This is a genomic window from Pseudomonas sp. 3MA1 (assembly GCF_029237275.1).
GTDB classification, from domain to species: domain Bacteria; phylum Pseudomonadota; class Gammaproteobacteria; order Pseudomonadales; family Pseudomonadaceae; genus Aquipseudomonas; species Aquipseudomonas fluorescens_AP.
In genome coordinates, this window is sequence record NZ_JAACFX010000007.1 from 227,219 (window position 1) to 284,629 (window position 57,411).

At 59.4% G+C, this 57,411-nt stretch carries 50 protein-coding genes, 3 tRNA genes, 1 other RNA gene and 1 pseudogene (2 of these 55 only partly in view); 16 read left to right on the forward strand and 39 right to left on the reverse strand.

Annotated features, from left to right (window positions below; all coding sequences use genetic code 11):
* On the forward strand, positions 1–756 hold the 3' portion of the coding sequence (locus GWQ44_RS19970) for a TatD family hydrolase (RefSeq protein WP_275928112.1). Its footprint begins 36 nt before the window's first position; the window shows 756 of its 792 coding nt (coding positions 37–792); its start codon lies beyond the left edge, outside the window; its stop codon occupies positions 754–756.
* Here the strand turns inward: GWQ44_RS19970 and GWQ44_RS19975 are convergent.
* The 5 genes from GWQ44_RS19975 to GWQ44_RS19995 all read right to left on the reverse strand — a co-directional run bounded on the left by GWQ44_RS19975 (position 742) and on the right by GWQ44_RS19995 (position 7,233).
* The gene (locus tag GWQ44_RS19975) at positions 742–1,113 is read right to left on the reverse strand and encodes a hypothetical protein (RefSeq protein ID WP_275928113.1); all 372 of its coding nucleotides are present in this window, start codon (positions 1,111–1,113) and stop codon (positions 742–744) included. The two genes, GWQ44_RS19970 and GWQ44_RS19975, sit on opposite strands and share 15 nt — an antisense overlap.
* A gap of 195 nt (positions 1,114–1,308) precedes the next feature.
* Entirely contained in the window at positions 1,309–3,339 is a 2,031-nt protein-coding gene (locus GWQ44_RS19980; RefSeq protein WP_275928114.1) for a methyl-accepting chemotaxis protein, read from the reverse strand.
* A gap of 214 nt (positions 3,340–3,553) precedes the next feature.
* Positions 3,554–4,390, reverse strand: a complete 837-nt coding sequence (gene ampE / locus GWQ44_RS19985) for a regulatory signaling modulator protein AmpE (protein ID WP_016965095.1) — start codon at positions 4,388–4,390, stop codon at positions 3,554–3,556.
* A complete protein-coding gene (ampD, locus tag GWQ44_RS19990; RefSeq protein ID WP_016965094.1) occupies positions 4,387–4,947 on the reverse strand; it encodes a 1,6-anhydro-N-acetylmuramyl-L-alanine amidase AmpD in 561 nt (186 codons plus the stop codon). The genes ampE and ampD overlap by 4 nt, the downstream gene beginning before the upstream one ends.
* A 63-nt stretch (positions 4,948–5,010) precedes the next feature.
* Positions 5,011–7,233, reverse strand: coding sequence for a DUF1631 domain-containing protein (locus tag GWQ44_RS19995; RefSeq protein WP_275928115.1), 2,223 nt, complete (start codon positions 7,231–7,233; stop codon positions 5,011–5,013).
* Positions 7,234–7,596: 363 nt separating this feature from the next.
* On the opposite strand from GWQ44_RS19995, the gene nadC reads away from it, so the two are divergent.
* Positions 7,597–8,445, forward strand: a complete 849-nt coding sequence (nadC, locus tag GWQ44_RS20000; protein WP_275928116.1) for a carboxylating nicotinate-nucleotide diphosphorylase — start codon at positions 7,597–7,599, stop codon at positions 8,443–8,445.
* Positions 8,446–8,485: 40 nt separating this feature from the next.
* On the opposite strand, the gene GWQ44_RS20005 is transcribed toward nadC, so the two are convergent.
* The 18 genes from GWQ44_RS20005 to rlmE form a co-directional block, all read right to left on the reverse strand.
* Complete coding sequence (locus GWQ44_RS20005) at positions 8,486–8,782, reverse strand: DUF6388 family protein (RefSeq protein WP_042942084.1); 297 nt, start codon at positions 8,780–8,782, stop codon at positions 8,486–8,488.
* Positions 8,783–9,051: 269 nt separating this feature from the next.
* Complete coding sequence (locus GWQ44_RS20010) at positions 9,052–9,573, reverse strand: hypothetical protein (RefSeq protein WP_047301696.1); 522 nt, start codon at positions 9,571–9,573, stop codon at positions 9,052–9,054.
* A gap of 483 nt (positions 9,574–10,056) precedes the next feature.
* Positions 10,057–10,132: transfer RNA gene (locus tag GWQ44_RS20015), tRNA-Thr, on the reverse strand.
* 117 nt (positions 10,133–10,249) lie between these two features.
* The gene (pnp, locus tag GWQ44_RS20020) at positions 10,250–12,355 is read right to left on the reverse strand and encodes a polyribonucleotide nucleotidyltransferase (protein WP_016967781.1); all 2,106 of its coding nucleotides are present in this window, start codon (positions 12,353–12,355) and stop codon (positions 10,250–10,252) included.
* A gap of 197 nt (positions 12,356–12,552) precedes the next feature.
* The gene (gene rpsO, locus GWQ44_RS20025) at positions 12,553–12,822 is read right to left on the reverse strand and encodes a 30S ribosomal protein S15 (protein ID WP_011059205.1); all 270 of its coding nucleotides are present in this window, start codon (positions 12,820–12,822) and stop codon (positions 12,553–12,555) included.
* A 115-nt stretch (positions 12,823–12,937) separates the two neighbouring features.
* Entirely contained in the window at positions 12,938–13,855 is a 918-nt protein-coding gene (gene truB / locus GWQ44_RS20030; RefSeq protein ID WP_016967779.1) for a tRNA pseudouridine(55) synthase TruB, read from the reverse strand.
* Positions 13,856–13,858: 3 nt separating this feature from the next.
* Positions 13,859–14,260 (reverse strand): 30S ribosome-binding factor RbfA, encoded by a 402-nt coding sequence (rbfA, locus tag GWQ44_RS20035; protein WP_016967778.1) that lies wholly within the window; start codon positions 14,258–14,260, stop codon positions 13,859–13,861.
* 159 nt (positions 14,261–14,419) lie between these two features.
* A complete protein-coding gene (infB, locus tag GWQ44_RS20040; RefSeq protein ID WP_016967777.1) occupies positions 14,420–16,936 on the reverse strand; it encodes a translation initiation factor IF-2 in 2,517 nt (838 codons plus the stop codon).
* Between the two features lie 27 nt (positions 16,937–16,963).
* Positions 16,964–18,445 carry a transcription termination factor NusA gene (gene nusA / locus GWQ44_RS20045; protein ID WP_011059201.1) on the reverse strand — a complete coding sequence of 494 codons (1,482 nt, stop codon included), beginning with the start codon at positions 18,443–18,445 and terminating at the stop codon, positions 16,964–16,966.
* Positions 18,446–18,492: 47 nt separating this feature from the next.
* Positions 18,493–18,951, reverse strand: a complete 459-nt coding sequence (rimP, locus tag GWQ44_RS20050; RefSeq protein ID WP_041120545.1) for a ribosome maturation factor RimP — start codon at positions 18,949–18,951, stop codon at positions 18,493–18,495.
* A gap of 130 nt (positions 18,952–19,081) precedes the next feature.
* Positions 19,082–19,158, reverse strand: a tRNA-Met gene (locus GWQ44_RS20055).
* A gap of 96 nt (positions 19,159–19,254) precedes the next feature.
* Positions 19,255–19,340 (reverse strand) — tRNA-Leu (locus GWQ44_RS20060).
* Positions 19,341–19,369: 29 nt separating this feature from the next.
* Entirely contained in the window at positions 19,370–19,753 is a 384-nt protein-coding gene (gene secG, locus GWQ44_RS20065) for a preprotein translocase subunit SecG (RefSeq protein WP_015634120.1), read from the reverse strand.
* Between the two features lie 4 nt (positions 19,754–19,757).
* Complete coding sequence (gene tpiA, locus GWQ44_RS20070) at positions 19,758–20,513, reverse strand: triose-phosphate isomerase (RefSeq protein WP_011059200.1); 756 nt, start codon at positions 20,511–20,513, stop codon at positions 19,758–19,760.
* A gap of 66 nt (positions 20,514–20,579) precedes the next feature.
* Complete coding sequence (gene glmM, locus GWQ44_RS20075; protein WP_016967235.1) at positions 20,580–21,917, reverse strand: phosphoglucosamine mutase; 1,338 nt, start codon at positions 21,915–21,917, stop codon at positions 20,580–20,582.
* Between the two features lie 16 nt (positions 21,918–21,933).
* The gene (gene folP, locus GWQ44_RS20080) at positions 21,934–22,785 is read right to left on the reverse strand and encodes a dihydropteroate synthase (protein ID WP_016967233.1); all 852 of its coding nucleotides are present in this window, start codon (positions 22,783–22,785) and stop codon (positions 21,934–21,936) included.
* Between the two features lie 8 nt (positions 22,786–22,793).
* On the reverse strand, positions 22,794–24,698 hold the full coding sequence (gene ftsH, locus GWQ44_RS20085) for an ATP-dependent zinc metalloprotease FtsH (protein ID WP_016967231.1): 1,905 nt from the start codon (positions 24,696–24,698) through the stop codon (positions 22,794–22,796).
* A 201-nt stretch (positions 24,699–24,899) separates the two neighbouring features.
* Entirely contained in the window at positions 24,900–25,529 is a 630-nt protein-coding gene (rlmE, locus tag GWQ44_RS20090; protein WP_016967229.1) for a 23S rRNA (uridine(2552)-2'-O)-methyltransferase RlmE, read from the reverse strand.
* Positions 25,530–25,634: 105 nt separating this feature from the next.
* On the opposite strand from rlmE, the gene GWQ44_RS20095 reads away from it, so the two are divergent.
* Entirely contained in the window at positions 25,635–25,943 is a 309-nt protein-coding gene (locus GWQ44_RS20095) for a YhbY family RNA-binding protein (protein WP_007920867.1), read from the forward strand.
* A gap of 12 nt (positions 25,944–25,955) precedes the next feature.
* On the opposite strand, the gene GWQ44_RS20100 is transcribed toward GWQ44_RS20095, so the two are convergent.
* The 8 genes from GWQ44_RS20100 to grpE form a co-directional block, all read right to left on the reverse strand.
* Positions 25,956–26,360, reverse strand: coding sequence for an MFS transporter (locus GWQ44_RS20100; protein WP_103740585.1), 405 nt, complete (start codon positions 26,358–26,360; stop codon positions 25,956–25,958).
* A gap of 28 nt (positions 26,361–26,388) precedes the next feature.
* Positions 26,389–26,865, reverse strand: coding sequence for a transcription elongation factor GreA (gene greA, locus GWQ44_RS20105; RefSeq protein ID WP_011059193.1), 477 nt, complete (start codon positions 26,863–26,865; stop codon positions 26,389–26,391).
* On the reverse strand, positions 26,862–30,083 hold the full coding sequence (gene carB, locus GWQ44_RS20110) for a carbamoyl-phosphate synthase large subunit (protein ID WP_253129649.1): 3,222 nt from the start codon (positions 30,081–30,083) through the stop codon (positions 26,862–26,864). The genes greA and carB overlap by 4 nt, the downstream gene beginning before the upstream one ends.
* 130 nt (positions 30,084–30,213) lie before the next feature.
* Complete coding sequence (gene carA / locus GWQ44_RS20115) at positions 30,214–31,350, reverse strand: glutamine-hydrolyzing carbamoyl-phosphate synthase small subunit (RefSeq protein ID WP_047301683.1); 1,137 nt, start codon at positions 31,348–31,350, stop codon at positions 30,214–30,216.
* A 256-nt stretch (positions 31,351–31,606) separates the two neighbouring features.
* The gene (gene dapB, locus GWQ44_RS20120) at positions 31,607–32,413 is read right to left on the reverse strand and encodes a 4-hydroxy-tetrahydrodipicolinate reductase (RefSeq protein WP_275928117.1); all 807 of its coding nucleotides are present in this window, start codon (positions 32,411–32,413) and stop codon (positions 31,607–31,609) included.
* A 10-nt stretch (positions 32,414–32,423) separates the two neighbouring features.
* Entirely contained in the window at positions 32,424–33,548 is a 1,125-nt protein-coding gene (gene dnaJ, locus GWQ44_RS20125; RefSeq protein WP_275928118.1) for a molecular chaperone DnaJ, read from the reverse strand.
* A gap of 322 nt (positions 33,549–33,870) precedes the next feature.
* On the reverse strand, positions 33,871–35,787 hold the full coding sequence (gene dnaK / locus GWQ44_RS20130; RefSeq protein ID WP_047301680.1) for a molecular chaperone DnaK: 1,917 nt from the start codon (positions 35,785–35,787) through the stop codon (positions 33,871–33,873).
* 102 nt (positions 35,788–35,889) lie between these two features.
* Positions 35,890–36,456 carry a nucleotide exchange factor GrpE gene (gene grpE / locus GWQ44_RS20135; RefSeq protein ID WP_047301678.1) on the reverse strand — a complete coding sequence of 189 codons (567 nt, stop codon included), beginning with the start codon at positions 36,454–36,456 and terminating at the stop codon, positions 35,890–35,892.
* A gap of 250 nt (positions 36,457–36,706) precedes the next feature.
* Between grpE and recN the strand changes: the two genes are divergently transcribed.
* Positions 36,707–38,380 (forward strand): DNA repair protein RecN, encoded by a 1,674-nt coding sequence (gene recN, locus GWQ44_RS20140; RefSeq protein WP_047301676.1) that lies wholly within the window; start codon positions 36,707–36,709, stop codon positions 38,378–38,380.
* A 94-nt stretch (positions 38,381–38,474) separates the two neighbouring features.
* On the opposite strand, the gene fur is transcribed toward recN, so the two are convergent.
* On the reverse strand, positions 38,475–38,879 hold the full coding sequence (fur, locus tag GWQ44_RS20145) for a ferric iron uptake transcriptional regulator (RefSeq protein ID WP_011059185.1): 405 nt from the start codon (positions 38,877–38,879) through the stop codon (positions 38,475–38,477).
* A gap of 98 nt (positions 38,880–38,977) precedes the next feature.
* Between fur and GWQ44_RS20150 the strand changes: the two genes are divergently transcribed.
* Complete coding sequence (locus tag GWQ44_RS20150; RefSeq protein ID WP_016967220.1) at positions 38,978–39,505, forward strand: outer membrane protein assembly factor BamE; 528 nt, start codon at positions 38,978–38,980, stop codon at positions 39,503–39,505.
* A 57-nt stretch (positions 39,506–39,562) separates the two neighbouring features.
* On the opposite strand, the gene GWQ44_RS20155 is transcribed toward GWQ44_RS20150, so the two are convergent.
* From GWQ44_RS20155 to GWQ44_RS20165, 3 genes are read right to left on the reverse strand one after another with little or no spacing between them, the layout of a single operon-like run.
* Positions 39,563–39,877 carry an RnfH family protein gene (locus tag GWQ44_RS20155; RefSeq protein WP_275928119.1) on the reverse strand — a complete coding sequence of 105 codons (315 nt, stop codon included), beginning with the start codon at positions 39,875–39,877 and terminating at the stop codon, positions 39,563–39,565.
* Complete coding sequence (locus GWQ44_RS20160; RefSeq protein WP_016967218.1) at positions 39,870–40,304, reverse strand: type II toxin-antitoxin system RatA family toxin; 435 nt, start codon at positions 40,302–40,304, stop codon at positions 39,870–39,872. The genes GWQ44_RS20155 and GWQ44_RS20160 overlap by 8 nt, the downstream gene beginning before the upstream one ends.
* A 7-nt stretch (positions 40,305–40,311) precedes the next feature.
* The gene (locus GWQ44_RS20165; RefSeq protein WP_275928182.1) at positions 40,312–41,715 is read right to left on the reverse strand and encodes a sodium-dependent transporter; all 1,404 of its coding nucleotides are present in this window, start codon (positions 41,713–41,715) and stop codon (positions 40,312–40,314) included.
* Between the two features lie 117 nt (positions 41,716–41,832).
* Between GWQ44_RS20165 and smpB the strand changes: the two genes are divergently transcribed.
* Positions 41,833–42,315, forward strand: coding sequence for an SsrA-binding protein SmpB (smpB, locus tag GWQ44_RS20170; RefSeq protein WP_022642145.1), 483 nt, complete (start codon positions 41,833–41,835; stop codon positions 42,313–42,315).
* 81 nt (positions 42,316–42,396) lie between these two features.
* Here the strand turns inward: smpB and GWQ44_RS20175 are convergent, their stop codons facing one another.
* Positions 42,397–43,164: a GntR family transcriptional regulator gene (locus tag GWQ44_RS20175; protein WP_275928120.1), complete on the reverse strand. Its 768-nt coding sequence runs from the start codon at positions 43,162–43,164 to the stop codon at positions 42,397–42,399.
* Between the two features lie 261 nt (positions 43,165–43,425).
* Here GWQ44_RS20175 and GWQ44_RS20180 point away from each other — a divergent pair, with 261 nt between their 5' ends.
* The 7 genes from GWQ44_RS20180 to ssrA all read left to right on the forward strand — a co-directional run bounded on the left by GWQ44_RS20180 (position 43,426) and on the right by ssrA (position 52,112).
* Positions 43,426–45,120 carry a lactate permease LctP family transporter gene (locus tag GWQ44_RS20180; protein WP_179598227.1) on the forward strand — a complete coding sequence of 565 codons (1,695 nt, stop codon included), beginning with the start codon at positions 43,426–43,428 and terminating at the stop codon, positions 45,118–45,120.
* Positions 45,121–45,261: 141 nt separating this feature from the next.
* Positions 45,262–46,086 carry a (Fe-S)-binding protein gene (locus GWQ44_RS20185; protein ID WP_275928121.1) on the forward strand — a complete coding sequence of 275 codons (825 nt, stop codon included), beginning with the start codon at positions 45,262–45,264 and terminating at the stop codon, positions 46,084–46,086.
* Complete coding sequence (locus GWQ44_RS20190; RefSeq protein ID WP_275928122.1) at positions 46,083–47,537, forward strand: LutB/LldF family L-lactate oxidation iron-sulfur protein; 1,455 nt, start codon at positions 46,083–46,085, stop codon at positions 47,535–47,537. The genes GWQ44_RS20185 and GWQ44_RS20190 overlap by 4 nt, the downstream gene beginning before the upstream one ends.
* Positions 47,537–48,208: a lactate utilization protein gene (locus GWQ44_RS20195; RefSeq protein WP_275928123.1), complete on the forward strand. Its 672-nt coding sequence runs from the start codon at positions 47,537–47,539 to the stop codon at positions 48,206–48,208. The genes GWQ44_RS20190 and GWQ44_RS20195 overlap by 1 nt, the downstream gene beginning before the upstream one ends.
* Positions 48,205–51,015 carry an FAD-binding and (Fe-S)-binding domain-containing protein gene (locus tag GWQ44_RS20200; protein WP_275928124.1) on the forward strand — a complete coding sequence of 937 codons (2,811 nt, stop codon included), beginning with the start codon at positions 48,205–48,207 and terminating at the stop codon, positions 51,013–51,015. Before GWQ44_RS20195 ends, GWQ44_RS20200 begins: the two co-directional genes overlap by 4 nt.
* Positions 51,016–51,343: 328 nt before the next feature.
* Positions 51,344–51,631: a hypothetical protein gene (locus tag GWQ44_RS20205; RefSeq protein WP_016967212.1), complete on the forward strand. Its 288-nt coding sequence runs from the start codon at positions 51,344–51,346 to the stop codon at positions 51,629–51,631.
* Between the two features lie 87 nt (positions 51,632–51,718).
* Positions 51,719–52,112: a transfer-messenger RNA gene (ssrA, locus tag GWQ44_RS20210) on the forward strand.
* A 302-nt stretch (positions 52,113–52,414) separates the two neighbouring features.
* On the opposite strand, the gene GWQ44_RS20215 is transcribed toward ssrA, so the two are convergent.
* Positions 52,415–52,561 carry a hypothetical protein gene (locus GWQ44_RS20215; protein WP_275928125.1) on the reverse strand — a complete coding sequence of 49 codons (147 nt, stop codon included), beginning with the start codon at positions 52,559–52,561 and terminating at the stop codon, positions 52,415–52,417.
* Positions 52,562–52,639: 78 nt separating this feature from the next.
* Here GWQ44_RS20215 and GWQ44_RS20220 point away from each other — a divergent pair.
* From GWQ44_RS20220 to GWQ44_RS20230, 3 genes and pseudogenes are all read left to right on the forward strand, one after another.
* Positions 52,640–53,013, forward strand: a pseudogene (locus GWQ44_RS20220) (IS3 family transposase); the annotation flags it as partial.
* A 171-nt stretch (positions 53,014–53,184) separates the two neighbouring features.
* Positions 53,185–55,236: a hypothetical protein gene (locus GWQ44_RS20225; protein ID WP_275928126.1), complete on the forward strand. Its 2,052-nt coding sequence runs from the start codon at positions 53,185–53,187 to the stop codon at positions 55,234–55,236.
* Positions 55,237–56,245: 1,009 nt separating this feature from the next.
* On the forward strand, positions 56,246–56,632 hold the full coding sequence (locus GWQ44_RS20230; RefSeq protein ID WP_275928127.1) for a hypothetical protein: 387 nt from the start codon (positions 56,246–56,248) through the stop codon (positions 56,630–56,632).
* A 50-nt stretch (positions 56,633–56,682) separates the two neighbouring features.
* Here the strand turns inward: GWQ44_RS20230 and GWQ44_RS20235 are convergent, their stop codons facing one another.
* Positions 56,683–56,865: a hypothetical protein gene (locus tag GWQ44_RS20235; protein WP_275928128.1), complete on the reverse strand. Its 183-nt coding sequence runs from the start codon at positions 56,863–56,865 to the stop codon at positions 56,683–56,685.
* A 30-nt stretch (positions 56,866–56,895) separates the two neighbouring features.
* Positions 56,896–57,411, reverse strand: partial view of an O-antigen ligase family protein gene (locus tag GWQ44_RS20240; RefSeq protein WP_275928129.1) — the final stretch only. 702 nt of this gene lie beyond the right edge of the window; 516 of the gene's 1,218 nt are visible here — the last part of the coding sequence; its start codon lies beyond the right edge, outside the window; the stop codon is at positions 56,896–56,898.

Consider the following 57,411-nt stretch of genomic DNA (forward strand, 5'->3'; position numbering starts at 1 on the left):
CCGGATTTCGACGACGACCGCGAGGCGCTGCTGGCCGACAGCCGCGCCCGGGGCGTCTCGCGAATGGTGGTGCTGGGGGTCTATCAGGCCAATTGGCAGCGGGTCTGGGACCTGGTGCAGAACGATGCCCGCTTGTATGCGGCCTTTGGCCTGCACCCGGTCTATCTGGACGCTCATCAACCCGCCGACCTCCAGCAACTGGGGGACTGGCTGACGCGATTGGCAGGGCATCCCCAGCTGTGCGGGGTGGGCGAGATCGGCCTGGATTACTTTCTTGCGCAACTGGACCGCGAACGCCAGCAATCGCTGTTCGAGGCCCAGTTGCAGCTGGCGGCGGACTTTCACTTGCCCGCCCTGCTGCACGTGCGGCGCAGTCACGCGGCGGTGATCGCCACCTTGAAGCGCTTCAAGCTCAAGCGCGGCGGCATCATCCACGCCTTTGCCGGCAGCCGCGAGGAGGCCCGGGAATACATCAAACTGGGGTTCAAGCTGGGCCTGGGCGGCGCCGCCACCTGGCCCCAGGCCCTGCGCTTGCGCAAGGTGATCGCCGGGTTGCCCCTGGAGTCCGTGGTCTTGGAAACCGACTCGCCGGACATGGCCCCCGCCATGTTTCCCGGCCAGCGCAACAGCCCGCAACATTTGCCCGCCATTGGCGCCGCCCTGGCGCAGATCATCGGCATTGCTCCCGAGCAACTGGCCAGCGCCAGTACCCGCAATGCCTGCGAACTGTTCGGCTGGCCCTCAGCCGGCCTGTAGCAGCAAGGGCTGGCGCAATCGCCGCCGGGCAATGCCCATTACCAGCAGGTAGCTCAGCAGCATCAGCGCCGACAGGCTCAACTGCAGGGTCAGACTGACCAGTCCCAGCCACTCCAGTACCAGGGTCACCAACAGCAGCGTGGCGCACAGCACGAGCATCAGCGCCCGCAGCCCGGCCAGGCCGCCGAAGCGTTTGAGGCGCTTGATCTGCGCCGGGCAACTGAGCTTCAGGGGTTTGTGGCAATGGTTGCAGTTGAAGGGTTCCTGCAACGCCATGGCGTTGAGTTGCCAGGGCTCAAGATCGAGAAGGGTCTGGCAATGGGCACAGCGGCCGCGGATTCCAAAAATGACAGTCATCGCTACATGTCCTCAGGCCATGGGAGGGTCATGGCCGACGGGGCGAGTCGCCCGAGGCGGGGCGCTCAAAAAAACGGACGCGCAGGAAAACAGGAAATCCGCCGCAGACAAAGACTTTAATTACTACAGTTTGTATGCGAGACGGCGGAGCACCTTGGTACAAGGCCCCCCGCCGACACTCGTTGCCTTCCGCGCCTAGACCCGGAAGGCACCGATCAGTTGCTTGAGCTGCATCACTTGGGCCGAGAGCTGACGGCTGGCGTCTTCGGTCTGGTGTGCGCCTTCGGCGGTACGTTCGCCGGCGCGGTTGATCTCGACGATGTTCTGGTCGATGTCGTGGGCCACCGACGTCTGCTGCTCCACGGCGGCGGCGATCTGCTGGTTCTGGTCGACGATCATGCCCACCGCGCCGAGGATGTTTTCCAGGGCCTGCTGGACCTTTTCCGACTGGTCCACCGTGCCGTTGGCCATGGCGTGGCTGCTGCCCATGGCCTTGACCGCCGCACTGACACCGCCGTGCAGCTTGCCGATCATCTCCTCGATTTCCTCGGTGGACTGCTGGGTGCGCTTGGCCAGGGTCCGCACTTCATCGGCCACCACCGCAAAGCCCCGGCCCTGTTCGCCGGCCCGCGCGGCCTCGATGGCCGCATTGAGCGCCAGCAGGTTGGTCTGCTCGGCAATGCTCTTGATCACCTCCAGCACCCGGCTGATGGACTGGCTGTCGCTGGCCAGCTGATTGATCACCAGCACCGACTGATCGATCTCGCTGGCCAGACGCACGATGCTGCCCTGCTGCGACTCCACCAGCCCACGACCGCTGATGGTTTCGTCGTTGACGCTGTGGGCGCTGCTGACCGCCGCCGCCGCGCTGCGGGCCACTTCCTGGGAGGTGGCGGACATCTGGTTCATGGCCGTGGCCACTTGTTCGATCTGGCTGCGCTGGCCAGCCACGGCCTGGTTGCTCTGGGCCGAGACGCTTTCCACCTGCCCGGCCTGACGCTCCACTTCGCTGACGGTATGGCCGACCCGTTCGATCAGGTCGTGGATCTTGCGCACCGTGCCGTTGAATACGCTGCCCAGTTCGCCCAGCTCATCGCGGCTGTGGGCGGTGAAGGTGACGGTCATGTCCCCCGCCGCCACCTTGTCCATCATCGCCCCCAGGCGGCGCAAGGTGGTGCGGGTCGAGGCGTAGAAGCCGCCGTACAGATAGACGATCGAGAGGAACACCAGGGCCAGGGCCGCCACCAGCAGCACCATGTGGCTGCGGTTCTGCGCCAGGCGTTTTTGCAGCTCGACATCGAGGAATTTCAGGGTGCCTTCGTTGAGTTGATAGGTCTGTGCCATCAGCCCGCTGACCTGGTCGTAGAAGCCCTGCCAGGGCGCGTCCAGGGTATCGGCCATCACCACCTGCTCTTCGAACAGTTCACTGGCCTGCTTGAGGCTGCCCTTGCTGGCGCTGGCCAGGCTGTCCAGGGCGTCGTGGGCGGCGCGGCTGGAGCCCAGGGCGTCCTGCAGCTTGAGCCCGTACTCGGCCTGGAGTTTTTCGATCTGCACCAGCAGTTCGTCGAAGCGGGTGCTGGATGAAGAGTTGAGAAAGCCCTGGCCCAGGGAATAGGCGCCCATGGCTCGACCTTCTCCAAGGGTTTGGGTGACTTGCGGGGTGATGCTGGTGATCAGTTCGCTGAGCTGGCGGATGTCGCCCTGGCCATCGCGGCTGAGGCCCGACTGGCTGGCGATGATCTGGCTGAACAACTGCGCGCTGCCCAGGAGCTTGCCGATCAACCCGCTCTTGTTCAGCAGCGAGCTTTCCACCTGCTGGGCCTTGAAGGCCGCCACCAACTCATCGCGCTTGGCGTTGAACACCTCGACCTGCTGCGGATCGACGGTAACGGCCTCAAGAGCCTGCATGCGCTCGAGCACGGATTTTTCCAGGGCGACTATCTTGCCCTCCAGATCCCCTGCCTTGCCGGACTGACCAAGGCTGGCGTTGATCTGCACCAGGTTGTTGAGGGTCTCCAGATCCCGGCGCAGGCTCAGGCTGCTGCCGAGCAGATCGAGGCTTTGCAGCTCGACCCGGGTGCCCTGGAACTCGCGGTAGGAATCGCGCACCAGATAGAAGTTGGTCACCAGCATGGGCACAAAGAACAGCACGCTGATCAGGCTGAACTTCATGCCGAAGCTCAGGCGGTTCATCAGCGCGACAGCGGGATAGAGCAAGCTCTTCACAAAGAAGTCTCCCTTTTCTTTTATTTTTATTGGCAGGCAGGCGAAGGCAGCAGATAGCCACTATTCGGCGCTGCGTCTGTATAGCGCAATTTCGGGGGAGGTTTTGTAACTTAAAGTTAACCGCGCATGGGCGGCGGATCGGAGCGGTTGATCGAGCCCGTGGCCCGGGCTGGCGCAGTGAGCCAGACTGGCTCGCTGCGCGAGGGGCACAGATTCAGGCGAGAACGGTCCACAGGGCAAAACCGGCGTACCAGAGCACGGCGGCCCGCAGCAGCAGTTCCCAGATGCGGTCCAGGCTGTTGATGCCTTCAGGGCCGGTCAGGGGCGGCGGAATTTCGGCGGCCACCAGGCCGACCCGCTCCACCAGTTGGGCGGCGCTGATGTGCCAGTTGAGCAACTCGTGGAGCATCACCCGGCTCACGGCCACGAAGTTGCCCACCAGGGCAAAGCTCGCCGCCAGCAGGCGCACCGGCAACCAGTCGAAGGCATGGCGCAGTTGCGCGGCCCGCTCCACCAGGGCGGGATTCTTGCCGTGCTCGGCAGCCAGGGCCAGCAGGCGGTAGCTCAAGGCCGCCACCGGCCCCAGCAGGAAGTACCAGAAGATCACCACAAAGAAGCTCTGGAAGGCCTGCCACAGCACATAGCCTTGCACCCGCTCCAGCAGTTGCTCGCCGCTGTCGGCGCCAATGTCCAGGTCACGCTTGGCAACATGCACCGCCGCTTGCAGGTCCTCGCGCCGCCAGGCGTCGCGAAACGGCCCGAGACCACCCAGCAGGTCGCCGCGCCCCAGGGCGTAGATCACCACCAGCAGATGCAGCGGCAAGGCCAGCAGGCCGTAGGCGACCGGTTGCAGCACCAGCAACAAAAGACCGAGCAAGGCCACCGGCAGCAGCACCAGTATCAGCAACAGCCACCATGGGTGTCCGGCCAGACGCGGGCTGGACTCCAGTTGCGCCAGGTTCTTCAGCCACCAGCCGTCACGCTGCACCCGCTGACGCAAGGCCGAGAACTTCTCGACCCACACCGCCAGTAGCAACACCAGAAAACTCATTGTCCTTCCCCCTTTTCCAAGGCGGCACGATAGCGTGCCCAGTCGAAAGCCCGGCCCGGGTCGGTCTTGCGCCCGGGCGCAATGTCGCTATGGCCACAGATCCGTTGTGTGGTGATGGCGCTGTACGCGGCCTGCAATTGTTCGGTCAGGGCACTCAAGGAGCGGTACTGGGCCTCGGTGAACGGTAGTTCGTCGGTGCCTTCCAGCTCGATGCCGAGGGAAAAGTCGTTGCAGGTATCGCGCCCCTCGAAGCTCGACACCCCCGCGTGCCAGGCCCGGTCCAGACAGGAGACAAACTGGGTGACCGTGCCGTCACGTTCGATCAGGAAATGCGCCGACACGCGCAAATCGGCGATCCCGGCAAAATACGGGTGCTCTGTGACATCAAGACGATTCTGGAAGAATTCCTGAACCTTGCCGGTGCCGAACTGCCCCGGCGGCAGGCTGATGTTATGGATCACCAGCAGGGAGATTTCCCCGGTGGGACGCTCATTGAAATTGACTGACGGGCAGTGCCGCACGCCGTGACACCAACCCGTGGCAGGGTCCAGCCGCATACCGATTCCTTCAATTGAAGCCTTGAGTGGGCCAGTATGCCGCGTTACCCCCTCGAGTTGCGATCACTTGCCGTGATTGAGTCGCTGCAGATTGCCGATCACCGACTCCAGGGCCCGGTCAAACAACAGGGTGTCGTCCAGAGCCCGCACTGCGCCGCGCTGGAACTCCAGGGCCAGGCCCATGCGCGTGCGCTCCAGGACCTTCATCCCGGTGCGGTTGACAAACACGTACTTGGCCACGGGATGGGGGACAATCGCCGCCAGTTTGCAGCGCAAGGTGGTGTCCTCCTCTTCCTGGAATTCGACCCAGGCCCCCAGCCGCAATTGATCGACCAGCAGCACGCTGGGGTCATTGGCCGGCAGGACCAGGGGCGCAGCCTCCAGCGGTCCCTCCTCGGCAGAAGGCAGGACAATCTCCTGGGCCACCACGATCATTTGCGCCGGCTCGGCCAGCGACGCACTGCCGCGCAGCGGCGGCGCCAGGGCCTGGCGCTCGAAGGCCTGAAGGTGCAGGGCCTCCAGCAGGCTGAAGAATTCGCTGGTGGCAAAGGGATCGAACGCCGCGCTGCTCAGACCGTCACGCAAGCCCTTGAGCAGGCCCGGCACCAGCTCCAGCAAGCGCATCGCAGTATCCGCTCGCTGCTGGGGCTGCACACTCCAGATCAAGTCGCGCAGGGTGCGCTCGGCGGTCTGCCATTCGACGGAGTCGTCGCCGTGCCTGAGGCAACTGAGCAGCAACACCTGACTCCAGGCATCGCGAACAAAATCCACCACCTTGTGCGGCAGGACCTTGCCCAGCAGCGCCTCATTGAGTGCCTGCTCGACCCGGCGCCGGGCCAGTTCCGCCTTGGCTCGCCCTTCCTCGGCGTCTCGGGTGCGCTGCTCCAGCAACTCGGCACGACGTCGTTCGTCGGCGGTAAAGGCGAGAAAATCGGCCAGCAGCTCGGAGAAGATCGCCGGGTCGTCGCTGAACTCGCTCAGCAGGCGTTGCACCACTTGTTCGATACGCAGGTACAGGCTGTCGCGTTGATGGTCAGCGCAACCGCCCCAGCCCATGGCCGCCGCGGCGATTTCATTGAGCAGGCGTCGAGCCGGGTGGTTGCCGCGGCTGAAGAAGCTCTTGTCCAGCACCGCCACCTTGAGCATGGGAATCTGCAGGCGCCCGATCAGCGCCTTGAGGGAATCCGGCAGGTTGCGATCATCGAGGATGCATTCGAAGAGCATGGCGATCAGGTTGATCACGTCCTCGTCGGCCACGTCCACCACCCGCGACTTGCCGCTCTTGACGCTGACCCGGGTGAGCAGTTGCTCCAGTTGGTTGCGCAGGTCGAAATCTTCCTGGGCGCTGGGGGGCGGCACATATTGCTGCAGGTGCGAGAGCAGGCGCAGCAGGTCGCGGGTGGAAATCGGCTGTGTCTCGGCGCTGGCTTCCAGGGTCGGCGCAACGCTGCCACGCACCTGCAGCAGCAAGGTCTGCAAGGCGGCGAAAACCTCCTGCACGCTCTCGTCGAGCTGGCATTGGCTGGGCTTGGCGCCTTCGCCAGCCTGTGCCTGGGCTTCGACCCGGGCCCGGTCCGAGGCTCGACGCGCCGGTGCCGGCATCAGCTCCGGCAGAATGCCGGTGGCGATCAACAGTTGGTTGGCTTCGCCATAAAGCTGCTCGGCATCGCTGAGCACGTAACGCTCGAACAGCTTGAGGATGATCAACTTGACCTTGATCTCCACCCCCAGGCTGCGCCCGGCCTGCAGGAAGTACTCACACAGCAGCGCCGGTCCCAGGGGATTCTCCGCATCCAGCAGGCGCCGGCCCAGCAGCACACTCAGGCGCGCCGTCAGTTGCCCGAGGGCAACGCCGTCGCGATTGAGGACCTTGGCCACCATGGCCTGCACCGCGACCTTCTTTTCCAGGTCATCCCGGGAGGGATCAAAGGAAGGGTCGTATGCCACCGCGTGGGGAATGACCAGGGCCGGGTCGTATTGCACCAGGCTGGCGAAGGCTTCGAAAAACTTTTCCAGGAACGCGCGCTCGATGCTCTTGCGCTTCAGGCGCAGGTCGCGCATGGCTTCGAACAGGGTGTTCTGTTCGACATTGTTCTGGGCACGGTCGGCCATTTCGAACAGGGTGTCGTCGGCGTTATCGAACAGCTCCTGCAAACCGTGACGCAGTTGCTGGGCGGCCTTGTCACGAACCTGAAGCAGAATCACCGGCAGGCGGGCAAGCGGCGAAGCGTTCGCCTGATCTGTAGCCGCCTTGTGCAAAGGCACTACATTCCCGTCGTTGTGCATCCAAGCCTCCTGGAAAGGTGTTTCTTCGGTTCGAGATCAAGATTCAGTCAAGCCGACGGCGCTCACAGTCGGTTCTCAGCGGAGGCAGGTGCACTCCACAGCACTTCGTTTAAGAGGGAGCCAAAGATACGTCAAAGCTATGACGTCAATTACAAGTCATATTATCTTGTAAAACTCCCCTCTTGCGCCAGCAGACTCTGTCGCCTCTCCGGAAATAACCCTCATCCAACCAAGAAAGTTCACTTATCCCCATCAGACAAAACGACGAAAGAGCGGTTCGCCCGCGACCCGCCGGCACTTGCCGCCTTGGGTTCGCCGATCCCATGCCCCTATAATCGGCGCACCTTGATTGTGGAGCCCGTTATGCCGAATCTACGCCTCGCCGACCTGACCGCCGAAATCGAAGCCAACGTGCGCCGCGCGTTGCTGGAAGACATCGGCAGCGGCGACATCACCGCGCAATTGATCCCGGCCGAACGTCTGGCCAAGGCCACCATCATTACCCGCGAAGCCGCGGTCATCGCCGGCACCGCCTGGGTGGACGCGGTGTTCCGCCAACTGGATCCACGGGTCGCCGTGCACTGGCAAGTGGCTGACAGCGAGCGAGTGCTGCCCAACCAGGCGCTGTTTCACCTCGAAGGACCGGCCCGTTCACTGCTCACTGGCGAACGCAGCGCGCTGAACTTCCTGCAACTGCTGTCCGGGGTGGCCACCCGCGCTCGCTATTTGGCCGACTTTGTCGCCGATACCCAGGTCAAGCTGCTGGATACCCGCAAGACGCTGCCTGGCTTGCGCCTGGCACAGAAGTACGCGGTCACCTGTGGCGGCTGCCACAACCACCGCATCGGGCTGTACGACGCCTTCCTGATCAAGGAAAACCATATCGCTGCCTGCGGGGGCATCGCCCAGGCCATCAGCGCCGCCCACAAGATCGCCCCGGGCAAGCCGGTGGAAGTGGAAGTGGAAAGCCTTGGGGAGTTGAAACAAGCCCTGGCGGCGGGAGCCGACATCATCATGCTCGACGAACTGAGCCTGGACGATATGCGCGAGGCGGTGCGCCTGAATGCCGGCAAGGCCAAGCTGGAAGCCAGTGGCGGGATCAATGAAAGCACCCTGCGGCCGATTGCCGAAACCGGGGTGGACTACATCTCTATCGGGGCCATGACCAAGGACGTGAAGGCTGTGGACCTTTCGATGCGCCTGAGCCTGTAACCCATGAAAAACGCCAGCCTGAGTCAGGCTGGCGTCAGGCTCAATCGTCGATCTCGTTGAGCTGCAGATAGTCCTCGAGGTCCATGCCCAGCGCTTCAGCAACCTCCTGATGCACCTCCAGGCGCATGGCCTTCAGTTCCTCCGGTGTCTCGGCCACCAGATCGAGCACCAGTTCCCACGGCTCGATGCCGCGAGACTCTGCCTCGTCCTCAAAGGCCCATTGGGCCTGCTGCTTCTGTTCTTCGGGGCTCAGGGCGCTGATTTCCTCTTGCAAGGAAGGCGTGGCAGCCAGGTACCGTTCAAGCGCTACGTCGATTCTTGCCTCTTTAGGAATCATCTCGTTCTCTCTGATCATGGGAATGGAAGATGGATCTGGATCGTTGGGATCTCTCTGCCGCAAAAAATCGTCGTAAACGGCGATTTATCTGGCCTTCAGAACCATTCGGGATCATCTGAAAACAGCATGCTGGTACTCAGACAGCAACCGAATATAGGACCTTTGAGCGACGATTTATATGACCTGATGCACCCATGAGGGAAAAATCGGCGGATTTGCGGGCCACCGCCCGAGACAGCCCCAGCAGAAACCTCAGGAAACAAGGTTGCTCAGCCGGTCGTTGTGCCTTTTCTCAAGCACACGCCTGCCTTGCCGAGTTCGAAAAACCTTCTGAGATTTTCCAGGATGTCGTACTGCTGAACGGTCCCATCGCGGGCAATATTCATTTCAGCCTTAGTCACCCACAAGTGCCCTTCCTTGCTTTGATTGGGAATAACGGAGAGCACGATATTAAACTTTGTAGCCTCAGGAGGCGTCCCGGCTGATTTGGGTTCATAAAAATTGAAAGTCAGCTGGTTATGATCATTGGGCGAGACGCTTTGCGCACTGACAACAGGCAGTCCAGCCTTCGCAGCTGCTGGGAAATGAGCCGAGAACAACACGCTTCTGCCCCGCACTTCTTTGGTGATCTCCAGATAATATTGTTCAGCATCTTTCACATTCGCTGGAGTCGTGCACTCTTCGCCCTCCATTGCAAAATACTGCCCCTCAAACTCATACGTGGGGGCCTTCTCACAGGCTGCGAGGGACAGCGATACTGCGCCAATTAACGCCAACTTCCACTTCTTCACGCTGAACACTCCTTGATTTCAGGGCGTCATTATGGGCAATGCCGTTCGCTGGCACCACTTGATTCATGAACAGCATCAGGTACCCGCATAAGCAACCCAGTACAACTACCGTCAGATCACGAAAGCATCGACTTCAAATAGCATCGGCCAAACAGCCAGAAGCACGAAGGGCACTAGCGAATTTAGAAAAGTTAAGCCTTAGTCAGGCTTACTACTTACCAACCATAAGAACTTTTAAAAACACACCACTCAACATTCAACTACAGGAACGCCCCATACAATAGAACAGCAGCGCCTGAAACTTTCAGAGCAAGCCCTGGCAACTTTCAATAATGAGTCATGAATACAACTGACTAACTCAACACCAGTCAAACCTGACTGCAGGACTTTCTGAGAGAGGTATCTTTCGAGGGTGCTCATTCAGCGCTAGAGGGACTTTGCTGGCGGGGCTAAACATTGGCAAACCGCCCCAAACTCGATATCTGGTGCCGGAGACAGGAATCGAACCTGCGACCTTCGCGTTACGAGTGCGCTGCTCTACCGACTGAGCTACACCGGCGTGGGCTAAAACCTAGCATCGGCGCCCGAGGCCGGCAACCAGAAGCCTTGGCGCAGATAGCAAAACGCCCCGAACCAGTCGGGGCGCTTGCTTGTTCAGCGTCAGGCTAAAGGACGATTAAACGCCCGAAGCCTTGGCAGCTGCCACGTCTTTGATGGACAGCTTGATCCGGCCGCGGTTGTCCACGTCCAGTACCAGCACTTCCACTTCCTGACCTTCTTTCAGGATGTCGGTGACTTTCTCAACGCGAGCGTCGCTCAGCATGGAGATGTGCACCAGACCGTCCTTGCCCGGCAGGATGTTGACGAAGGCGCCGAAGTCGACGATGCGCTCAACCTTGCCGAGGTAGATCTTGCCGATCTCGGCTTCCGCGGTGATGCCCAGAACGCGCTGACGCGCGGCTTCTGCAGCTTCCTTGGTTTCGCCGAAGATCTTGATCGAACCGTCGTCTTCGATGTCGATCGAAGCCTTGGTTTCTTCGCAGATCGCGCGAATGGTGGCGCCGCCTTTACCGATGACGTCACGGATCTTGTCGGTGTCGATCTTCATCGCGATCATGGTCGGTGCGTTGGCCGACAGTTCGCTACGGGACTGACCGATGATCTGGTTCATCTGGCCGAGGATGTTCAGGCGAGCTTCCAGGGCCTGGCCCAGGGCGATCTCCATGATTTCTTCGGTGATGCCCTTGATCTTGATGTCCATCTGCAGCGCGGTGACGCCTTTGGCGGTACCGGCTACCTTGAAGTCCATGTCGCCCAGGTGGTCTTCGTCACCCAGGATGTCGGTCAGGACGGCGAACTTCTCGCCTTCTTTAACCAGGCCCATGGCGATACCGGCAACCGGTGCCTTCATCGGTACACCGGCGTCCATCAGTGCCAGGGAAGCACCACATACGGAAGCCATGGAGCTGGAACCGTTGGATTCGGTGATTTCCGATACGACGCGGATGGTGTAAGGGAACACGTCGGCGGCTGGCAGCATGGCCTGGACCGAACGACGGGCCAGACGGCCGTGACCGATTTCACGACGACCCGCGCCGCCCATGCGACCACACTCGCCCACCGAGAACGGAGGGAAGTTGTAGTGCAGCATGAAGGGGTCTTTCTTCTCGCCTTCCAGGGTGTCCAGCAGCTGTGCGTCGCGGGCAGTGCCCAGGGTCGCAACCACCAGGGCCTGGGTTTCGCCACGGGTGAACAGGGCCGAACCGTGAGTCTTCGGCAGGACGCCGACTTCGATGTTCAGCGGACGCACGGTGCGGGTGTCGCGGCCGTCGATACGCGGCTTGCCGTTGACGATGTTTTCGCGAACGGTGCGGTATTCGATCTCGCCGAAAGCGGCTTTGACTTCGGCAGCCGAAGGCTGGCCTTCTTCACCGGAGAGCTTGGCGACCACTTGGTCTTTCAGCTCGCCCAGGCGCGCATAACGGTCGGCCTTGACGGTGATGGTGTAAGCCTGGGAGATGGCTTCGCCGAACTCGGCACGGATAGCGCCCAGCAGTTCGGTGGCTTCTGGGGCAGCAGCCCAGTCCCAGGTAGGCTTGGCAGCTTCGGCGGCCAGCTCTTTGACCGCCTTGATCACCGACTGGAATTCGTCGTGGGCGAACAGTACAGCGCCCAGCATCTGGTCTTCGGTCAGCTCTTTGGCTTCCGATTCAACCATCAGTACGGCTTCTTCGGTACCGGCCACGACCATGTCCAGGCTCGAAGCAGCCAGTTGCTCGTAGGTCGGGTTCAGCAGGTAGCCGGTGCTTTCGTGGAAAGCCACGCGAGCGGCGCCGATCGGGCCGTCGAAAGGAATGCCGGAGATCGCCAGGGCAGCCGAGGTACCGATCATCGCAGCGATGTCCGGATCGGTCTTCTTGCTGGTGGAAACCACGGTGCAGACAACCTGCACTTCGTTCATGAAGCCTTCTGGGAACAGAGGGCGGATCGGACGGTCGATCAGACGCGAGGTCAGGGTCTCTTTCTCGGAAGGACGGCCTTCGCGCTTGAAGAAACCGCCAGGGATCTTACCGGCAGCGTAAGTCTTTTCCTGGTAGTGAACAGACAGAGGGAAGAAGCCCTTGCCTGGATCGGCTTGCTTGGCGCCAACCACGGTCACCAATACGCTGACGTCGTCGTCAACGGTGACCAATACTGCGCCGGAGGCCTGACGGGCGATACGGCCAGTCTCGAGGGTTACGGTCGACTGACCGAACTGGAATTTTTTGATTACCGGGTTCACGGTGTCCTACCTTCTTTGTGGCTCTTGGGGAAACTTGCTTCTTGCGAAATTCTTGGGCAATGCGGGGAATCGGCCCAGCCTTTATTGTCCAGGTAAAACGGTGCAGCAGATAAAACTTGAGGCTGGGAGCCTGCCATACGCCGGCGGAAAAACCGCTGACGCATGGCAAACAACCAACCTCATAGCGCAATCGCTGATTAGCGACGCAGACCCAGACGACCGATCAGGGTGCTGTAACGGCTCAGGTCTTTGCCTTTCAGGTAGTCCAGCAGCTTACGACGCTGGTTTACCATGCGGATCAGGCCACGACGGGAGTGGTGGTCTTTACCGTTGGCTTTGAAGTGACCTTGCAGTTTGTTGATGTTGGCGGTCAGCAGTGCAACTTGCACTTCTGGCGAACCAGTGTCACCAACAGCTTGCTGGTAGTCGGTTACGATCTGAGCTTTTTCTTCAACGCTGAGTGCCATGTGGGCAATCCTTATATCAGGAAACTGTTCAAGAACAGTTTCAACAGGCCAGGGACAAATCCCTGTATCTATAAATGAGTAGTGACCGTGCCTGTTAACAGCCACCCTCGTTCGGTCATTCTGACCGAATCAGTCGACGCGGCGCGATGCGCCCGTCTTCGCTCACTTCACCGATACCGATGAAGCGACCGTTGTGATCCTGTACCCGCACCATGCCGAACTTTGGCGCATCCGGGGCACGCACCGGCTGGCCATTGAGCCAGTAGAACGCGCTGTGCTCCGAGAACTGCAGCAGGGGCCAATCCAGCAGACCGCTGTCCGATGGCATCAGGAAGCGATCTACCGCTTCGTTGCCGCCTTCGGCGTGCACGGCTTCAAGCTCTTCCAGGGTGACCGTCTGGGCCAGGCTGAAAGGTCCGGCCTGGGTCCGTCGCAGTTCCGCAACGTAAGCACCGCAGCCAAGTTTTTCACCGATATCTTCCACCAGGGTGCGGATATAGGTGCCTTTGCTGCAGTCCACCGCCAGGCGCGCAGTGTCGCCCTCAAAGGCGAGTAATTCCAAGCGCGCAATAGTAACAGAACGCGGTTCGCGCTCCACCACTTCCCCTGCACGAGCCAGTTTGTAGAGGGGCTGGCCATCGCGCTTGAGGGCGGAGTACATCGGCGGTATCTGTTTGATTTCACCGCGAAATTCCGGCAATACCGCTTCGATATCGGCACGACCAACGGTCACTTCACGGGTCTGCAAAACTTCGCCTTCAGCGTCCGCGGTGGTGGTGGTCTTGCCCAACTGCATCAGGGTTTCGTAACCCTTGTCGGAATCGAGCAGGTATTGCGAGAACTTGGTGGCCTCGCCAAAGCACAGCGGCAGCACACCGGTGGCCAGTGGATCGAGGCTGCCGGTGTGACCGGCCTTCTCGGCATTGAGCAACCAGCGGACTTTCTGCAGCGCCGCGTTGGAGGTGAAGCCCAGCGGCTTGTCCAGAAGGATGATGCCGCTGACGTTACGACGGATACGCTTGACCTGAGCCACCGCTTACTCCTTGGCGTCTTCAGGGGCAGGCGCGTCGCCATGCTGGCTGTCTTCAGCCACGGCGCGCTCGATCAGGGCCGACAAGTGCGCCCCGCGGGCCACGCTTTCGTCGTAATGGAAGTGCAGTTGCGGCACGCTGCGCAGCTTCATTTCCTTGGCCAGTTGCATGCGCAGGAAACCTGCCGCCGAGTTCAGCACCTTGATGCTCTGGGCGATCTCTTCGGCGTTTTCCTGGCCCATCACGGTGATGAAGATCTTCGCGTGACCGACATCGCGGCTGACTTCCACGGCGGTGATGGTCACCAGGCCGACACGTGGATCCTTGACTTCGCGACGGATCAGTTGCGCCAGTTCGCGCTGCATCTGATCACCGATACGTTGGGTACGGCTGTATTCTTTTGCCATGTCTTGTTACCTGTTACTGCCTCACGGTGAAACCCGTGTGGTCTGAAAGCGGCAAACGCCCGGCCTGGCAGGAGCCAGACCGGGCGTTGCGTTTAGAGGCCGCTGGCGGTGCCGTGCATAGACATGCTACGGGCCACCAGGGCTCTTGAAGTGCGCGAGTTAGAGGCTGCGAGCAACCTGGACCTTCTCGAAGACTTCGATCTTGTCGCCGACTTTGACGTCGTTGTAGCTCTTCACGCCGATACCGCATTCCATGCCGGCACGCACTTCGGACGCGTCATCCTTGAAGCGGCGCAGGGATTCCAGCTCGCCTTCGAAGATAACGATGTCTTCACGCAGTACGCGGATTGGACGGTTACGGTGCACGACACCTTCGATGACCATGCAACCGGCGATCGCGCCAAACTTCGGCGAGCGGAACACGTCGCGAACTTCGGCAACACCCAGGATGTTCTCCCGAACGTCGCTGCCCAACATACCGGTCAGGGCTTTCTTGACGTCTTCGATGATGTCGTAGATCACGTTGTAGTAACGCATATCCAGACCTTCCTGCTCGACGATCTTCCGGGCGCCGGCATCGGCACGCACGTTGAAGCCGAACAGTACAGCGTTGGAGGCCAGTGCCAGGTTGGCGTCGCTTTCGGTGATACCACCGACGCCGCCGCCCACTACGCGCACTTGCACTTCGTCGTTGCCCAGGCCGTTCAGAGCGCCTTGCAGAGCTTCCAACGAACCACGGACGTCGGATTTGAGGACGATGTTGAGCGTCTTCTTCTCTTCCTGGCCCATGCTTTCGAAGATGTTTTCCAGCTTGCCGGCGTGAGCACGGGCCAGCTTGACTTCGCGGAACTTGCCTTGACGGAACAGAGCCACTTCACGGGCTTTCTTCTCGTCGGCCACTACGCTCATCTCGTCGCCAGCGTCCGGGGTGCCGTCCAGGCCGAGGATCTCGACCGGGATGGAAGGACCGGCTTCCTTGATGGGCTTGCCGTTCTCGTCGAGCATGGCGCGCACGCGGCCGTAGTTCGAGCCAACCAGCACCATGTCGCCTTGACGCAGCGTACCGTCCTGAACCAGCACGGTGGCTACCGGGCCGCGGCCCTTGTCGAGACGGGATTCAACCACGACGCCACGGCCAGGAGCCGAAGGAGTGGCCTTGAGTTCCAGTACTTCAGCCTGCAGCAGAACCGCTTCGAGCAGGTCGTCGACACCGGTACCCATTTTCGCGGAAACCGGTACGAACGGCGTATCGCCACCCCAGTCTTCGGACGTTACGCCGTGAACCGAGAGCTCACTGCGGATACGGTCCAGGTCGGCGCCTGGCTTGTCGATCTTGTTCACCGCCACCACCAGCGGAACGCCGGCAGCCTGTGCGTGCTGAACGGCTTCAACGGTCTGCGGCATCACGCCGTCGTCCGCTGCAACCACCAGGATCACGATGTCGGTGGCCTTGGCACCACGGGCACGCATGGCGGTAAACGCGGCGTGACCTGGGGTGTCGAGGAAGGTGACCATGCCGCGCTCGGTTTCTACGTGGTAGGCACCGATGTGCTGGGTGATGCCGCCGGCTTCGCCCGCGGCCACTTTGGCGCGACGGATGTAGTCCAGCAACGAGGTCTTACCATGGTCAACGTGGCCCATTACGGTCACGACCGGCGCACGGGCAACCGCCTCACCTTCGAACTTCAGGGACTCGGCCAGGGAATCTTCCAGGGCGGTGTCGCTGACCAGGGTCACTTTGTGGCCCAGTTCTTCAGCAACCAGCTGGGCAGTTTCCTGATCCAGAACCTGGTTGATGGTGGCTGGAGTACCCAGCTTGAACATGAACTTGATGACTTCGGCAGCCTTGACCGACATCTGCTGGGCCAACTCGCCCACAGTGATGGTCTCGCCGATCTGCACGTCACGTACCACTGGCCCGGTTGGGCTCTGGAAACCGTGAGCGTTGCGCTTCTTCAGCTTGGCCTTGCCGCGACCACCACGACGGAAGCCATCGCTTTCTTCGTCGGTAGTACGCGGGGCAACGCGCGGCGCAGGCGCCTTTTCCTTGACCGAAGCACGATGCGGAGCGTTTTTGCGCTCGCCATCGCCGCTGCGACGGTTGTCGTCGTTGCGGGACTTGTCCGGACGGCGCTGCTCGTCTTTCTTGCGCTCGGCAACCGGTGCCGGAGCGGCCACCGGTGCTTCTTGCACAGTGTCGACCACAGGCGCAGGTGCAGGGGCTGCAGCAGCTTGCGCAGCAACAGGCTCGGCAACCGGAGCAGGCTGGCGACGCGCTTCTTCTTCGGCGCGACGCTTGGCTTCTTCTTCAGCCTTTTGACGAGCAGCATTTTCTACTGCGCGACGTTCTTCCAGTTCGCGTTGACGCTCGGCTTCGATTTCTTCCGGGCTGCGCTGCACGAAGACTTTCTTCTTGCGCACTTCAACGCTGATGCTCTTGCTGCCAGCCACACGCAGGGTGCTGGTGGTCTTGCGCTGCAAAGTGATCTTGCGTGGTTCTTCCACTTTCGCCTTGTGGCTGCTTTTCAGATGAGTCAGCAACGACTGCTTCTCACTGTCGCTCACATGTTCCTCGGCGGCGGTGTGCGGCAGACCTGCCTCACGCATCTGCTGCAGCAGGCGCTCTACCGGTGTTTTGACCTCATCGGCCAGTTGTTTCACCGTGACTTGCGTCATGCACTTCTCTCCTCAGGCCGCGCCTAATTACTCGAACCAGTGGGCTCGGGCGGCCATGATCAACTTGCCGGCACGATCATCGTCAATGCCGTCGATGTCGAGCAGGTCGTCAATAGACTGCTCGGCCAGGTCTTCGCGGGTAATTACGCCGCGCACCGCCAGTTCCATCGCCAAATCCTTGTCCATACCCTCAAGCGAGAGCAGGTCTTCGGCCGGATGGGCGTCTGCCAGCTTTTCCTCAGTAGCGATGGCTTTAGTCAACAAGCGATCCTTGGCCCGAGCGCGAAGCTCGTTGACGATGTCTTCGTCAAAGCCGTCGATGTTGAGCATTTCTTCCAGCGGTACGTAGGCAATCTCTTCCAGGCTGGTGAAGCCTTCATCAACCAGAACCTGTGCCAGTTCTTCATCGACTTCCAGCTCATCGATGAAATTGCGCAGGATGTCGCCGGTTTCTGCTTGCTGCTTGGCCTGGATGTCCGATTCGGTCATCACGTTCAGGGTCCAGCCAGTCAATTGGCTGGCCAGACGCACGTTCTGACCACCGCGACCAATGGCCTGAGCCAGATTGTCTGCGCCAACGGCGATGTCCATGGCATGGGCATCTTCGTCAACGATAATTGCCGCGACCTCAGCCGGCGACATGGCATTGATCACGAACTGCGCCGGGTTCTCGTCCCACAGGACGATGTCCACACGCTCGCCGCCCAACTCGCCGGAAACGGCCTGGACGCGCGAACCGCGCATACCAATGCACGCGCCCTGCGGGTCGATGCGTTTGTCTTTGGAGCGGACTGCGATCTTGGCCCGCGAACCCGGATCACGGGAAGCGGCCATGACTTCGATCAGGCCTTCGGCAATTTCCGGCACTTCGATACGGAACAGCTCGATCAGCATTTCCGGCGCGGTACGCGACAGGATCAGCTGCGGGCCGCGGTTCTCGGTGCGGATTTCCTTGAGCAGCGCGCGCAGACGCACGCCGACCCGGAAAGTCTCACGGGAGATGATGTCTTCACGGGCCAGCAACGCTTCGGCGTTGTTGCCCAGGTCAACGATCACGTTGTCACGTGTCACTTTTTTCACGGTGCCGGAGATGATTTCACCCAGGCGCTCGCGATAGGCATCAACTACCTGTGCGCGCTCGGCTTCGCGAACTTTCTGCACAATGACCTGCTTGGCGGTCTGGGCAGCGATGCGGCCGAACTCGATGGATTCGATTTTCTCTTCGATCACATCACCGACTTTGGCGTCGGGATGGGTTTCACGAGCCTTGCTCAACCAGGTCTCGACCGCTGGATCATCCAGATCGGCTTCTTCGACCACCGTCCAGCGACGGAAAGTCTCGTAGGAACCGGTGTGGCGATTGATTTCCACACGCAGGTCCACTTCGTCTTCAAAACGCTTTTTGGTAGCAGTGGCCAGAGCCAGCTCCAGCGCTTCAAAAATCACGCTTGCCGGTACACCCTTTTCATTGGATACCGACTCAACAACCAGCAGTACTTCTTTGCTCATCGTACGCCTCGCCTTTCGCAAGCCATTGGATCCGCGGGATCCGCGTCTCAGTCAAAACTGGGAATAATGTTGGCCTTGTCGATCATATCGATCGGCAACAGGAACTCGTGATCATCTACCTGCACCACGACGTCCTGCTCCTCCACCCCGCGGAGAAGGCCCTGAAAATTACGCCGACCTTCGAAGGGCGAGCGCAGCTTGATCTTCACTTGCTCACCGACATACTTGGCAAACTGTTCAAGGGTGAACAGCGGGCGTTCCATGCCAGGAGAGGAAACTTCAAGGGTGTATTCAACGGAGATCGGGTCTTCCACGTCGAGAACACCACTGATCTGACGGCTGACGATGGCGCAATCGTCCACCAACACGCCGCCTTCTTTATCGATATAAACGCGCAACAATGAGTGGCGACCCTGAGCCGAAAACTCAATACCCCAGCATTCATAGCCAAGGGCCACGACCACCGGGGCCAACAAGGCCTGCAACTGTTCTAGCTTGCTCGACACCTGAACCCCCTCGTGCATGCTTGTGCAAATAAAAAATGGGCGAAGCGCCCATCCCGGAAACGCCGTTGAATAGCGGCGCTGTAAAGTGTCCAGCTAACAAAAAGCCCCTGAAAAGGGGCTCCGCTAAAACTGGTTGCGGGGGCCGGATTTGAACCGACGACCTTCGGGTTATGAGCCCGACGAGCTACCAGACTGCTCCACCCCGCGACAAAGCTGGGGCGGAAGTATACGACCGATCCCTTTTTGGGTCAATGTAACCTTCCACCTACAAGAAAGCCCGCAACAGCGGGCTCTCCTGACAATTGGTACCGAGAAGGGGACTCGAACCCCTACACCCTATGGGCACAACCACCTCAAGGTTGCGTGTCTACCAATTCCACCACCTCGGCATAGACTACGTTACTGCGTGAAACTCTTCTTACTTCTGCTCTGGAGCTGGAGGTACGTCAGTCGCACTGTTGGCCGACTTTTGCTCTTGGAGCACCGGGACATCATCAGAAGCCGGTTTTTGCTTTGGTACTTCAAGCACTGCTGGATCTGGCAAACCTACTTGAGTCAGCTGGTGAGCTTTCTCTTTAGCAAAGTAACCTAACCCCAAGCTGGTTATGAAGAAACCGGCGGCAAGTATAGCAGTAAACTTACTAAGAAAGGTAGAGGAACCTTGGCTTCCGAACACAGTATTTGAAGCACCTGCACCGAAAGACGCGCCAGCATCGGCACCTTTACCCTGCTGCAGCAAAACCAGAGCAACTACGCCCAGGGCACCCAGCAGATGAAAAACGACTACGACTGTTTCCAGCATTTTTTCAGTTTCCCGCGGCGCGACAGATCGCACCGAACTCATCTGCATTCAGGGAAGCTCCACCAATGAGCCCCCCATCGATATCCGGCATGCCGAACAGTTCGACCGCATTGGCCGCCTTCACGCTGCCGCCGTATAGAAGCCGCACTCCTCGTGCCACTTCAGAATTCTCTGCCGCCAACTGCGCGCGAATGGCTGCGTGCACATCCTGCGCCTGTTGCGGTGTTGCAGTCAGCCCGGTACCAATGGCCCAGACCGGCTCGTAAGCGATAACAGCATTGGCGAAAGCGCCAACACCCAACTCTTCGATGATGCTGCCCAGCTGACGCCCGACAACTTCTAGAGTCTTACCAGCTTCACGCTGCTCAAGGGTTTCCCCTACACACAGAACCGGCTTCAAACCACAGGCCTGCGCTGCTGCAAACTTGCGATTGAGAGTCGCGTCACGCTCACCCATGATCAGGCGGCGTTCGGAGTGTCCAACCAGCACCAGGGAGCAACCTGCATCCACTAATTGACTCGGGGCGATTTCGCCCGTCAACGCACCTTGCATGGATTCCACCGCAGAATTCTGCGCGCCGACCTGAATCGACTTGCCTTTCAAGCCATCAATCACTTGATTGATATACAAGCAAGGCGGGAATACCGCGACATCAACACCGCTCGGCAAGGCCAGATGACGAAGGCCGTTGATCAGCTCAGCGACGCTGGCGCGGGTACCGTGCATCTTCCAGTTACCAGCTACCATAGGGCGACGCATGCTGTACCTCGTCGGTCAAAGTGGGCGCAGATGTTACCCAACCAAAACAACACTGGCAAGCCGAAATCAGGCAGAAACTTCAGCAACCAGTTTTGCCAGCTCATCGGCGTAGGCTCGAACCTGCGCTTCATCGTCACCTTCGACCATGACACGCACCAGCGGCTCAGTACCGGACTTGCGCAGCAAGACCCGGCCACGCCCCGCCATGGCGGTCGTAACGCGCTCGCAAGCCTCTTTCACAGCAGGATGTTCAACCGGACTGTCGCCGCCGCCAAAACGGACATTGACCAGCACTTGAGGGCATTTGCGCAGCCCCTGGCGTGATTGCGCCAGACTTTCACCACGCGCCTTGAGCGCCATCAGCACCTGCAGCGCAGCGATAATCGCATCACCGGTGGTCGCGTGACGGAAGCACACGATATGGCCGGAATTTTCTCCACCCACCAACCAATTGCGCTCAAGCAGTTCAGCAATCACATAACGGTCGCCGACGTTGGCCCGCACAAACGGAATACCCAGATCCGCCAATGCCAGCTCAAGACCCAGGTTACTCATGAGAGTACCGACCACGCCGCCCTGCAACTTGTCACGCTCATGCAGATCACGAGCGATGATGAACAACAACTCGTCACCATCAACGATCGCACCGGTCTGGTCGACCATCAGCACCCGGTCACCATCACCGTCGAAGGCGATCCCCAGGTCCGCATGTTCCGCCAGAACCGCGGCCTGCAATTGCGCCATGTGAGTCGAACCGCAGTTCTCGTTGATGTTCAAGCCGTTAGGTTGTGCGCTAAGCACCGTCACTTGCGCGCCCAGCTCACGGAACACACTGGGCGCCACCTTGTAGGTCGCGCCGTGAGCACAGTCCAGGACGATCTTCAAGCCGGCAAAGCTGGTGCTGGAAGGCACACTGCTCTTGCAGAATTCGATATACCGCCCCGAGGCATCATTGATGCGCGACACCTTGCCGAGCTTGCTTGATTCCACCACGGTCATCGGAGCGTCCAGCAACTCTTCGATCATCAGCTCTACTTCGTCGGGCAGCTTGGTACCTTCGCCCGAAAAGAATTTGATGCCGTTGTCATCATGAGGATTGTGCGAAGCACTGATGACAATGCCCGCTTCGGCGTGAAAGGTGCGCGTCAGGTAAGCGATCGCCGGTGTTGGCATCGGCCCCAACAACATCACATCCGCGCCTGCCGCGGACAGTCCGGCCTCCAGGGCCGACTCGAACATGTAGCCGGAGATACGCGTATCCTTGCCCACCAGCACACGGCAAGCCCCCATGCTGCGAAAAGCCATGCCAGCCGCCCAGCCGAGCTTGAGCATGAAATCTGGAGTAATAGGGTATTCGCCCACACGACCACGAATGCCGTCGGTGCCAAAATATTTCTTCGTCATAAGTACTCCATCATTCTTATTCGGCGGATTCCACTGCCGCAATCATTCGCACCACATCCACCGTTTCGGCGACATCATGGACGCGGATAATCTTCGCGCCCTTGGTCACCGCCAGTGCCGCCAGTGCCAGACTGCCGTGCAATCGCTCGGCTACAGGTCGATTCAGGGACTGGCCAATCATGCTTTTGCGCGACACCCCAACCAGCAGGGGGCGCCCAAGGGCATGCAAGGCCTCCATATGCTTGAACAGACTCAAGTTGTGCTGCAGGGTCTTGGCAAAACCAAAACCCGGGTCAAGGACAATCCGCTCAGCCTCGATCCCTACCGCCGCACACGCGGCCATCCGCTCAACCAAAAACTCGCTCACTTCGCGAGTGACATCCTGGTAATGCGGGTTGTCCTGCATATCGCCAGGCTCGCCGAGCATATGCATCAGGCACACTGGCAAGCCAGTAGCGGCTGCTGCATCAAGAGCACCATCACGGCGCAGTGCACGCACATCATTGATCAACCCCGCTCCCAGACGAGCAGTTTCACGCATGACCGCCGGGGTCGAGGTATCAACGGAAATAACCACATCCAGCTCGCGATTAATTCGCTCCACGACCGGAGCCACACGCTCCAACTCTTCCAGAGGTGATACCGCACGAGCACCCGGCCGTGTCGACTCGCCACCGATATCGATCAGCGTAGCACCCGCCAGGACCATGGCCTCGGCATGCCGCAAGGCGACGTCCAACTGACTGAAACGACCGCCATCAGAGAAGGAATCAGGAGTTACATTGAGAATGCCCATGACATGCGCACGGGCCAAATCAAGAACCCGGTTGCCGCAAGGCAACCGGGTAGAGGATGGGACAGAAGTCATTTAGAACCTTAGTGGTCGGCAGCAGGACCGCCAATGGGTGTTTCCGGACGTTCGTTTTGCACCACTGGAGGAGTAGTGCCCGAGCCGCCCTCCCAATCACGAGGCTCACGCGGAGTACGCCCAGCCATGATGTCGTCAATCTGATCGGCATCAATGGTTTCGTACTTCATCAAGGCGTCCGCCATGGCGTCCAGCTTGTCGCGGTTGTCGGTCAGGATCTGCTTGGCAGTGCCGTAGCACTGATCGATGATGCTGCGCACTTCAGAGTCGATCAGTTTCGCCGTTTCAGCGGACAAGCTGGCGTGCTGACTGCCCGCACTGCGACCCAGGAACACTTCGCCCTCTTCTTCCGCATACATCAACGGACCGAGCTTTTCGGAGAGTCCCCACTTGGTGACCATGTTCCGAGCAATCTGGCTGGCGCGCATGATGTCGTTGGATGCACCGGTGGTCACACCGTCAAAACCAAGCGTCATCTCTTCTGCGATACGGCCACCATAGAGCGAGCAGATCTGGCTGATCAGGGCACGCTTGGACAGGCTGTAGCGGTCTTCTTCCGGCAGGAACATGGTGACGCCCAATGCCCGACCGCGAGGAATGATCGAAACCTTGTAGACCGGATCATGCTCAGGCACGACTCGACCGACAATGGCGTGGCCGGCTTCGTGATAAGCGGTGTTCTGCTTTTCTTTCTCGGACATGACCATGGATTTGCGCTCCGCGCCCATCATGATCTTGTCCTTGGCCAGTTCAAATTCCTTCATTTCGACAATACGCTTACCGGTACGAGCCGCGAACAGCGAGGCCTCGTTCACTAGGTTCGCCAAATCCGCACCGGAGAAACCCGGAGTACCGCGCGCGATCACTGCAGGAGCAACATCTTCGCCCATTGGCACTTTGCGCATGTGAACCTTGAGAATCTGCTCACGACCGCGGATATCCGGCAGCCCCACCACCACTTGGCGGTCGAAACGACCGGGACGCAGCAGCGCCGGGTCGAGTACGTCAGGACGGTTGGTAGCGGCGATCACAATGATGCCGTCGTTCATTTCGAAGCCATCCATCTCAACCAGCAATTGGTTGAGGGTCTGCTCACGCTCATCATGACCACCGCCCATGCCGGCGCCACGGTGACGACCGACAGCGTCGATCTCATCGATGAAAATGATGCATGGAGCATGTTTCTTGGCCTGTTCGAACATATCGCGAACACGGCTGGCACCGACACCTACGAACATCTCGACGAAGTCAGAACCGGAAATAGTGAAGAACGGCACCTTGGCTTCGCCCGCAATGGCCTTGGCCAGCAAGGTCTTACCGGTACCCGGCGGACCGACCATCAGCACGCCACGAGGGATGCGGCCGCCCAGACGTTGAAACTTGCCTGGATCACGCAGGAATTCAACCAGCTCGCCAACTTCCTCCTTGGCCTCGTCACAACCTGCGACGTCAGCCAGGGTGGTTTTCACCTGATCTTCAGAGAGCAGACGCGCCTTGCTCTTGCCAAAGCTCATCGGCCCGCCTTTGCCACCTGCCCCGCCCTGCATTTGCCGCATGAAGAACATGAAGACGGCAATGATCACCAGGATCGGGAAGCTGGCCACCAAGAGCTGGGTCCAGATGCTTTGCTGCTCAGGCTGCTTGCCTTCGACCACGACATGGTTGTCCACCAAGTCGCCAATCAGACCGTTGTCCTGAATCGCAGGACGGATGGTCTTGAAGGTGTCGCCATCGTTGCGCTTGCCGGTAATAACGTAGCCATCAACAGCTACGCGCTCGACCTTGCCATCCTTAACTTGCTGGATGAAGTCGGAATAGTTGAGGGTCTGCGGCTCGTTAGGGCTGGAGAAGTTGTTCATCACCGTCACCAGGACGGCAGCGATGATCAACCACAGGATCAGATTCTTTGCCATGTCGTTCAATTAACTACCCTCTGAAGCAAGCTCCGCTACTGGCGCGCGCTTCGCATGATATTCACCGGCCTAACTTACTACATTACCTACAGCTCTGGCAGGCGCTGTCTGTAACCCTATGTGAAACTTAGACTACACAATATGCGCTTAATCTGACGGGGCGAAATACGAAAATCCTATCACCCCGGTCAAAAATCCTACTTACTCACTGCGACCCCGGAAGCCGCGCCCAAGCAGATACTGCTCTCGGGAACGGTCACGAGAAGACGTCGGCTTACGCATCTGCACTTTCTCGAACATCTGCCGAACGCTCTTGTGGTACTCGTCAAAGCCTTCACCCTGGAAGATTTTGATCAGAAAATCACCACCTGGACGTAGTACACGGCTAGCAAGGTCCAGCGCTAATTCGCACAAGAACATCGCCCGCGGCATATCCACAGCCGCTAACCCACTCATATTGGGGGCCATATCGGAAATCACAAGGTCGACTTCCGAATTTCCGACAGCCTCGAGAATCTGCGCCAGCACCGCGTCCTCGGTGAAATCCCCTTGAATAAAGGTCACATCGGGGATGCTGTCCATCTCCAGGATATCGGAAGCAATCAGTCGACCCTGACCACCAATCAGACGACTGGTCACTTGCGACCAGCCACCCGGTGCAGCACCCAGGTCGATAACACTCATACCAGGACGGATAAGGCGGTCCTTCTCCTGGATCTCCAGCAGCTTGTAGCTGGCACGAGAACGATACCCATCTTTTTGCGCCATTTTGACGAATGGGTCGTTGAAGTGCTCTTTCAGCCAGTTATGGCTTGTCTTGGAACGGGCCACGGGCCACCTCAAAAATAAAACGGGTCGTGATTAACTGGGCGGTCCCGGACTCGCTCGGGTAAACTGGCCGCCGCTTTTTACAAGATCAGACGCAGGGGTCAGATTATGCCGCTCACTCAAGAGCAGAAGAAACAGTACAAATCCATTGGCCACCATCTGAAACCAGTATTGACTGTGGCTGACAACGGTTTGACCGAAGGTGTGCTAGCCGAACTTGAACGCGCCTTGAGCGATCACGAGCTGATCAAGATCAAGCTCAACATCCTCGAGCGCGAGTCGCGCCTGGAAGCCATTGCCGAACTGTGCAAAGCCGGCAAAGCGGATCTGGTGCAAGTCATCGGCAAGATGGCGTTGATCTACCGCAAGAACGCCAAGGTAAACAAGCAACTGTCGAACGTCCATCGTTTCCACTGACGTCGACAAGGGTCAAGGGTGCGCCTGGCGCACCCTTGCGCCCCATCCCGGCACTGGCTGCAACACCAACACCAGGCCGGAAAAGCCCAGGACCAGATAGCTGAACAACTGCCAGCGCTGAGCCTCCGGCAGCAGAATGCGTACAGTGAAATACATCCCGCACGCATACATCGCCATCAACAGCAGTTGCCCCCGAATATCCCGCCAAAGACTTTTCAGCCCTTCGGACTGAATCAGTACCGCCGCCTGAAGAATCAGGCAGGCCGCCGAAAAACCCACCAACAACGCACTGAGCAAGGTGGAAATTTCTTCGATCAGCAAAGGGGCAAGACCAATCTGCCCCAGGGCGGGAACCAAGCCGAGATGCAACAACCATAAGCCGCCAACCCACAACATCTGGGTCAGCTGCCAAAGCATGGCGCCCGCTTGCAGCGGGCGCCTTCTTTCAGATGTGACGGACTTCGACAATCTCATACTCGATAACGCCGCCAGGCGTTTTGACCGCCACCACATCACCCTCTTCCTTGGCAATCAAGGCGCGAGCAATCGGCGAACCGACAGAGATTTTACCGAGCTTGATATCAGCCTCGTCCTCACCAACGATCTGGTAGGTGACGCTTTCGTCGGTTTCGACGTTGGCGATTTCCACCGTAGTACCAAAGATCACCTTGCCGGTATGAGGAATGGTCGTGACGTCGATAACTACCGAATTCTGCAGACGGCCTTCGATATCACGAATCCGCGCCTCGACCATACCCTGCTGCTCACGAGCAGCATGGTATTCAGCGTTTTCTTTCAGGTCACCCAACTCGCGGGCCGTACCGATGTCCTGGCTGAGCTTCGGACGCACGACCTTGGTCAGGTGAGCATGCTCTTCTTCCAGGGCGCGAGCGCCCTGGACGGTCATTGGGTATTTATTCATGCCTTCAATCCTGCGTGTAGATCCTGCAAGCGACGCACGGTCTTTTCCGGACCGAACTTCAACGCTTCACAGATAGCTTCGCCAGCAGCAATGGTGGTGGTGCAGTAAATCTTGTGCTGCAAGGCGTTACGACGAATGGAATACGAGTCAGCGATAGACTGACGACCTTCGGTGGTGTTGATGATCAGGGTGACTTCGTCGTTCTTGATCATATCGACCACATGCGGACGACCTTCAGTCACCTTGTTCACACGACGCACTTTCAGGCCCGCGGCCTCGATCACCTTGGCTGTGCCTGCGGTCGCAACCACTTCGAAACCCAAGTTGATCAGATCACGGGCCACGCCTGCAACCAGCGGCTTGTCATCGTCACGCACACTGATAAATGCAGTACCGCCTGTTGGCAATACTTCGCTGGCGCCCATCTGGGCCTTGGCAAAGGCTTCACCGAACGTATCGCCCACACCCATCACTTCACCAGTGGACTTCATCTCTGGGCCGAGGATCGGGTCAACGCCCGGGAACTTGGCAAAGGGGAATACCGCTTCCTTGACGCTGTAGAAGTTCGGAATGATTTCCTTGGTGAAGCCCAGCTCTTTCAGAGTCTTGCCGGCCATCACACGGGCCGCGATCATTGCCAGCGAGACACCAATGCACTTGGACACGAACGGCACGGTACGGGAGGCACGCGGGTTCACCTCGATCACGTAGATCTGCTCACCCTGCAGGGCCAGCTGCACGTTCATCAGGCCGACCACACCCAGTTCCAGGGCCATTTTCTTGACCTGCTCACGCATCTCGTCCTGGATGTGCGCCGGCAGCGAGTACGGCGGCAGGGAGCACGCGGAGTCACCGGAGTGAACGCCGGCCTGCTCGATGTGCTGCATGATCGCGCCAATCACCACGTCGGTGCCGTCACAAACGGCATCCACGTCCATCTCGATGGCACAGTTGAGGAAGTGGTCCAGCAGCACCGGGCTGTCGTTGGACACTTGAACCGCTTCACGCAGGTAGCGCTTGAGCTCCTCTTCCTCGTAAACGATTTCCATCGCCCGGCCGCCCAAAACGTAGGACGGACGCACCACCAGTGGGTAACCGATCTTGGTCGCGGCACGAATCGCTTCGTCTTCGCTGCGCACGGTGGCGTTTGGTGGCTGACGCAGGTTCAGGCGTTCGACCATCTGCTGGAAGCGCTCACGGTCTTCGGCACGGTCGATAGCATCAGGGCTGGTACCGATGATTGGCACGCCCGCCGCTTCCAGGGCACGAGCCAGTTTCAGCGGAGTCTGGCCGCCGTACTGCACGATCACGCCTTTTGGCTTCTCGACGCGGACGATTTCCAGCACGTCTTCCAGGGTCACTGGCTCGAAGTACAGGCGATCAGAGGTGTCGTAGTCGGTGGAAACGGTTTCCGGGTTGCAGTTGACCATGATGGTTTCGTAACCATCGTCGCGCAGCGCCAGTGCAGCGTGTACGCAGCAGTAGTCGAACTCGATACCTTGGCCGATACGGTTTGGACCGCCACCCAGGATCATGATCTTGTCGCGGGTCGACGGCGCGGCCTCGCACTCTTCTTCATAAGTCGAGTACAGATAAGCGGTGTCGGTAGCGAACTCGGCGGCGCAAGTGTCGACGCGCTTGTAGACCGGGAACACTTCCAGCTTCTGACGATGCGTGCGCAGGTTTTTCTCGGTCACACCCAAGAGCTTGGCCAGACGCTGATCGGAGAAGCCTTTGCGCTTGAGGCGGAACATCAGGTCGCGATCGATGGCCGACAGCCCCAGAGTCTTGACCTTCTCTTCTTCCTTGATCAGGTCTTCGATCTGCACCAGGAACCAAGGGTCGATCATGTTCATGCCGAAGATCTGCTCAACGGTCATGCCGGCACGGAAGGCATCAGCCACGTACCAGATACGCTCGGCGCCCGGCACGGTCAGTTCGCGCTTGAGCACGTTCATGCTTTCCGGATTGCTCAGGTCGAGCTTCGGATCCAGGCCGCAAACACCTACTTCCAGGCCGCGCAGGGCTTTCTGCAGGGATTCCTGGAAGGTCCGGCCGATGGCCATGACCTCACCCACCGACTTCATCTGGGTGGTCAGGCGTGCGTCAGCCTTGGAGAACTTCTCGAAGGCGAAGCGTGGCAGCTTGGTCACGACGTAGTCGATGGACGGCTCGAAGGAGGCTGGAGTCTTGCCGCCGGTGATGTCGTTGGACAGCTCGTCCAGGGTGTAGCCCACAGCCAGCTTGGCCGCGACCTTGGCGATCGGGAAGCCGGTGGCTTTCGAGGCCAGCGCCGAGGAACGGGACACCCGCGGGTTCATCTCGATCACGACCATGCGGCCGGTGTTCGGGCAGATACCGAACTGCACGTTGGAACCGCCGGTTTCCACGCCGATCTCGCGCAGCACCGCCAGGGAGGCGTTACGCAGGATCTGGTATTCCTTGTCGGTCAGGGTCTGTGCTGGAGCCACGGTGATCGAGTCACCGGTGTGCACGCCCATCGGGTCGAAGTTTTCGATGGAGCAGACGATGATGCAGTTGTCCTTCTTATCGCGGACCACCTCCATCTCGTACTCTTTCCAGCCGATCAGCGATTCGTCGATCAGCAGTTCCTTGGTCGGCGACAGATCCAGACCGCGAGCGCAGATTTCTTCGAACTCTTCGCGGTTGTAGGCGATGCCACCACCGGTGCCGCCCATGGTGAAGGACGGACGGATGATGCAAGGGAAGCCCAGCTTATCGAGGACCGCATTGGCCTCTTCCATGCTGTGAGCGATACCGGAACGTGGGCACGCCAGGCCGATGGACTTCATGGCGGCGTCGAAGCGCGAACGATCTTCAGCCTTGTCGATGGTGTCGGCGTTGGCACCGATCATCTCGACGCCGAACTTCTCCAGAACGCCTTCGCGCTCCAGATCCAGGGCGCAGTTCAGAGCCGTCTGGCCGCCCATGGTTGGCAGCAGCGCGTCCGGACGCTCTTTCTCGATGATCTTGGCAACGGTCTGCCACTTGATCGGCTCGATGTAGGTGGCGTCGGCCATGGCCGGGTCAGTCATGATCGTGGCCGGGTTGGAGTTCACCAGGATGACCCGGTAACCCTCTTCGCGCAGGGCCTTGCAAGCCTGGGCGCCGGAGTAGTCGAATTCGCAGGCCTGGCCGATCACGATCGGGCCAGCGCCAAGAATCAGGATGCTTTTAATGTCTGTACGTTTTGGCATGGGTTGTCACTCAAATCCGCAGGTCAGTCGGCAAGCCGTCTTGAACATTCTCTGAGGCGCCTGAGGGGATTCCGCCGGACTCGCCGGGGCCGCCCTCAAGCGCTGCTCGCTACATTTTCAAGGCGAGCGTTTAGCGTCGCTTGGCCATCTCATTGATGAAGCGGTCGAACAGCGGCGCCACATCGTTCGGGCCCGGGCTGGCTTCAGGGTGGCCCTGGAAGCTGAACGCGCTCTTGTCGGTACGCTCGATACCCTGCAGGGTGCCGTCGAACAGCGACTTGTGGATCGCCCGGACGTTACCCGGCAGCGTGGCTTCATCCACCGCAAAGCCATGGTTCTGACTGGTGATCATGACCACGCCGGTGTCCAGGTCCTGGACTGGGTGGTTGGCACCGTGGTGGCCGTGCCCCATTTTCAGGGTCTTGGCGCCGGAGGCCAGGGCCAGCAGTTGGTGACCCAGGCAGATGCCGAATACCGGGATCTCGGTTTCGAGGATTTCCTTGATCGCCTTGATCGCGTAGTCGCAAGGCTCGGGGTCGCCAGGGCCGTTGGACAGGAACACGCCATCTGGATTGAGGGCCAGCACGTCGCTCGCTGGGGTCTGGGCAGGCACCACGGTCACGCGGCAACCGCGCTCGACCAGCATGCGCAGAATGTTCAGCTTGACGCCGTAGTCGTAGGCAACCACGTGGTACGGCAGATCAGCGGCTTCGATGGTGGCGTGGCTGTCGGTCTTCAGATCCCAGACAGTCGAACGCCATTCGTAGCTTTGCTTGGTGCTGACGACTTTCGCCAGGTCCATGCCTTTCAGGCCCGGGAAGCCGCGCGCTGCTGCAATCGCCGCTTCTTCGGAGATGTTGTCACCGGCCATGATGCAGCCGTTCTGCGCGCCTTTTTCACGCAGGATGCGGGTCAGGCGACGGGTGTCGATACCGGCGATCGCCACCACATTGTTGGCTTTCAGGTAATCGGACAGGGACAGGGTGTTACGCCAGTTGCTGGCCACCAGCGGCAGATCACGAATGACCAGGCCAGCCGACCAGACGCGGTCGGACTCGGCATCTTCCGGCGTGGTGCCGGTGTTGCCGATGTGGGGATAAGTCAGGGTAACGATTTGCTGGGCGTAGGAAGGATCGGTAAGGATTTCCTGATAGCCGGTCATTGCGGTGTTGAACACCACCTCACCAACGGTTTGACCGTCGGCTCCAATGGCTTCGCCACGAAAAATGCTGCCATCAGCAAGGGCGAGTATGGCTGGCTTAGTCAAGAAGACCTCCCGTAAATAGAGCCTGAAAGGGCGATCGCAGGTTGCAAAAAAGCGGAATGACGTATAGACACGTCACCCCGCTTCTTCGTCGAATTATCTGCGCGCTTTTAGTGGACACACTAAAGCTGTAGCTTACAGAAAAAGGCTTTTTCGGTCCACCGCTAATGAGCCCTAAAGGCAGAGGAATGCGACAGAACATCGCCTAGCGGTGCGAAGCGGGGCCGAAGGACAACCTCAACCCCACTTCAGATGCATCTCAACGCAGATCCAGCACATCCTGCATGTCGTAAAGACCGGCCTCGCGACCTTCCAGCCACAGGGCAGCACGTACCGCCCCCTTGGCAAACGTCATGCGACTGGAAGCCTTGTGAGTGATTTCCAGGCGCTCGCCCTCGGTGGCGAACAACACGGTGTGATCTCCCACCACATCGCCGCCGCGCACAGTGGCGAAACCGATGGTTTCGCGCTCCCGCGCCCCGGTATGACCTTCACGCCCATAAACCGCAACCTGCTGCAGGTCGCGCCCCAAGGCGCTGGCGATCACTTCACCCATGCGCAGGGCCGTACCTGACGGCGCATCGATCTTGTGCCGATGATGGGCTTCGATGATTTCGATGTCCGCGTCATCACCCAGTACCCGCGCCGCCATATCCAGCAGCTTCAGCGACAGATTGACCCCGACACTGAAGTTGGCGGCGAAGACGATGGGGATATCCTTGCCCGCCTCGACCAGCAATTGCTTTTCCTTGGCCCCAAGACCAGTGGTGCCAATCACCATGGCCTTGCCCGCCTTGCGGCAGAACGCCAGGTTCTTGAGCATCACTTCCGGCAAGGTGAAGTCGATCAGCACATCGAACTCATCAACGACTTTTTCCAGGCTGTCGGACATTGGCACGCCAAGACGCCCAAGAGACGCCAACTCACCCACATCCGCACCGACCAGCGAACTGCCCGGACGGACGATCGCCGCCGTCAGACCGGAGAGCGGAGAGCGCAGTTGCACAGCCTCGACCAAGGTCTTGCCCATGCGCCCTGCGGCCCCCATCACAGCTATACGTCGCATGCCCTACTCCTTACAGGTCGCCGAAGAAGCGCTTGACGCCCTCGAACCAGCCAGTGGTTTTCGGCGAATGAGAGTTGTCGCCATCCAGCGAACCACGCAGCTCTTCCAGCAATTCCCGCTGACGACGACTCAGATTCACCGGAGTCTCCACCGCAACCCGACACATCAGGTCGCCAGCACCACCGCCACGCACAGGGGCAACGCCCTTGCCGCGAATCCGGAACTGCTTGCCAGTCTGGGTCCCCTCGGGAATCTTCAGCTTGACCCGACCATCCAGGGTCGGAATCTCCAGCTCGCCGCCCAACGCCGCATCAACGAAGCTGATAGGCACTTCACAGAACAGATGCTTGCCGTCGCGCTGGAAGATCGCGTGCTCACGCACATTGATCACCACATAGAGGTCGCCGGTCGGGCCACCCTGGGTCCCCGCCTCACCTTCACCGGAGAGACGAATGCGATCCCCTGTATCGACACCGGCCGGCACTTTGACCGACAGCGTCTTGTACTCTTCGACACGGCCCTCGCCGCGGCACGAATCGCACGGATCGGAAATGATCTTGCCCTGGCCATGGCAACGCGGACAGGTCTGCTGCACCGAGAAGAAGCCCTGCTGCATGCGCACCTGACCAATGCCGCCGCAAGTTGGGCAAGTCACAGGGGACGAGCCTTTCTTGGCACCCGAGCCATCGCACGGTTTGCAATTGACCAGCGTCGGCACACGGATATTCACCGTGGTACCACGCACTGCCTCTTCCAGATTCAGCTCCAGGGTGTAACGCAGGTCGCTGCCGCGCTGCGCGCCGCCGCGGGAACCACCGCGACCACCACCAAAGAAATCACTGAACACATCACCGAAGATATCGGAGAAATTCTGACCGCCGAAACCGGCACCGCCGCCGCCCATGCCTGGGTCGACACCGGCATGACCGTACTGGTCATACGCTGCACGCTTACTGGAATCGGACAGCACTTCGTAGGCCTCGTTGGCCTCCTTGAACATGTCCTCCGACGCTTTGTCGCCGGGATTACGATCCGGGTGATGCTTCATCGCCAGGCGGCGGTAAGCCTTTTTCAGCTCCGCTTCGCTGGAGCCGCGCTCCACACCCAACACTTCGTAATAGTCACGCTTTGCCATAAGTCTTTGCACTCTTAAGGACGTCCGGCAAACCCTCCTGAGCTCTGCCAAACTCGCTGAGCCCCAATACAGGCCCGGACCCAACTCACGTCAATTCAACGATCCTGGTCTTGGATAGACGACCCGATTGCAGGTCGACGACTGCGGTCGTCGCAACCGGAAAGCAGGAGCTTCTCCGGCCCGACCGCCAGCGCACAAACGGAGGTTGTACGCCGTCAAAAATTCACTGACTCCAGACACGCCAACGCGGGAGCAAGCTCCCGCGCGGCGACATCCTACCAGTCACCGCCCAAAGGCAGTCAACCGGCCGACCAACAAGCTATTACTTGTGGTCTTTAACTTCTTCGAACTCGGCATCGACAACGTCATCGGCTTTTTCAGCGGACTCGGCGTGTGCGGCCGCGCCCTCTGCAGGCTGAGCCTGCTCGGCGTACATCTTCTGAGCAACCGGAGCCGAGACTTTCGACAGCTCTTCGACCTTGGCTTCGATGGCAGCCTTGTCGTCGCCTTTGACAGCGGCTTCCAGGGCGACCACGGCAGCTTCAATGGCCGTCTTTTCTTCTGCGGTGACTTTGTCACCGGCGTCGGCCACCATCTTGCGAGTCGAGTGCACCAGCGCATCACCCTGGTTACGGGCAGTGGCCAGCTCTTCGAACTTGCGGTCCTCTTCCGAGTTGGCTTCAGCGTCGCGGATCATCTGCTGGATCTCTTCATCCGACAGACCGGAGTTTGCCTTGATCACGATCGACTGAGTCTTGCCGGTAGCCTTGTCCTTCGCACCTACGTGCAGAATGCCGTTGGCGTCGATGTCGAAGGTCACTTCGATCTGCGGCACGCCACGTGGAGCAGGTGGAATGTCGGTCAGGTCGAACTTGCCCAGGGACTTGTTCTGCGCGGCTTGCTTACGCTCACCCTGCAGTACGTGAATGGTCACTGCGCCCTGGTTGTCATCGGCCGTCGAGAACACTTGCGATTTCTTGGTTGGAATCGTGGTGTTTTTCTCGATCAGCGCGGTCATCACTCCACCCATGGTTTCGATACCCAGGGTCAGCGGGCTAACGTCCAGCAGCAGTACGTCCTTCACGTCACCGGCCAGTACCGCACCCTGGATCGCAGCACCCATGGCAACAGCTTCGTCCGGGTTGACGTCCTTGCGAGCTTCTTTACCGAAGAAGTCGGTTACGGCTTTCTGTACCAGCGGCATACGAGTCTGGCCGCCGACCAGGATCACGTCGTTGATCGAGCCAACGTCGATACCGGCATCCTTCAGAGCAATACGGCAAGGCTCGATGGTGCGCTGAACCAGGTCTTCAACCAGCGACTCCAGCTTGGCGCGGGAAATCTTCACGTTCAGGTGCTTAGGACCGGTGGCATCTGCAGTGATGTACGGCAGGTTCACGTCGGTCTGCTGGCTCGAAGACAGCTCGATCTTGGCTTTTTCAGCAGCTTCTTTCAGACGCTGCATGGCCAGCGGATCACCCTTGAGGTTCATGCCGCTTTCTTTCTTGAACTCATCAACCAGGTAGTCGATCAGACGGATGTCGAAGTCTTCACCACCGAGGAAGGTGTCACCGTTGGTAGCCAGCACTTCGAACTGGTGCTCGCCATCGACTTCAGCGATCTCGATCACGGAAACGTCGAAGGTACCGCCACCCAGGTCATAAACGATCACGGTGTGATCGCCCTTGGCCTTGTCCATACCGTAGGCCAGAGCGGCTGCGGTTGGTTCGTTGATGATGCGCTTGACGTCCAGACCGGCGATGCGACCGGCGTCCTTGGTGGCCTGACGCTGGCTGTCGTTGAAGTAGGCCGGAACAGTGATGACCGCTTCGGTCACGGCTTCGCCGAGGTAATCTTCGGCGGTCTTCTTCATTTTCTTGAGAATTTCAGCCGAGATCTGTGGCGGCGCCATTTTCTGGCCGTTCACTTCAACCCAGGCGTCGCTGTTGTCAGCCTTGACGATCTTGTAAGGGACCATCTGGATGTCTTTCTGCACAACTTCTTCGTCGAAACGACGACCGATCAGACGCTTTACTGCGTACAGGGTGTTGTGCGGGTTGGTCACAGCCTGACGCTTGGCCGACTGACCGACCAGAATCTCGCCATCGTTGGCGTACGCGATGATCGACGGGGTAGTCCGCGCGCCTTCGGCGTTTTCGATAACTTTTACGTTGCCGTTTTCAAGAATGGAGACGCACGAGTTGGTGGTCCCCAAGTCAATTCCGATAATTTTGCCCATGTTAACTCTCCCGAAACTTTGGATTTGGATGCCGCAGCCGTGGTGGCAAACTGCGGTAGCACTTAAACGCTTGACTGATAAATGGGGGCTCTACAGCCGTTTTCAAGCCTTTTCATCAATCGAAGGCGAAACCGGTGCCGGAACCTTGCTGACCACGACCATGGCCGGGCGCAGCAGGCGACCATTGAGCTGATAGCCCTTCTGGAACACCTTGAGAACACTGTTGGGCTCGACGTCCGCGCTTTCCTGCATGGCCATGGCCTGGTGCTGTTCAGCGTTGAACGGCTCGCCATGGGGATCGATGGCTTCCAACTGATAACGCTTGAGGGTGTCGTGGAACATCTTCAAGGTCAGCTCGATGCCCTCACGCATCGGACGGATGCTCTCGTCGTCCGGATTGGACAGCTCCAGGCCGCGCTCCAGACTGTCGATCACCGGCAGCAGGTCGCCAGCAAACTTTTCCAGCGCGAATTTGTGAGCTTTCTCCACGTCCTGCTCGGCGCGGCGGCGGACGTTCTGCAGATCAGCTGCAACACGCAAAGCCTGATCCTGCGCACCAGCCAGTTGCTCTTCGAGCACTTGTACACGAGCCGCCAGGTCTTCACCCGAAGCCTCGGGAGCCTGATTGGCGTCTAGATTTTGCGTATCCAGCGTCTGTTCGTCAGCCATGAAATTCTCCTTTCAATATCGTCAGTGAGCCAGGCCCACTCTTCTGCACTGCTATATGGGGTCGCATTTTCAGGGTTCAAGCCCGCCCCCAGAGCAAAAGTCATCAACCTTCAGGAAATCCCGCTGACCGTGATTACCGAACGCGCTAAAAAGCCCAATCAACCAAGCGAATCAAGCTAAGGGAAAGCATTGTCAGCCCAAAACAAAACACTGTATAAATAACCAGACATTTAGTTTGGGAGCGGCCTTCATGCTGGTGCACCTGTCCGTACACAATTACGCCATCGTCGAACACCTGGATCTGGAACTGGATCGAGGGATGAGCGTCATCACAGGCGAAACCGGCGCCGGCAAGTCGATCATGCTCGACGCTCTCGGCCTGACCCTGGGCGATCGGGCCGACAGCGGCGTGGTACGACCAGGAGCCGACAAGGCCGACATCCTCGCCACCTTCGACCTGGCGGACATTCCTGAGGCCCGCACCTGGCTGGCCGAGCGCGACCTGGACAACGACGGCCCCTGCATCCTGCGCCGAGTCATCACGGCCGAAGGGCGCTCACGCGGCTATATCAATGGCACGCCCTGCCCACTTGGCGACCTCAAGGCATTGGGCGAGCTGCTGATCGACATTCACAGCCAGCACGAGCACCAGTCCCTGCTCAAGACCGATACCCATCGACGCCTTCTGGATGAATATGCCGGCGCTACCGATCTTGCCCGCCAGGTGCAACTGGCAGCCCAACGCTGGCGCCAGACTCGCCAGGAGCTGGAGCGCCTGTCCAATTCCGGCGATGAGCAACGCGCCCGCCATCAACTGCTGAGCTATCAGCTTGAAGAGCTGGAAAATCTCGGCCTGGGAGAAAACGAACTCGAGGAACTGGAGCAGGAGCACAAGAACCTGACCAACGCCGAGACCCTGCTGGGCATCTGCCGCCAGGTGGTCGAACAGTGCAGCGAAAGTGATTCCGGCAATGTCCTCAACGCCTTGACCGTCAGCCTCAATCGCCTGTCCAGCATCGGCAACTCGACAGGCTCATTAGGCGAGGCCACCAACCTGCTGGCCAGCGCCCAGATCCAGGTGGAAGAAGCCGTTGGCGAACTGAATCGTTTCCTCGATCACTTCGATGCCGACCCGGCGCGCTTGCAACAGCTGGAGGAACGCCTGGACTCCATCTATACCCTGGCACGCAAGCATCGCATCCAGCCTTTCGAACTGGCGGCCATGCAGCAAACCCTGCTGGATGAAATCGAAACCCTGGACGCCAACGACGAGAGCATCGAGCGCCTCGGCGAGGAGCTGCAGTCCTTCGCCCGCCACTATCAGGAGAAAGCCCAGGAACTGAGTCGCTTGCGGGAGCAGGCAGCCACCGGACTGGCCAGCGCGGTGGAACTGGAAATTCAGCGCCTGGGCATGCCCGGTGGACGCTTCACCATCGAACTGCGAGCCAACACCAGCGATGAGCTGCTGCCCAACGGCCTGGAGCAGGTTGAACTCCTGGTCAGCGCCAACCCGGGACAACCGCTCAAGGCATTGGCCAAGGTTGCCTCGGGTGGCGAGCTGTCACGCATCAGCCTGGCGATCCAGGTCATCACGGCACAAACCTCAAGAGTTCCTACCCTGGTGTTCGACGAAGTCGACGTAGGAATCGGCGGCCCGACTGCCGAGATCGTCGGCCAATTGCTGCGGCGCCTCGGCGAGCGCGGCCAGGTGCTGACGGTCACTCACTTGCCACAAGTGGCCGCCCAGGGGCATCAACATCTGTTCGTGCACAAGGTGCGTGGCAACAACGCGACCCATACCGCCGTTTCCAAACTGGGCAAGAACGAAAGAATCGAGGAAATTGCCCGAATGCTGGGCGGTATCGATCTGACCAAGGAATCCCTAGCCCACGCCAAGAAAATGGTGGTGACCACCAAGGCCTGAGGCTGGAACGCTTCTTTTATATAGGCACAAAGCACGAAGGCGACCCTGAGGTCGCCTTCGATCGTTTCACGACTATGCCAGTCGCGTGAGAGGCTTACTTCTTCTTGCGCACATACAGCACAAGATTGTGATCCACCAACTCGAAACCGTGCTTTTCGACAATCGCCTTTTGAAGCTTTTCGATTTCCTCGTCGAAGAATTCGATCACTTCACCAGACTCCACGTTGACCATATGGTCGTGGTGACCGCCATCCGCCAGCTCGAATACAGCGTGACCGCCATCAAAGTTATGGCGCACCACCAGTCCGGCTGCTTCGAATTGAGTCAGTACACGGTAAACCGTGGCCAGACCGACATCCTCACCAGCTTCCATCAGCGCCTTGTAGACGTCCTCAGCGCTCATGTGCCGCTGCTCAGTAGAATCGAGCATTTGTAGAATTTTGACCCGTGGCAGAGTCACTTTAAGGCCGGCTTTACGTAGTTCGCTATTTTCAACCATGGTCAGCTTTCTCGCCGATGCTGCTTCGCAGCTTCTCTTAATGCGGGTATGATCGGGGTTTACGTTGTCCCAGCCAAGATAGTGGAAGTCGCCCACCGATGCAAAACACCAAGCTCTTGCTAACCAGTTTCACATTCGTGGGACTGCTCGCACTCGCCGGTTGTTCATTCCCCGGGGTTTACAAAATCGACATCCAGCAGGGCAATGTCGTGACGCAGGACATGATAGACCAGTTGCGCCCGGGAATGACCCGACGGCAAGTAAGGTTTATCATGGGCAACCCTCTGCTGACCGACACGTTCCATGCCGATCGCTGGGATTATCTGTACAGCCTGCAACCTGGCGGCGGTGAACGCCAACAGGAACGCGTCAGCCTGATCTTCAATGGCAACGACCAACTGGTCAGCTTGGCCGGCGACTTCATGCCAGGCGTGAGCCGCGACGAAGCCCTGCTCGGCAAGGAGAGCAGCAACACCGTCACCGCCCCTGCCGAGAACGCCGAGAAGCCCAAGGCCGAGAAGCCGGTCAAACCGGGCTCGCTGCTGGACCAGATCCAGAAAGATGTGGATGGCGTCAAAACCGTACCAGTGCCCATTCCTGAACCACTGGATACCTCCCCGCAATAATTTGCGGCGAATGAAAAAGCCCGGGCATGCCCGGGCTTTTTGTTGCCTGTCACTCAGTTACTGTCCGCGTTTACGTGCCTGCGCGGCCTTGGCGGCACGCAGACGCCGAACCTCTTTCGGATCCGCCAGCAGCGGACGATAGATTTCGATTCGATCCCCTGCCTGAATCACATGCCGCTCAGGATTCATGACCTGCTTGCCGAAGATCCCCACCGGACAGGTCGCCAGATCCAACTCGGCAAAATGCTTACCTATAGAAGAAGCCAGCAGCGCACTGCGCAGTGTCGAACCCTGAGGCACGCACACAGTGATCAGCAACTGGCGATCGACTGCGGCGTAAACCACCTCGATCGAGATCAGGGACTCAGCCATGCAGTTGCTTGGCCCGCTGACAGAATGCATCCACCAGGGTATTGGCCGCCTGGTTGAACAGCGGCCCTAACGTGGCCCGCACCAAAGGCCCCGCATAATCGAAAGACAGATCAAGACTGATCTTGCAGGCCTTCTCGCCCAGCGGCTTGAACACCCACAGACCATGCAATTGATTGAACGGCCCCTCTTCCAGGTTCATTTCGATCGACTGTCCCGGCACCAGGGTATTACAGGTCACAAAACGCTGACTCATGCCGCCCTTGGCCACTGCCAGGCTGGCACGCATCCGTTCCTCGCTGTTCTCCAGCACCTCGGCCGAAGAGCACCAGGGCAGAAACTCCGGGTAACGGGCCACATCATTGACCAGGTCATACAGAAACTGCGCCGGATAGGGCAAAAGGGCCGAACGTTGAATATGGGTCGTCATGTGAGCTTCATTTCCACAACTGGGCGGCAAACACCACAAGAATGCCGACGGGCGCCACATAGCGCATCAAAAACAAGGCCAGGGAGAACAACAACGGACTGCGCAACGACAACTCATCACGAACAGCCTCACGGCCCATCACCCAACCTGCAAACACCACGAAGCACAAACCGCCAAGAGGCAACATGATCCGCGAGGTGAAAAAGTCGATCACACCAAAGAAGTCCAGACCGCCGGCCGCGCCCCATCGATAGAGATGAAAAACGCCGCCTTCGTTCACGAAAAACTTGGCCTGCTGCCAGATGTTGAAGGAAAACACCGTTCCCAATCCCACGAACCAGCAGCTGAACGCCAGCCAGAATGTCACCCAGCCGCGGCGGATTTTAGTCCTCTCGACGAGATAAGCCACCATCGGTTCCAACAAGGAAATGGCCGAGCTCCAGGCCGCAATCGCCACCAGGATAAAGAACACTACGCCCATAAGCTGGCCGAACGCCACATTACCGAAGGCGAACGGCAGACTGATAAACATCAAACCAGGCCCTTCGCTGGGGTTCAGCCCGGCAGCGAATACGATGGGAAACAGCGCCATTCCCGCCACCAGGGAAACAAAGGTATCCAGCAGCGCCACCCCCACCACGGTGCCAGCCAGGGACGAATGCTTGGGCATGTAGGCGCCATAGATCATGATCGAACCGACACCGACGCTCAGGGAAAAGAACGCATGCCCCATGGCCGGCAGCAGCCCGTCCAACAAGCGATCCAGGCTGAAGTCGAACATGAAATGCAGGCCCTGCATGAAATGCCCGGTGGTCATGCTGTAGCCCAGCAGCACCAGCAGCATCACGAACAGCAGCGGCATCATGATCCGCAGGCTGCGCTCAAGCCCCGCCACTACGCCCTTGGCAATCACCAACGCCGACAACAGCATGAACAGCGTGTGCCAAAGCGTCAGGCGCCAAGGGTCGGCCGTCACCGCAAAGAAGTACGCACTGACCTGATCCGCCGTGACACCCTGAAAATCGCCGCGCCCCATGTCGATGATGTAGTCCAGGGACCAACCACCCACCACGCTATAGAAGGAGAGAATCAGCAGCGCCGTGATCATTCCGGCGAAGGCGCCCCAAGACCACCTGGCCGAATGCCCGGCCTCCAGGGCCAGCACCTTCAGGGCATTGGCCGGGCTCTGCCGCGCCCGACGACCGATCAGGGTTTCCGCCAGCATCACCGGCAACCCAATCAGCGCGATGCACGCCAGAAACACCAAAACAAAGGCACCACCACCATAGACGCCGACCATGTAGGGGAATTTCCAGATGCTCCCCAAGCCCACGGCCGAACCAGTTGCAGCGAGTATAAAGACCCAGCGGCTTGCCCAGCCGCCGTGGACAGAGACCCTGTCTGTCGACATCGTTAACGCGCCCAACCGAAAAAAAAGAGGCCGCATTGTCCGGGATTCAATCAACCTGCTCAAGCACGCTGCGTCACCGTAGCCGACGCGCGCGCAACTCCCTATAATGCCGCCCCTATGGCTAAACAGAAGAAACACCCAACAGGGACCATCGCGCAAAACAAAAAGGCGCGTCACGATTACTTCATCGAACATCGGTTCGAGGCTGGACTGGTCCTGGCCGGCTGGGAAGTAAAGAGTCTGCGGGCGGGCAAGGCGCAACTGGTGGACAGTTACGTGCTGCTCAAGGATGGCGAGGCCTGGCTGTTTGGCAGCCATTTCACCCCGCTGACCACCGCCAGCACCCACGTCATCGCCGACCCCACGCGCACGCGCAAGCTGCTGCTCAACCAGCGTGAGCTGGAGAAGCTGTTCGCCGCCGTGCAGCAGAAGGGTTACGCCTGCGTCTGCCTTTCGCTCTACTGGAGCAAGCACCTGGTCAAGTGTGAAATCGCACTGGGCAAGGGCAAGAAGGAATACGACAAGCGTCATACCGAACGCGAGCGCGATTCCGATCGCGAGCTGCAGCGTGCGGTGCGGACCAAGGGCAAGGAAGACTGATCTTCCTGCCTTGAGGTCGTTTTCGCCGGCAAGCCGGCTCCTACAACACCCAGGTAGGAGCCAGCTTGCCGGCGATTTGCATTACATGCCCTTGCGCCGCTCGGCCCGGGCCACTCGCTGCACTTCCTGGCGTACTTCTTCGAGCACCTCCTGCACATAAAGAATGTGCCGGCTGGAGATTTCCCGCGCCTCTTCCGCACGCCCTTCGATAATCGCCAGGTACAGGTCACGGTGCTGGCTGATCAGCATGTCGCGGGTTTCCGTGCGCTGTTTGTACATGCCGCCGATGTTGGTCACCACGTTGCGCTTGAGTAGATCGAACAGGCCACGAATGGTGTGCAGCAACACCGCGTTATGGCTGGCCTCGGCAATCGCCAGGTGGAACTTGGCATCCGCGGCGCCCTCCTCGATACGACTGACATCGTCGGAGCGGGAATAACAATCCTGCAACTCCTCGAAGGCTTGAGTCAGCCGCTCACGATCCACCACCGTTGCGCGCAACGCCGCGTAATAAGCGCAAGACGCTTCCAGGGTATGACGGAACTCCAGCAGATCTCGCTGGGCATCCGTGTTGTTTTCCAACAAGTGCAGCAGCGGATCGCTGAAGGTCGAACCCAGGGATTCCACCACATAGTTGCCGCCGCCCTGACGACTGATCAGCAAACCCTTGGCCGTCAGTTTCTGGATCGCCTCGCGCAATGAAGGACGGGATACCCCGAACTGCTCGGCCAGCGCCCGTTCGGCAGGCAACCGCTCGCCGGCCTTCAAGGTGCCTTCGAGAATCATCCCTTCCAGGCGCTCGACGATATCGTCGGACAAACGGCGCTGGCGTATCTGATCAAACCCCATGACTCACTCTCCACCCTCCCGACCCATCGCCGGGGGGCTCTATTCTGGCCTATTCACAGCGTGCCAACACCTGGCAGAACACAACCATTTGTACCCATCAGATGGCTGCGCCATAGCGCATGAGACAAAAGTTTTAGGGCGGCAAATTGACACACCACGCACAAGGCTTTTACCCTAGCCAACAGCGATTGTAAATTGGTCTTACCAATTAACCAAGACGCTAGCAGTGCCTGACCAACAACAATTAGGGGCCACCCCATTATGCAAACCTGGCAACAGCTCTATAGCCCGCTTGGCAGCCTCGGCCTGTCCGCCCTCGCCGCCGTTATCCCGATCGTGTTCTTCTTCCTGGCTCTGGCCGTGTTCCGTCTCAAAGGACACGTCGCCGGGAGTATCACCCTGGCCTTGTCGATCCTGGTGGCGATCTTTGCCTTCAAGATGCCCGCCGACATGGCCTTCGCTGCCGCTGGCTATGGATTTGCCTACGGTCTGTGGCCCATCGCCTGGATCATCGTCGCCGCCGTATTCCTCTACAAACTGACCGTGAAGAGCGGCCAGTTCGAAATCATCCGCAGCTCGGTGCTGTCGATCACCGACGACCAGCGCCTGCAAGTGCTGCTGATCGGCTTCTGCTTCGGCGCCTTCCTCGAAGGTGCAGCGGGCTTCGGCGCACCGGTGGCGATCACCGCCGCCCTGCTCGTGGGCCTGGGCTTCAACCCGCTGTACGCCGCCGGCCTGTGCCTGATCGCCAACACCGCGCCCGTGGCCTTCGGCGCCCTGGGGATTCCGATCATCGTTGCCGGCCAGGTAACCGGCATCGACGCCTTCAAGATCGGCGCCATGACCGGCCGCCAACTGCCGCTGCTGTCGCTGTTCGTGCCGTTCTGGCTGGTGTTCATGATGGACGGTATGCGCGGCGTCAAAGAGACCTGGCCTGCCGCGCTGGTGGCCGGCCTGAGCTTTGCCGTGACCCAGTACTTCACCTCGAACTTCATCGGCCCGGAACTGCCGGACATCACCTCGGCCCTGGCCAGCCTGATCTCCCTGACCCTGTTCCTGAAGATCTGGCAGCCCAAGCGCACCGCGGGCGCGCAGATCGCTGGTGCCACCTCCAGCGCGGCCGTAACCGCCAGCGCCGGCGGCTTCGGCCAGCCACGCAGCACCGTCGCTTCGCCCTACAGCCTGGGGCAGATCTTCAAGGCCTGGTCGCCATTCCTGATCCTCACCGTGCTGGTGACCATCTGGACCCTCAAGCCGTTCAAGGCAATGTTCGCCGCCGGCGGCTCGATGTACGGCTGGGTGTTCAACTTCGCCATCCCGCATCTGGATCAGTTGGTGATCAAGATGACGCCGATCGTGGCGACCCCGACCGCTATCCCGGCGGTGTTCAAACTCGACCCGATCTCGGCCACCGGCACGGCGATTTTCTTCTCCGCGCTGATCTCCATGCTGGTGCTGAAGATCAACGTCAAAACTGGTCTGACCACTTTAAAAGAGACCTTCTACGAGCTGCGCTGGCCGATCCTATCCATCGGCATGGTGCTGGCGTTCGCCTTCGTCACCAACTACTCGGGCATGTCCTCGACCATGGCCCTGGTCCTGGCGGCCACCGGCGCGGCGTTCCCGTTCTTCTCGCCGTTCCTGGGCTGGCTCGGGGTGTTCCTCACCGGTTCCGATACCTCGTCCAACGCCCTGTTCAGCTCGCTGCAGGCCACCACCGCGCACCAGATCGGGGTCAATGACACCCTGCTGGTCGCGGCCAACACCAGCGGCGGCGTGACCGGCAAGATGATTTCGCCGCAATCGATCGCCGTGGCCTGCGCCGCCACCGGCCTGGTGGGCAAGGAATCGGATCTGTTCCGCTTCACCCTCAAGCACAGCCTGTTCTTTGCCACTATTGTCGGCCTGATCACCCTGGCCCAGGCCTACTGGTTCACCGGCATGCTGGTGCACTAAGCAACACTGAAAGAACCGACGCCGCCCTCACCCGCGGCGTCCGCATTCACCACCCGGTCTGCAAGGCTGCTGAAAGCTTGCTGCTTTATCTTTCAGCCGCCGCAACGGACGAATAACCGGGATCACCCGGAGACACGCCTGATGAGCGAGCTTTTCTACAACGCCGTGCCCAATGCCACCCGCGTCGCACCGCCGCTGGCCGAACCCCGGCAGTACCCCAGCGCGAAACCGTCGCGGGTCTACCTGTTCGGCACTTGTGTGGTCGACCTGTTCTATCCCGAAGCCGGGATGGACGCGATTCAGCTGCTGGAGCGCGAAGGCATTCGCGTGGAGTACCCGCAAGGGCAAAGCTGCTGCGGACAACCGGCCTACACCTCGGGCTACACCGAGCAGGCGCGCACCGTGGCCCGCTCGCAACTTGCGCTGTTTGCCGGCAACTATCCGGTGGTGGTGCCGTCGGGTTCCTGCGCAGGCATGCTGCGCGAGCATTACGCGGACTTGTTCAAGGACGAGCCCGAGACGTTGCAACAGGTGCAGGCCCTGGCCGCCCGCACCTACGAGCTGGCCGAGTTCCTCCTGCACGTGTGCAAGGTGCAGTTCAAGGACAGCGGCGCGCCGATCAAGGTGGCGCTGCACACCTCCTGCTCGGCTCGGCGAGAAATGAACACCCACCTGCACGGCCGTGAGTTGCTGTCACAGCTGAGCAACGTGGAACGGGTAGAACACAGCCACGAAAGCGAATGCTGTGGCTTTGGCGGGACTTTCAGCGTCCGAATGCCGGACATCTCCGGCGCCATGGTCGCGGACAAGACCCGGGCGCTGAAGGAATCCGGCGCCCATCAGGTACTGAGTGCCGATTGCGGCTGCCTGATGAACATCAACGGCGCGCTGGAAAAGCAAAAAGAGGCATTGCGCGGCCAGCACCTGGCGAGCTTCCTCTGGCAACGTACTGGAGGTGCACAATGAGCACCCCCGAGCTGATTCCGACCACGACGCTGGCGGACGATTTCCGAACCCGGGCCCACGAAGCCCTGGGGGATCAACAACTGCGAAACAACTTTCGCAGTGCCATGGATTCACTCATGGCCAAGCGTGCGGCGTCGTTCAGCGATGCCCACGAAAGAGAACACTTGCGCGCCCTGGGCAACGCGATTCGCGCCCGGGCGCTGTCCAAGCTGCCCGACCTGCTCGAGCGCCTGGAACAGAACCTGACCCGCAACGGTGTGACAGTGCACTGGGCGGAAACGGTGGACGAAGCCAATGGCATCGTCCTCTCGATCATCCGCGCTCACGAGGCGCGGCAAGTGATCAAGGGCAAATCGATGGTCAGCGAAGAGATGGAAATGAACCATGTCCTCGCTGAACAAGGCATTGAATGCCTTGAGTCGGACATGGGCGAGTTCATCGTCCAGCTCGACCACGAGAAGCCTTCACACATTATTATGCCGGCGATCCACAAGAATGCCGGTCAGGTCGCGTCCTTGTTCCACGACAAACTCGGCGTGGAGTACACCAAGGACGTTGACCAACTCATTCAGATCGGTCGCAAGGTCCTGCGGCAGAAATTCTTCGAAGCCGATATCGGCGTCTCCGGCGTCAACTTCGCCGTGGCCGAGACCGGCACCCTGCTGCTGGTGGAAAACGAAGGCAACGGGCGCATGTCCACCACCGTGCCGCCAGTGCACATCGCCGTCACCGGGATCGAGAAAGTCGTCGAGAACCTGCGGGACGTGGTGCCGCTGCTGTCACTGCTGACCCGCTCGGCCCTGGGCCAGCCCATCACCACCTACGTCAACATGATCTCCGGCCCGCGCAAAGAGCATGAGCTGGACGGCCCCCAGGAAGTGCACCTGGTACTGCTGGACAACGGCCGCAGCCAGGCCTTTGCCGACAGCGAACTGCGCCAGACCCTGAACTGCATCCGCTGCGGCGCCTGCATGAACCACTGCCCGGTCTACACCCGGGTCGGCGGCCACACCTACGGCGAGGTCTACCCGGGGCCGATCGGCAAGATCATCACCCCGCACATGGTCGGCCTGGCCAAAGTGCCGGATCACCCCAGCGCCTCCTCGCTGTGCGGCGCCTGTGGCGAAGTCTGCCCGGTGAAGATCCCGATCCCGGCGCTGCTGCGACGCCTGCGGGAAGAGAACGTCAAGGCTCCGGACAGCCCGCATCAAGTGATGCGCGGCCAGGGCAGCAAGTACTCGCGCAAGGAACGTTTCATCTGGAACGCCTGGGCCCGCCTCAACAGCTCGCCGACCCTGTATCGCCTGTTCACCCTGGCCGCCACCCGTCTGCGCGCCCTCACCCCGAGCAAGGTCGGCCCCTGGACGCAGAACCACAGCGCGCCAAAACCCGCCGCCCGGTCGCTGCATGATCTGGCCCGTGAGCACCTGGACAAGCAGGGAGACCGCTGATGAGCGCGAAACACAACATCCTCGCCAAGCTGCGCAACAGCCTGACCGGCACCACGCCGATTGTGGATAACTTCGACGAGGCGCTGGTCACCGAGCCTTACAGCTACACGGCGGAACAACGCATCCCGCAGCTGCGCAAACAGATGGAAGCGGTGCACACCGAAATCCACCTGAGCAACGGCGCCGATTGGCCAGAGTTGCTCGCCCGCCTGCTGCAGGAGCGCCAACTGCCCAGCCTGCTGATCGCCCCGAGCACGCCCCACGGCCAGCGGGTCACCCAGTACTGGGCCGAGCACCCGCAACTGCCGGCGCTCAAGGCCTACGACCGCCCGGTGGAAGAGTGGAAAGCCGAACTGTTCAACGACACCCCGGCCAGCCTCACCGGCACCCTGGGCGCGATCGCCGCCACCGGCAGCCTGATCCTCTGGCCGACCCGGGAAGAGCCGCGGCTGATGAGCCTGGTGCCGCCGGTGCATTTCGCCCTGCTCAAGGCCAGCGAGATCCGCGACAACTTCTATCAGGTGCAGCAACAGATGAACTGGGCCGCCGGCATGCCGACCAACGCGCTGCTGGTGTCCGGCCCGTCGAAGACCGCTGATATCGAACAAGTCCTGGCTTACGGCGCCCACGGCCCGAAAGACCTGGTGGTGCTGATCCTGGAGGACCAATGAGCCTACCGGCCGCTTTTCTGCGCGATGCCCAGCAACTGATTCCCCAGGAGCGGCGTTTCGACGACCCGCTCTCGACCCTGGCCTTCGGCACCGACGCCAGCTTCTACCGGCTGCTCCCCAAGCTGGTGATCCGCGTCGAATCCGAAGATGAAGTGGTGGCCCTGCTCCAGCTGGCCCAGCGCGACCGCGTGCCGGTGACCTTCCGCGCCGCCGGCACCAGCCTGTCCGGGCAGGCCATCAGCGACTCGGTGCTGATCGTTCTGGGGGATAACTGGAACGGCAAGGAGATTCGCCACCAGGGTTCGCAGATTCGCCTGCAACCCGGAGTGATCGGCGCCCAGGCCAACGCCTGGCTGGCACCGTTCGGACGCAAGATCGGCCCTGACCCGGCCTCGATCAACGCCTGCAAGATCGGCGGCATCGTCGCCAACAATGCCAGCGGCATGTGCTGCGGCACCGCGCAGAACACCTATCACACCCTGGCAGGCATCCGCCTGGTGCTGGCCGATGGCACGCGCCTGGACACCGAGGATGAGGCCAGCGTCGCCGCCTTCCGCGCCAGCCATGGCCCGTTGCTGGAGCGCCTGGCCGAACTGGGCCGCAGCACCCGCGCCAACAGCGAGCTGGCGGCGAAGATCCGTCATAAATACCGGCTGAAAAACACCACCGGCCTGTCCCTCAATGCCCTGGTGGATTTCGACGAACCGCTGGACATCCTCAGCCACCTGCTGGTGGGCTCCGAAGGCACCCTGGGCTTTATCAGCGCGGTGACCTACGACACGGTGATCGACCACCCGAACAAGGCGTCGGCGCTGATCGTCTTTCCCGATGTTGAAACCTGCTGCAACGCAGTGACCGTGCTCAAGAGCCAGCCAGTGTCAGCAGTGGAGCTGCTGGACCGCCGCAGCCTGCGCTCGGTGCAGGACAAGCCCGGCATGCCGGCCTTCGTCCAGCAGCTCTCGGCCAATGCCTGCGCGCTGCTGATCGAGTCCCGCGCCGCGTCCTCGTCACTGCTGCACGAGCAACTGGCGCAGATCATGAATTCCCTGGCCGCCTTCCCGGTGGAAAAGCAGGTGGACTTCACCGAAGACCCGCAGGAAAACGCCAAGCTCTGGGCGATCCGCAAGGACACCTTCCCGGCAGTGGGCGCGGTGCGCAAGACCGGCACCACGGTGATCATCGAAGACGTGACCTTCCCTGTGGAACAGCTGGCCATCGGCGTCAACCGCCTGATCGAACTGTTCGACAAGCACCACTACGACGAAGCGATCCTCTTCGGCCATGCCCTGGAGGGCAACCTGCACTTCGTCTTCACCCAGGGCTTCAACAGCAGCGAAGAAGTGAACCGCTACCAGGCCTTCATGGACGACGTGGCGCAACTGGTGGCGGTGGAATTCGGCGGTTCGCTGAAGGCCGAGCACGGCACCGGGCGCAACATGGCGCCCTTCGTCGAGCTGGAATGGGGCAGCGATGCCTACCAGCTGATGTGGCAGCTCAAGCGCCTGCTGGACCCCAACGGCATCCTCAACCCGGACGTAGTGCTCAGCGAAGATCCGCAGATCCACCTGAAAAACCTCAAGCCGCTGCCGGCGGCTGACGAGATTGTGGATAAGTGCATCGAGTGCGGCTTCTGCGAACCGGTGTGCCCGTCCAAGGGACTGACCCTGAGCCCGCGCCAGCGCATCGTCATCTGGCGCGACATCCAGGCACGTAAGCGCGCCGGCATCGATACGTCCGAGCTGGAGGCGGCCTATCAATACCAAGGCATCGACACCTGCGCCGCCACCGGCCTCTGCGCCCAGCGCTGCCCAGTGGGCATCAACACCGGCGAGCTGGTGAAGAAACTGCGCAGTGAACACGCCACCCATAACGGTACCGCCGACTGGCTCGGCTCACACTTCGCCAGCACCTTGCAGGGCGCCCGCCTCACCCTGCATGTGGCCAATGGCGCACGCATGCTCTTGGGCGCGCCGCGCCTGAGCAAGCTGTCGGCGAGCCTGACGCGCCTGTCCAAAGGCCGGGTGCCGCAGTGGAACAACGCCATGCCCCAACCGGAAAAGGCCATTCGCTTCAGCCCGAGCGTCAGCGATGCGCGGCCGCGGGTGGTGTATCTCGCTGCCTGCGTGTCTCGGGTCATGGGCCCCGCAGCAGGCGACAAGGAACAATCGTCGCTCTACGAAAAAACCCGCGGCCTGCTGGAAAAGGCCGGCTATCAAGTGGTGCTGCCGGACAACCTGGACAACCTCTGCTGCGGCCAGCCCTTCGCCTCCAAGGGCTACGCCACCCAGGCCGAAGACAAGCGCCAGGAACTGATCGGCGCCCTGCTCCACGCCAGCCGGGGCGGCCTCGACCCGATCTACTGCGACACCAGCCCCTGCACCCTGCGCCTGGTGCAGGACCTGGGGGATGTGCGCCTGGACCTCTACGATCCGGTGCGCTTCATCCGCACCCACCTGCTGGAGCGCCTGGAATTCACGCCACAGGAAGCACCGATCGCGGTGCACGTCACCTGCAGCACCCAGCACCTGGGCGAGAGCCAGGCGCTGATCGAACTGGCCCGGCGTTGCAGCAAGAATGTGGTGATCCCCGAAGGCATCCACTGCTGTGGTTTCGCCGGCGACAAGGGCTTCACCACCCCGGAGCTCAATGCCCACTCCCTGCGCAGCCTCAAGGACGCGGTGCAGTATTGCAGCGAAGGCATCTCCACCAGCCGCACCTGTGAAATCGGCCTCAGCCAGCATGGCGGGATCGACTATCACGGGCTGGTCTACCTGGTGGATCGGGTCACCCGGGCCAAGGTGATCTGAACTGACGCCTGCCAGGCGCAGGAACGAGCAACACCAGTGGCGAGGGAGCTTGCTCCCGCTGGGCTGCATAGCAGCCCCGCATCTGGGGCTCCCCCCCAGTTAGCCACAAGCCCGGTGCCTGCCCAGGCCAGCCAGTCACCAAGGCCTTCACTCCTTTGGGCGCACACTCGAACGCGATAACCGCTATCGCCTTTCATCGCAAAAAAAACCGAACCCCGGCACCCGGCCAGGGTCCACTTTCCAGGCCCGCACAAAAAGGGCTTAGCCCCACTCGGCCGCCCGTCCTGTTGACCGGCAGCACCGAGCCCCTGCAATCAAGGAGATCACCATGAAGCGTTCCGCACTGGCTGGACTGTTCATCACCGCCGCGATGCTGGCCTCCCCGGTGTTTGCCGCCGGGCAAGAGGACCTGTGCCAGATCAACCTGCAAAAAATCAGAGACGCCAAGGTCAGCACCGAAGCCATGAGCTCGGACCTGAGCAGCGACATCGACGCCACGGTGCAGCAAGCCACCGCCGAGCACGCCAAAGGCACCGAGCAAGGCACCAAAAACTGCATCTCCCTGACCACCCAGGCGCTCCAGCGCTTGCAGAACAACACCAAGGGCGATCAGTAGCTCAATGCATTGGCCAACCTTCGGGTTGGCCTTCTGCGCTCGCTTAGCGTAGAATCCGCCCACCTGTTGGTAATGCACAACAGGTTCGGGGCCGTTTAGGATTCGACGCCGGTTGCGAAACTTTAGGTGCATGCCGAGTTGGTAACAGAACTCGTAAATCCACTGTTGCAACTTCCTATAGTTGCCAATGACGAAACCTACGGGGATTACGCTCTCGCTGCGTAAGCGGCGCTAGCCCTTCCCCCCTGGTACCTTCGGGTCCAGCAATCATCAGGGGATGTCTGTAAACCCAAAATGATTGTCATATAGAACAGAATCGCCGTGCAGTACGTTGTGGACGAAGCGGCTAAAACTTACACAACTCGCCCAAAGCACCCTGCCCGTCGGGTCGCTGAGGGTTAACTCAATAGACACGGCTAAGCATGTAGTACCGACAGCGGAGTACTGGCGGACGGGGGTTCAAATCCCCCCGGCTCCACCAAACGAAGCAGTACAAAAAAGGCACTTAGCGTTTATCGCAAGTGCCTTTTTTGTGCCCGGTGAAAACCTCCAGCCGGGTGCCAGTTTTCAGCTAGCCAGTGATGCTCCCCCTCATCGCCAGAACAAACACATCAACAACCAGCTCCCAAATGCGTCCGGCAGTGTCGCGACAGCGTATCGAGAAACTCCGTCATAGACGCTTTCTGCTCCAGTCCCTGGCGAGTGATGCAATGAAATGCCGAACCATAGGCCAGGCGCTCCGGCATGATCGGGCGCAGCGAAGTGGGTCGGCAGGTAGGCAATCTAGGTGCCGGAAAACAGCAGCAAGGCAATTGCCTCCATGGAAAAAGCCCCCACGGAACTGGCGAACTGCAATTTGCCAGGGCGGCGATTTTCAGCCACGTAGCCACGGTAGACATAGTCCGCTGCACTGAGCTCTTCAACGCTCATGCTTGAGTCCGAACGCTGGAAGAACGGGTGGTGTTCGCCGCAGCAGAGGTTCTGCTCCTCTTCGAACAACGGCAGGTAATGAAGCCAACGCTAGGCAAGAAGCTGGCGCTGGGCGCGCTGCTCATGGGGATATTGCGCCGTAAACCCAAAACCAGAGTCATCGTGCATTCGGATCAGGGTAGCCAATATGGCAGCGATGACTGGAAACGTTTTGTCTGGCCAACCACCTCGAGCCGAGTATGAGCCGCCGAGGAAACTACTGGGACAATGCCGTGGCGGAGTCTTCTTTCAGTAGCCTGAAAAAAGAACGTATCCGCAAGAGGATCTACAAAACCCGTGACATGGCCCGTGCCGACGTGTTCGATTACATTGAGGCGTTTTACAACCGAACGCGTCTTCACAGTCACTTGGGTGGCGTTAATCCTGAAGCATTTGAAAGTGCCTCACTTTGAGGCTGGAAAATGTCTACGGGAGCGGGGGCAGTCCATCGGCAGTAGTCGTAGACTGGACTGAGGTACGTTGGGCACTGAGGGAGAGGGACGTAATCGCAAGAGGTAAAAGAAAGTTCAGGGCAACGTCGATTGCGCTGATCACATTTTTGGCACTATCAAAAGGAATGAGAAATGGATTTATCGATTGAACGGTTCTGGAAAAGTCAGTTTGCCAATGTCCAAAAAAATGCTGTGATGAAACCATATGCCGGATGGTGCAATACGTGCGTTGGGGAGGAGTCATATGTTCCTGCTAGGCTCAGTTTGCGTGAAGGGTATGATGACCTAACGCAAAAAATCTGGTTAGTGTCTGCTCCTGGCGCTGTAGGGAAGTCCACATTAGCAACAAAATTATGCGCTGAAACAGGGGCCGTTTATTTGGACTTAGCCAATGCAGCCACTGTTGGTGGAAACTGCATCACCGGCGGACTAGTTCATGCAGGCCTGCTCCCGAACTGGGTAGAGGGGCGAACAGCATTAGTCATTGATGCTTTAGACGAGGCGAGACTGCGCGTAACTCAGCCAGCATTTGAGGATTTTTTAAAGGACGTCTCTGCTGCGGCAGCTCTTGGCGCTTTTCCAATTGTCCTACTTGGACGAGTTGGCATCATTGAAGAAGCCTGGACCATACTCAATGAACAAACAGGCAACGAATTGCCAATCCTAAACATTGAGCTTTTCGAAGGAGAGGAGTCGATCCAGTTTGTTTATGCGCGCCTTGAGAAGCTTGCTAAGCTTGAGTCGCTAGATGGCGGACTGGAATACCCCCACCTTAGAAAGTCCTTGGACAATCATGCAAAAGTATACCAAGAAGCAATCCACAACATTGTTGACGGACTGAGAGACCTCTCAAAAGATGACAAGAACAACTTTGTTGGATACGCCCCAGTACTGGATGCCATTGCAAAAGTAATTGCGGCAGAACCTAACCCCTCAAAAGTTAACGATGAGCTTCGACAAGTTCTAGAAGGGGAGGTATTGGTGCGCCTCGGCGACGAAATACTTCGTAGGGAGACTAACAAGCTCGTTGACCAAGTATCTGCTAATTCCCCTAATATTCCAGAAGGACTCTATAGCCCTAACGAGCAACTAGAAAGACTCGCATGTCGCCTGTTTAAAGTTACACCTCCGCAACCCCCTGCTAGCCTTACCCCTCAACAGAGTTCCGCTTACGCAGAGGCCGTCCAGAACCTACTTCCACAACATCCATTCTTAGACGGTACGGGCCAATCGCCGTCAAGTGCGGTATTTGGTGCGTGCATCATTTCCTTTGCGCTGCGCAGCCCTCGTGCAGAGCTTAGAAAAAATGCCGAGCATTATTCTAAATTTACGCATCATGCGCCTAACCCATTCCTATTCGACTTCTACTCTACAGAAGACGTAATTATTAGCTCCGAGCACATAGGACTGATCTTTGAATCTGTATTAGCAAAGTCAAAAATTGGTGAAGTAGTAGGCCTCACAATTGAAGGGGGCGCGGATGGATTGGCTGTTGAGATAACCAGGTCAAAGTCGGGCGACAATACTGCACCCATTGAATTTAATGCTCAGAGCTCAGGCGTAGTGCGCTTAGGTCGCCGCGTTTCGAACGTCAACATTGACGCAGATGAACTATATGTTGAGGTAGGTACCGGAGACCTACTGGAGTTGGTTGCACCAGTTTCTATAAACTGCGGAGTTTTGCAGCTATCGTGCCAACACGTCGCAGTAAAATCCGAACCTCAGGAGTCAGAAGGAGTAGTAACACTCGAAGCTCAAGAGGTGGTAGTAGACCCGACAATTACACCACCCGCGGTACGGGGTGGGGCGCAATTGAGAGTGACATGGCCAGACTCAATTTCTTACCCTTGGACCGAGTACACCTCTGCAGAGTCTAAAGAACATGACCCTAACTTAATCCGATTACTACGGGTATTTCGTCGACTGGTTATGGCTTTCCGGTCCCACAGCAAAGGCCGACTGGCAAGATTCAAGGATAAAATAGAACACGTACGCATGTTGAAAGGCGAAGAAGGGCGCAAACTGTTAGAAAAGCTCTCCCAAGACAAAGTCATTAGTCTCGAAGGTGCCATGTACTACTTAGACGCTGACGCCCTCGGTTCGAAAACTGGCGCATCGTTTATAGACGTAAATCTAAAAAACTACGCTCCTGAAACTATAAAATACGTGCAAAGTGTTTTATGATTTGGGAGACACTTAAAGGCTCACGCATTCTTTCTATAAAGCTCTAAACAACATCCTGCTCTTGCTATAAAAAATAACCCGCTAAGGCGGGTTATTTTACAACACTGCCAACTCGATAATACATAAACCCCCTTATACCCTCCGAACATTACAGTCACCCCAAAGTCTCTGTGATCGATTACAACCGCCAGTAGAACGCCGTCAAACAGCTCAATAGCGCCAAGATGCTTCGACCCATGGATGGACATCACTGATCTTTGCGAGTGGTCTGGATTACATTTCTTTCTAAGTAAGACGAAAAAGTGCCAACCGATCTCGAATGATTCTGATGCCACATCTGACCCACCCTATTACGGGGTAGTGGTGAGCGATCCTCTCGCCGAGGAAGATTTCGCAAGGTTGGATCAACAGCTCGTCGCGCGCGCAAACAATATCCATGTCTTTATTTAGCGTTAAAAATTCTTCCAGCAGAAACCACCGTGTGACCCAATCTGTACCCCCGACGAAACAGAAACGTATTCAATCCAACGTTTACGGGGAAAAACCATGCCTGTTCAAACGTACCCGGCTCCACCAAACGAAGCACCAACAAAGCCCGCCTTGCGCGGGCTTTGTTGTTTCTGGCCTTAACGTTCCGTCACCATCGCCAACCTTCCCCTCCCCGCACTCACAGACCGCGCCTTCGCTCCCCCAAAGCCGCGTTAAGTCTCTTTCTATTGTGCGAACTTTCCTAGAAACTCCTAGCCGCTTGCGCCTGGTGTACCCGCTGGCTAGCCTCGCTCTGTCACTGCAAATTCAGTGACCGGGTTTAGCAGCTCGACGTGTAACTAGGCGCATGGCGCCCCCATTACGTGGCGCTTTTTTTGGCTCCGCTTTATGGCGGCCGTGCGCAGGGCACCTTCGGGTGCGCCGGGGTCCTAGTCACCGGTCTGCTAACCTGCGAACGGCCGCCACCCTATCGTTTAGCAGCGACGGTGAAGGCTCCTATCTCTGTACTAGGAGTTACGCCATGAAAAAGCTCGTCCCCGATCCTCCTCACACTGCTGCCCATCGCGGCAGAAACCCCGAACACGATCTGGCCAATCAGCAGATCCGGCAAAAACTGTCACTTCAGCCTGCCGATGCTTCTCTGATCCAGTCACTGAAGCAAACCATCAGTACCCCGGTGAGTCGCGATTCTTTGTTCTCGGTACGCGGCGGCATCAACGCCGAAGAAGCCCTGCTCCACGTCTCCCTGCTGCTGAAAAGCGCCGAGGAGGTTTCCGATGAAATCACCGAGCGCGGCAGCGGTATCGAGCGCGGTCTGATCTGGTCCCTGGTGCATTCGGTGGAGATGGCCCGGGCGGTGGTAGATGCCTTGCTCGATGGCAGTCGCCACAGGCCTTCGCTTAAGTAGCAGGACTCGCAAAAGCACAGCGCGGCAGGACGACCTGCCGCGCTGTCTCTTCAAACAAACCGCCCCGCCCTGAGCACCTTCAAAAAGGTGTAAGACGCACGGTTCAAGGTCTCTCGCGGATTGGTGATCACGCTCACCGAGCGCAGGATGCGCTGGCCTTCCAGGCGCAGGAAGTTAAGTGGGTCGCCCGCTGTGGAGCGGCTCAGCAGTTCCGATAGCAGGGTCACGCCCATGCGCGTGACCGGCAACCTCGGTTTTGATCGCTACCGGGTCTTGGACGGCTCGAGCAGTGGCCGCAGCCCCACGATCAACCCAATCGGCAACCACAGCACAACCCAATAAGAATTGGGCCGAGTGAACACGCTGGCGATATCCGAGACCATCGCCACCAGGGCGAACACCAAAGTCGCCAGGGCCACGCGCGCTGCAGGATCGGCACGCAAGCGCCACGCCTTGAGGAGCGCGGTGCCGAGCAACAGCACGAACAAGACAAAGCCGACAATCCCGTACTCGAACCACAGCTGCAAGTACAGACTGTGGGCGTGATGCACGATATCGCCCCAGGGATAGCGGTAGACCAAGCTGACGCCGGCCCCCTTGCCCAGAGCCCAGAACTCGGGCAGGCGGGCCAGCCAGTTCAGCCAGATCGGACCGCGCTGGCTGGCGCCCAGAAACCATTCGTGCTCAACCCGCGACCAGAACACCGCCATCATCAGCAGTATCAACAGTGCACCGATCAGCAGCAGGACACGCGCACGCCGTTGCGGACTGAGCAGCAG

What these genes read in the sequence shown, in the direction of transcription:
- GWQ44_RS19975 (WP_275928113.1), bottom strand. Translation starts at nt 1,113, where the DNA reads ATGACTGTCATTTTTGGAATCCGCGGCCGCTGTGCCCATTGCCAGACC.
- ampE (WP_016965095.1), bottom strand. Translation starts at nt 4,390, where the DNA reads ATGAGTTTTCTGGTGTTGCTACTGGCGGTGTGGGTCGAGAAGTTCTCG.
- ampD (WP_016965094.1), bottom strand. Translation starts at nt 4,947, where the DNA reads ATGCGGCTGGACCCTGCCACGGGTTGGTGTCACGGCGTGCGGCACTGC.
- GWQ44_RS19995 (WP_275928115.1), bottom strand. Translation starts at nt 7,233, where the DNA reads ATGCACAACGACGGGAATGTAGTGCCTTTGCACAAGGCGGCTACAGAT.
- nadC (WP_275928116.1), top strand. Translation starts at nt 7,597, where the DNA reads ATGCCGAATCTACGCCTCGCCGACCTGACCGCCGAAATCGAAGCCAAC.
- GWQ44_RS20005 (WP_042942084.1), bottom strand. Translation starts at nt 8,782, where the DNA reads ATGATTCCTAAAGAGGCAAGAATCGACGTAGCGCTTGAACGGTACCTG.
- rpsO (WP_011059205.1), bottom strand. Translation starts at nt 12,822, where the DNA reads ATGGCACTCAGCGTTGAAGAAAAAGCTCAGATCGTAACCGACTACCAG.
- rbfA (WP_016967778.1), bottom strand. Translation starts at nt 14,260, where the DNA reads ATGGCAAAAGAATACAGCCGTACCCAACGTATCGGTGATCAGATGCAG.
- infB (WP_016967777.1), bottom strand. Translation starts at nt 16,936, where the DNA reads ATGACGCAAGTCACGGTGAAACAACTGGCCGATGAGGTCAAAACACCG.
- nusA (WP_011059201.1), bottom strand. Translation starts at nt 18,445, where the DNA reads ATGAGCAAAGAAGTACTGCTGGTTGTTGAGTCGGTATCCAATGAAAAG.
- secG (WP_015634120.1), bottom strand. Translation starts at nt 19,753, where the DNA reads ATGCTGGAAACAGTCGTAGTCGTTTTTCATCTGCTGGGTGCCCTGGGC.
- tpiA (WP_011059200.1), bottom strand. Translation starts at nt 20,513, where the DNA reads ATGCGTCGCCCTATGGTAGCTGGTAACTGGAAGATGCACGGTACCCGC.
- glmM (WP_016967235.1), bottom strand. Translation starts at nt 21,917, where the DNA reads ATGACGAAGAAATATTTTGGCACCGACGGCATTCGTGGTCGTGTGGGC.
- folP (WP_016967233.1), bottom strand. Translation starts at nt 22,785, where the DNA reads ATGACTTCTGTCCCATCCTCTACCCGGTTGCCTTGCGGCAACCGGGTT.
- ftsH (WP_016967231.1), bottom strand. Translation starts at nt 24,698, where the DNA reads ATGGCAAAGAATCTGATCCTGTGGTTGATCATCGCTGCCGTCCTGGTG.
- GWQ44_RS20095 (WP_007920867.1), top strand. Translation starts at nt 25,635, where the DNA reads ATGCCGCTCACTCAAGAGCAGAAGAAACAGTACAAATCCATTGGCCAC.
- GWQ44_RS20100 (WP_103740585.1), bottom strand. Translation starts at nt 26,360, where the DNA reads ATGCTTTGGCAGCTGACCCAGATGTTGTGGGTTGGCGGCTTATGGTTG.
- greA (WP_011059193.1), bottom strand. Translation starts at nt 26,865, where the DNA reads ATGAATAAATACCCAATGACCGTCCAGGGCGCTCGCGCCCTGGAAGAA.
- carB (WP_253129649.1), bottom strand. Translation starts at nt 30,083, where the DNA reads ATGCCAAAACGTACAGACATTAAAAGCATCCTGATTCTTGGCGCTGGC.
- dapB (WP_275928117.1), bottom strand. Translation starts at nt 32,413, where the DNA reads ATGCGACGTATAGCTGTGATGGGGGCCGCAGGGCGCATGGGCAAGACC.
- dnaJ (WP_275928118.1), bottom strand. Translation starts at nt 33,548, where the DNA reads ATGGCAAAGCGTGACTATTACGAAGTGTTGGGTGTGGAGCGCGGCTCC.
- dnaK (WP_047301680.1), bottom strand. Translation starts at nt 35,787, where the DNA reads ATGGGCAAAATTATCGGAATTGACTTGGGGACCACCAACTCGTGCGTC.
- grpE (WP_047301678.1), bottom strand. Translation starts at nt 36,456, where the DNA reads ATGGCTGACGAACAGACGCTGGATACGCAAAATCTAGACGCCAATCAG.
- recN (WP_047301676.1), top strand. Translation starts at nt 36,707, where the DNA reads ATGCTGGTGCACCTGTCCGTACACAATTACGCCATCGTCGAACACCTG.
- fur (WP_011059185.1), bottom strand. Translation starts at nt 38,879, where the DNA reads ATGGTTGAAAATAGCGAACTACGTAAAGCCGGCCTTAAAGTGACTCTG.
- GWQ44_RS20150 (WP_016967220.1), top strand. Translation starts at nt 38,978, where the DNA reads ATGCAAAACACCAAGCTCTTGCTAACCAGTTTCACATTCGTGGGACTG.
- GWQ44_RS20155 (WP_275928119.1), bottom strand. Translation starts at nt 39,877, where the DNA reads ATGGCTGAGTCCCTGATCTCGATCGAGGTGGTTTACGCCGCAGTCGAT.
- GWQ44_RS20160 (WP_016967218.1), bottom strand. Translation starts at nt 40,304, where the DNA reads ATGACGACCCATATTCAACGTTCGGCCCTTTTGCCCTATCCGGCGCAG.
- GWQ44_RS20165 (WP_275928182.1), bottom strand. Translation starts at nt 41,715, where the DNA reads ATGTCGACAGACAGGGTCTCTGTCCACGGCGGCTGGGCAAGCCGCTGG.
- smpB (WP_022642145.1), top strand. Translation starts at nt 41,833, where the DNA reads ATGGCTAAACAGAAGAAACACCCAACAGGGACCATCGCGCAAAACAAA.
- GWQ44_RS20175 (WP_275928120.1), bottom strand. Translation starts at nt 43,164, where the DNA reads ATGGGGTTTGATCAGATACGCCAGCGCCGTTTGTCCGACGATATCGTC.
- GWQ44_RS20180 (WP_179598227.1), top strand. Translation starts at nt 43,426, where the DNA reads ATGCAAACCTGGCAACAGCTCTATAGCCCGCTTGGCAGCCTCGGCCTG.
- GWQ44_RS20185 (WP_275928121.1), top strand. Translation starts at nt 45,262, where the DNA reads ATGAGCGAGCTTTTCTACAACGCCGTGCCCAATGCCACCCGCGTCGCA.
- GWQ44_RS20190 (WP_275928122.1), top strand. Translation starts at nt 46,083, where the DNA reads ATGAGCACCCCCGAGCTGATTCCGACCACGACGCTGGCGGACGATTTC.
- GWQ44_RS20195 (WP_275928123.1), top strand. Translation starts at nt 47,537, where the DNA reads ATGAGCGCGAAACACAACATCCTCGCCAAGCTGCGCAACAGCCTGACC.
- GWQ44_RS20200 (WP_275928124.1), top strand. Translation starts at nt 48,205, where the DNA reads ATGAGCCTACCGGCCGCTTTTCTGCGCGATGCCCAGCAACTGATTCCC.
- GWQ44_RS20205 (WP_016967212.1), top strand. Translation starts at nt 51,344, where the DNA reads ATGAAGCGTTCCGCACTGGCTGGACTGTTCATCACCGCCGCGATGCTG.
- GWQ44_RS20215 (WP_275928125.1), bottom strand. Translation starts at nt 52,561, where the DNA reads ATGAGCGTTGAAGAGCTCAGTGCAGCGGACTATGTCTACCGTGGCTAC.
- GWQ44_RS20225 (WP_275928126.1), top strand. Translation starts at nt 53,185, where the DNA reads ATGGATTTATCGATTGAACGGTTCTGGAAAAGTCAGTTTGCCAATGTC.
- GWQ44_RS20230 (WP_275928127.1), top strand. Translation starts at nt 56,246, where the DNA reads ATGAAAAAGCTCGTCCCCGATCCTCCTCACACTGCTGCCCATCGCGGC.
- GWQ44_RS20235 (WP_275928128.1), bottom strand. Translation starts at nt 56,865, where the DNA reads ATGGGCGTGACCCTGCTATCGGAACTGCTGAGCCGCTCCACAGCGGGC.